The sequence below is a fragment of the Geomicrobium sp. JCM 19055 genome (assembly GCF_000698185.1).
GTDB lineage: Bacteria > Bacillota > Bacilli > Bacillales > Marinococcaceae > Geomicrobium_A > Geomicrobium_A sediminis.
Genome location: NZ_BAXL01000007.1, coordinates 1 through 57,031, shown reverse-complemented (window position 1 = coordinate 57,031; position 57,031 = coordinate 1). Strand labels below are relative to the sequence as shown.

Genomic DNA, 57,031 nt, shown 5'->3' with positions numbered 1-57,031 from the left:
TTCCGGTACATAATGGAATAAAACGTCATACCGTCTGCCTTTAGGCGGTCAATGTAGCGGTCAAGGCGAACCGGTAAATCTTGATCAGTCAATGAGAGATCTTCCTCTAGCTGTTCGCTGGCTAACTGCCGTTCAATTTGTCCGTACGGGCTTTCAAGCGTCCATCCTTCTGGCAACCGACGAGAAATGTGATGTTGAAACGTCGTCTGCTTTAAGTTCTCTTCACCCAGTTCAGGGAGCACGCCTGATACGTATTGGTTAAACAAAGGGTTCGGTGAAAGCAACAGCATATTTCCACTATCAAACGTATTTCGATGCGTATACAGTAGATAGGCAACTCGCTGCATCGCGGCCGATGTTTTTCCACTACCAGCAGCCCCTTGTACGATTAGCATGCGTGCTCGTTCGTTTCGAATAATGGCATTTTGTTCTTTTTGGATCGTCGTTACGATGCTTTTCATTTCGTTACTCGACGCTTGGCTTAATAAATGTTGAAGCAATTGATCACCGATCGTGAGCCCAGTATCAAACATCCCTGATAACTCACCTTGGCGGATAATAAACTGGCGCTTACGTTTCATCTGACCCGTTACGACTTCATCATCCGTTTCATAACGAGCTTCTCCAGGAGCATAATCGTAATACATGCTTGAAATCGGTGCTCGCCAATCATAAACGAGAAAGTCGTCGTCATCACGATCCTGTAAAGAAGACAATCCAATATAAATCTCCTCTTCAGCACGTTCGCCGTCTTCAACGAAGTTCAACTTACCAAAGTACGGGGAGTCTTTCATGCGTTCGTATGTCGCTAGCTGTTTAGTTAATACTTGATGAAAACGCTCTTGCTGACTAAGAAGTTCAGCTTGCTGGCGAATACTTGCTTCGGTCTCGATCACATCGTCTGGTTCATCTAGATTAATGGTTACGTCATCCCAAAACGTACGACGAAGTTCGATGACTTCCTCTTTGGTCATTCCCGCTCCTTCAATTCGTGCGGCAACCTTTTCGTCTATGGTTTGTAACACCTCTTGCAATCGCTGTTGTTCATAGGCTTTTTCGCTCATCTAGACACCCCTCAAATTCATTCTTGACAGCTCACTTGTAAAGTTGATATAATTAGATAGATAAATATGATTTGTTTATCATCAACTTATGACATCACTTTTTATTGTACATATATAAGGTAGATAAGTAAAGGGCTAACCACGTGGTTAGCCCTTTTTTTGCTATAAGATATAAACCGCAATGTTGCAACAAATTGGTTACTAGGTTGCACCTAACACAATTTAAATAGAAGGAATGTTATATTTCATCAGATATTTTTCCGTTATACTGAAACAAAAAAAGGGTGATTACATGCGTACAATTGATGTGATGTTCGTCCACGCAACGATTTTTACGATGGAAGGTGAAGGGGTTGGTTCGATTTCTGACGGTGCCATTTGTGTGCACGACCATCTCATTGTCGCTGTCGGTAAGAGTTCTGAGTTAATGAACGATTACCGTGCACATCGCACCATCGATGCAACAGGAAAAGTCATTTTACCTGGGCTGATTGACGCACACATGCATAGCGGCCTTGGAATTTTACGAGGCGTTGCTCAAGATACGAACAACTGGATGGAGAAAGGTCTGTGGCCTTTTATGCACGTTCTTGATGAACCCGCACGAAAAGCAGGCTCACTCGTAAATTTAATTGAAGCTGTCAAAGCTGGGACGACAACGATTTGTGATTACGACTCTGGCATGCTTTCAATCGTAGAAAACCATCGTGCACTCGGCACGAGAGCACGAGTGTGCGAAATGATTAATGAGATGCCTGAACAATACGATGATGACCGGGAAGTTGGCGCACTTTACGACTTCGACCCAGCGGTTGGAGAAGAGACTTATCAAGCGAATCGCACGCTTTTTGAGACGTATCACGAACGTGACAACGGGCGAATTACGTGTGTGCTCGGTCCACAAGGTCCAGATATGATGTCAACGGAACTTTTATTAGATGTGAACGAGTATGCGAGAAAGCACAATACGCTCGTACATATGCACGTTGCACAAGGCGATCGGGAAATTACGCAAATGATCCAGCGTTACGGAAAGCGAAGCATTGATTATTTACAAGAACTCAATCTGTTAGATGAATCATTAATGGCCGTGCACTTGACCGAGGCGACTAAAGAGGAAGTTGCCACCGTTGCAAAAAGCGGTGCATCAATGATCCTTTGCTCTGGAAGCATCGGAATCATTGATGGCATTGTTCCACCAGCAAAAGAGTTTTTAGACGTTAGTCAACGTTTTGCTTTAGGAAGCGACCAAGCACCGGGCAACAATTGCAATAACATGTTTAATGAAATGAAACTCACATCGATTCTCAACAAATGCAAATATACAGATCCAACACTCTTCCCTGCATGGAGAATGCTGCGAAGCGTTACGATCGATAGCGCCAAAGCCATTGGACTCGATCATGAAGTAGGATCATTGTCAGTAGGCAAGAAGGCCGACTTGATCATGATTGACCTAAAAACACCGGCCTTATTCCCGACCATCGAGTCTCCTATCCGCAACATCGTACCGAATCTCGTCTATTCAGCAAATGGTAGTGAAGTTGAGCTCGTAATGATTGATGGAAAGATCATTGTCGAAGATTCAAAGCTTCAATCCATTGACGAACAAGCAGCGATTAAAGAAGGTCAACGCCATGCCGATCGCATTAGCACAGACGTACGTGAACAACCAAGACCGGACACACCCATCTTTCACATGATGGCAAACGACCAACTCTAGCTCTACCGGGGACAGTCCCCACTGCTTTAAAGCGCCGGGGGACTGTCCCCGTACTTCTTGCGGTAGTGCGCAAGTGCGAGTAGCGGGTAAATGTATTCGTAACTATGATAATGAAAATAAATTCGATCCGCTAAGCCCTTTCCTGCGGGGTAACTCCTTGGCCACTGACCATCTCCCAAGCGATCGAGGACATAATGAAGAGCATCATACATCGCTTTATTTGGTGTGTCATACATGGCGACGAGGGCATCGAGTACCCAAGCTGTTTGTGTTAAATGGCTGGAATCGAGTGGCGTATAGCGCTTATAACGATCACTTAAACACGATTCCCCAAATCCGCCGTCTTTGTTTTGCTTCTCCTTTAACCAACCGATTGCTTTCTTTGTTGTCTTATTCTCTCGCCCTACCCCGCTTGCTTGCATCCCTGTCAGAGCTGCCCACGTTCCATAAAGATAATTCACACCCCACTGCCCTTTAAATGACCCATCCTTTTCTTGTTCACGCTCCAGCCACTTTACCGCTTTTCGAAGAATCATATCGTCGTCTTTCACGTCGGTATAATTCCCGAGTAGCTCCATCGTTCGTCCCGTCAGATCAGGTGTACTTGGATCAGTGAGAATTCCGCGGCTTTCAGGAATGGGAAGCATGGCCAGTAGCCAACTATCGGTATTCTTCTCAAACGCTGACCAACCGTGGTCATGGTTTTGCATAGAAATTGTCCACCTTACGCCACGATTCCAAGAGTCAAAGATGTCTTGATTCTCCTTTGCGCTCCTAGCAAGTGCGCGTAGCGCAGCAGTCGTATCATCCACATCTGGTTGAAACGTATTAACGTCTGAAAACCCCCAGCCACCAGGCAACGCCTTTTTGTTATGCATTGCCCAGTCGCCATAACCTTCTTGCTGTCGGTCAAGTAGATAGTCATTCGCCCGTTCAATCATTCTATCGTCCGTACGCACTCCCGCTTCTTGTAACGCATAACTAAGCAATGCCGTATTCCAAACCGTCGCAGTCGTGAATTGGAAATGAGGGTGACCATCAATCGTCGTCTGAAATCCGTACAATCCTTCTAACGCGTCATCAATGAGCGGATCGTCTTTTGGATGTCCAAGTGCCAGCAAGCCAAAAATCATAAACATCGTTGACGTAAAGTAGCTAAACAATGTACCGTCTTCTTCAATCCCATTTGTCATATACATCTTCGCCCGACTTCGCGCAAGCAGATGCAGCTCCTGTGGCGTACGAATGAGACGTTTCACTCGTTGCACGATCGACGCATGCATTCGCTCCCACTCGTCAGCTTCTGGCCAATCTTCCTCTCCACGAGAAGCGAATAAATCCGACAAATCAGGACTTTGAGCCGTTTTCACTTGCAACTTTTGATCCGCAGCCAATAGCAACGGAACAACATGCGCCCTTCCATACACACTCATGCTGTACAAATTAATCGGGAAGAAGTCCGGAACTAAAATCAATTCAATTGGAAACGGAAAAAAAAGACGGCCACTTGTATTGTCCCGTCAACGTTAAGACGATCCTCGTTAAAAACGCCGTCTTTTGGATTCCTCCACTTTTCATAATGAATTGGCGAGCCCTCTTCATCCGCTCATCGTCTTCACGATAATAGCCCGAATAAAGCAATGCATAATAGGCTTCGACCGTATTCGTCACATTCCCCGTATTGTCGTCCGCAAAGAGCTTCCAAGCTCCGTTCGGTTCCTGCTTCTTAATGAGGCGGTCTGTAAGCCTCGAATTAATGCCTCGTCATCTCGCTCAAGCGTCCTAAGCAAAATAATCATGTACGCATCAGTGAACGTACCTGACTCTAATGGATACCTCCAAGAGCCGTCCTCCGATTGATCGTCACGCATCGTTTGAATTAACTGATCAATTCCTTCTGAAACATTCACAATCATCACTCTTTCAGAACAAATTTTCTTCCAGTTTATTCAAGGATAGGCTGACTCATTCATTCCTTCCGTTTATAAAACCACAAAGCAAAAACGATCCCTAACATTGCTCCAAAACTATCCAACGCGACATCTTGCCACATCCCGCTTCGATCAGGATGAAAAAACTGACGCACTTCATCAATAACCGCAAAACCGACAACGATCAAAAAGCTAAAAAGGCTTGATCGAAACGCATTTACGTTACATCCATATAACAATCGAAATAGTAAAAAAAGCGAGCAATCCAAATACGAAGACGTGCATTCCCTTTCTAATAAAGAACTCAATAAACGTGACGAGGCCGAGGTTATCTACACTAATTAGGCGACCTCCATATGTAAATGCAACCGGTGAGAACAACGTCTCCAAAAATTCACTTCCCGGGAATTGCGCGAGTACCGATCGAATATCTTGTTGCTCGTACGACATCGTCGAACTCACAAAAATCAGAATGATCACACCAGCTAAAGGCACAACTAAGCGAAACGTTCTAGACATTGGTTCCCTTTAATTCTGGCCACGCTTTTGTTAATTGGTTCTGTATGTAAACGTGAGCTTCATCTAGACTCATCGCTGGCTCCTCCTCTGAACGTTGCACGAGATGGTTCATTAAAGCAATCAACTGTTCTTTTTTTATCATCCATACGTTGCCCTCCTTTTCATGTCACTACTTAGACGTACAGATTACCTAGGACGTTACAAAAAGCAGGGCGTAAATTCGCCCTGCCTACGTGACATATTTCAGTTGATCTTGACGATGATCCCTATAATAAGAAACCATCGGTGCTAACGTTTCTTTAAAATCTGGACAAATAATGCCACTGCCCGAGAGATCTCGTACTGTTTGTGATGAGTCATACGTTGCATCAATCTCGTGGTACGCCAAAGCCTCACTTGATACTCGGAAGTATCGTTCGAGCACAGCATTTAGCGAGTGCCCCGCTATGTGCGAGAGCAACGTCTTCTTCGGTGTCTTCTGGAGATAGGTTTCACTCAACATCGTGTAAACTTCCTCCATCGTATACGGATGAGGATCAGTAAGGTGATACGTTTTCCCAATACCCTTTTCGTGATGACTTAGAAACACCGCGGCCCGTACGACGTAGTCGACTGGAACGAAATTCCCGTTCACTGAGCCTTTTACAAGTAACGGGACGTTTCTAAACCGAAGCTGCCTGAACCGCTCCAACATATTCAAGTAAAAATACACACCATCAAACTTCGTCGTTACACCGGTCTTAGAATGACCACGTACAATACCAGGCCGAATAATCGTCGTGGGTACGTTCTGCTTCGTCTCAAGGGCAAGCACTTCAGCTTCATATTTGGAACGTTCATAGTGATTTTTGAACTGTTGATCTCGAATCAACTCTGTTTCAAAAATCGTGCCTTCTCGATCACCTGATACGAATGCTGTACTAAAATACGTATATCGCTTGAGCGAATGAATCCCTTCAACAAACTGATTCACATTGCGCGTACCTACAACATTAACCTTATGAGCCACTTTTTCTTTAACTGAAAGATCGTATATGGCAGCGAGATGAAAGACGTGTGTAACAGACCGTTGTAAATTGTGTCGAAGCTCCTGACTCAAGCCAAGCTCGTCTTCTGTAATATCGCCAGGAATGAACTCCCATTGATTCTGAAACAACCCGTCGATCGCAAATTGTTGCTTCGCTTTTTGCAACATGCTAGGTTGCACGAGCAAATAAAGCTTATGCACGTTGTTCGTTGCAACAATCTCATCTAGTAACTGCCCCGAAAGAAACCCTGGATAACCAGTAATGAAGTACGTGTTCTCCATCTAATGCACCTCTATTTCAAGAATTTCTTAACGAGGTTAATTTTGTTTTTAAATGGCGGATACATAAACGATACTTTCACTTTGGAACTACGATTTGTAACGCTCTTCTTATGAGAGAACGTCTCAAAGCTGTAGACACCATGATAACTCCCCATTCCAGAAGCACTACCCCTCCAAAAGGCAAATGAGGATTCGCCACGTGCATAATCGTATCGTTCACACATCCTCCTCCAAATGAGATGTCTTCCATTACTTGATCTTGAAGCTCAGTATCCTCAGAGAAGAAGTAAAACGCAAGAGGCTTCGGCTGCCTTTTAATATCTGAGATTGCGACATCTAAATCTTCAAACGTCAAAATCGGCAAGATCGGTCCAAAAATCTCCTCTTCCATTGATGCTGCATCACGATCTGGTAAATCGAGCAAAGTCGGTTCAATAAAACGATCCTCAACATCATGATGACCACCGTAAATAAGATGATCTTGATCTTTTGCAATCATTTCTTGCAATCGTTTAAAATGTCCTTCATTAATCACCCTTCCGTAATCAGGATTGTGTTGAATGTCTTTCCCATAAAACTGTTCAATCTTCTTTTTCATCGCTTTAATCAATGAATCTTTCACGTCTGCATGGACGATAATATGATCTGGAGCGATGCATGTTTGTCCATTGTTTAGAAATTTCCCCCAGACAATCCGCTCTGCAGCTCGTTTAATGTTCGCGTCTTTATGAACGAGCGTTGGACTTTTTCCGCCAAGCTCAAGCGTGACCGGTACAAGGTTCTTTGAAGCAGCTTCCATGACAATCTTTCCGACTTTCGTACTTCCAGTAAAGAAAATGTAGTCAAACGGCGCATGAATTAAAGCGGCATTCGTCTCAACTTCTCCTTCAACGACACGGATATATTCCTTGAAAAATATTTTTTCACAAAGCTTTTAACGAGCTTACTCGTCTCTGGCGTATGCTCGGATGGCTTCAAAATAGCGCAGTTCCCAGCAGCAATTGCTCCAATTAATGGTTCAATTAGTAATTGGAAGGGATAGTTAAACGGGCCAATAATTAACACTGTTCCATACGGTTCATAGAGTGTGTAATTCTTCGAAGGTTGCATAAACGTTGGCGTCTTCACTTTCTCAGGCTTCGCCCATTTCGGGATCTGTTTAATCGCTTCATCGATGTTCGTTAAAACGATACCGATTTCTGTCGTATAAGTTTCAAACTGGCTTTTCCCGAGATCAAGTTGCAATGCTTCATAGATTTCTTGCTCTTGATTTTGAATCATCGTTTTCAATTTCTTTAGCTGTTCAATCCGAAAATCAATTGATTTTGTCGCACCACTATAAAAAAAATTGTCGATGCTCCAAAAGTAGCTCCTTTGCTTCTTCTACCGTGCTTACATCTGGTTTCATGACAACCTCCTCATTTAATTTTCAAAAATCTTGTTGCTTTACGTCGATTTTTGCCGTATTATACATTCATGCTCAAATTACTATCTGTTGAAAACGTTTTCAACAGTGCGTGCATACTTCAGTATAGCATGTGTTACAGATATGATCGAAAGAGGTGCATGAGGTAATGATTGAACCAGAAAAACAACCAGAATCTAGTTACAATCGCCGTAATAAAATCGGACTCATACTAGGTCCTGTGCTTTTTTTGCTTACGTATTTTCTCATTCCAGATAGCGTAATGGGTCACGAACCGCGAGTCGTTCTTGCGGTAACGCTACTCGTTGCAACATTTTGGGTTACAGAAGCCATTCCTATGGCTGCCGCATCACTCGTTCCAATTGTATTAATTCCCGTCTTACAAGGGGCTGAAATGGGCACCATTGCCTCTGCATATGCAAACCCTGTCATCTTTATGTACGCAGGTGGTTTCGTCATCGCGATCGCCATTGAAAAATGGAATTTGCATCGCCGAATTGCACTAAATATTATTCAAATGATTGGCTCAGAAAGCCAACGTATTATTCTCGGTATTATTATTTCTACTGCTGCAATTTCGATGTTCGTATCTAATGCTGCAACAGCACTTATGATGCTACCTGTAGCAATTGCCTTAATTAAAGAAGTTAAAGAAAAGAACATATTAACGGGTGACAATTTACAGCACTTCTCAAAGAGTATCTTGTTATCTGTCGCTTATGCTGCGACCATCGGTGGTCTTGCAACGATCGTTGCTGCGGTACCAAACGCCGTCCTTGCCGGTATTGCTTACGAACAACTCGGACGTACAGTAACATTCGTCGAATGGTTCATGTTCGCAGGTCCAGTCGCTCTTCTTATGCTTGTCGTTCTATACTTCTACCTTACTCGTATGGCATTTAAAATTACGAATAATGATGAAGAAGGCGACACAGGAAATCTAGACTTTATTAAAGAAGAAAAAGCAAAACTTGGAAAGTTCAACTACAACGAAGCAATGGTTTCATTTGCATTCGGTTTAACTGTAATACTATGGGTTTCAATTCCTTTCATTGGGGATTTAGGGGACTTTATCCATGACGGTGCAATTGCAGTCTTTGGTGCTCTTCTCTTATTCTTCATCCCAAGTTCTAAGAAAGGTGAACGAATTCTAGAGTGGCAAGATATGACTCGCCTCCCGTGGGGTGTCTTAATTCTCTTTGGTGGGGGTATGGCAATTGCTGCCGGGTTCTCATCTTCAGGATTGAATGATCACATTGGTGAAATTCTACAAATGCTTGAAGGATTACACTTCTTCTTCATTATTCTATTACTCGTTGTGATCGTACTTGCAATTACAGAGATTCTTTCAAACACTGCCGTTGCCAACCTCGTTATTCCACTAACACTAGGAATGGGGATTGCGCTAGGAATTGATCCGTTACCACTCATGGCAGCTGCTGCACTCGCTGCTGGTTCTTGTTACATGCTCCCGGTGGCCACACCACCAAACACTGCCGTCTTCAGCGCAGGTTACTTGCGTATTGATGACATGGCGAAAGCCGGAGTATGGCTAAACTTAGCATCAATTATTATTATTACTGCTGCCGTCTACTGGTGGATGCCGATTGTATTCGGACTATAATCGCTTAACAAAGACCCCCATACAACTTGTATGAGGGTCTTTTTCTCAGTTACGCCGTTTTAATAACAGTTACATTCACATCTGCAAGCGTCGATGCTTGTGAAGAGTTAAGCGTAATGACGGCAGGAGCATCAATCGTAACAGTTACTGCACCTGATAAGAATGAGGCACCAGTGCCAGTATCAGCAGACTCCACTAAATCAGTTGCTCCTTGTTGTAGGATCAAGCCTACAGGACCACCTGCTACCGTAGGTGTTACTTCTGCGTTATAAGAAATTGTATACGTCCCAGCTTCAACTAGGTTAATCGCTGCTTCACCAGGCGTATGAGTAATTGCAGTTCCAACGAGTTGTACGTTGGTCGTTAATGGGACAGCTAAAGGTGCAGTTGTGCTATCGACAGTCGGACTATTAAAAATCCCGAAGTCTAAATCTCCTGGAAGTGTAGGAACAGTTGGTGATGTCGGTACAACACCGCCACCAACGACTCCAGGTCCGTTAATTAGGTTGTTGTTGATCTCAATACCATTTTTGCAATAGCGACTATTTTGAAAAGGATTAGGTCTTACCATCCATTTTCACCTCCTGTTATTCCTTACAGTGTATACAGGCAAGAGCGTGTTTGACTTTGCGTTTGCCCTAGTAAAAATGCGGATTCTTTTTTAGGAGACTATCGACAAACTGATTTCTTTTGTTATGATACGAACAAGCAAAGGGGAGACTACACATGTACTCAATCTATATCGTTGAAGACGATCAGCAAATCGCAACGTTACTCGGTCAGCACCTCGGTCGTTACGGTTATGACGTGACGTATACTACTCAGTTCGATGACGTTAAAGCAGAAGTAATCGAACGTAGCCCCGATCTGATTTTGTTAGACATTAACCTTCCGTATTTCGATGGCTTTCATTGGTGCAGACAAATCCGAACATTTTCGAATGTGCCGGTCATCTTTATCTCTGCTCGTACCGATGAAATGAATCAAGTGCTCGCCATTGAACATGGCGGCGATGATTACATTACAAAGCCTTTCCATTTGGACGTTGTAACCGCCAAAATCAAAAGTGCGTTACGACGTACGTACGGAGAATACGCGAACAATACAGACTCCGAGCAAAAAGAAATCAATGGGCTGATTATCTACCCTAACAAAAACGAAATTGAATTTAAGCAATCACGAATTGAACTTTCCAAAAAAAGAATTCCTCCTATTTGCAAAGCTCATTGCCCAACCTGATCAAATCGTTAGCCGAGATGATTTGTTGGAATCACTTTGGGATGAGGTTGATTTTGTGGATGACAATACGCTTTCTGTAAACGTCAACCGTGTACGAAAACGACTGCAAGAGATTGGCATTGTAGATGCCATTCATACGGTGCGAGGTCAAGGATACCGACTTCGAGTGAATTGGTAAGGAGCAATGTTATGCTAAAAGATTTTCTGCACGACCGGTTACCGCTCATTGTACTCATTTACTTTAGTACGCTCATCACCATTTTAATTGCTGTACTTTTAATCAGCTTTTCAGGGGGAGAACAGAGCTTCTCAACCTATGTCTATATGCTTCTCCTCGCGTCCCTTTTTCTTTGTGCTGGTTTATTGATTGATTACGTAAGACACCGGTCGTTTTTGAAACAGTTGTATGCCATTGATCCACATTCGACCTCGTTGGATGAGATCCGTAAGCTTACACACCGCCAAGCGCCAACACAAACGACAAAACGAATGCTGGATGTCATTCGCACGGTCGATGTTCACACTCACGATCAAATCATTCAATATGAAACCGATCGAAAGCAGCACGAAACGTTTATTAACCAATGGGTTCATCATATGAAAACACCAATGAGTGTCATTTCGCTTCTCTCTCAAGAAGGAAAAAAACAGGCGGGTGACGATCATGTCCAAACGTTTTTCAACGACATTCAAGATGAGAATGATCGCTTCCGACACGGTCTTGAACTCATGTTGCAACTCGCACGATTGGATCACTTCTCCCTCGATTTTCGTGCCGAGCCTGTTGAATTAACACAGCTATTACGTGAAGTGATCAATGAGGAAAAACGTCAATTCATTCGACGTAACCTTTACCCTCAAATTGTAGAAGACACCGATCAAACGACCGTATACAGTGACTCCAAATGGTTACGTACCGTGATTAAACAATTAATCATTAATGCAATTAACTATTCCCATCACGGAGATGGAAACAAAATCACTTGTACAATTAAACAAGAACGAGAAAGTGTGTCCCTCTTTATCCAAGACTCAGGGATCGGAATTCCAACACACGATCTCCCCCGTGTATTTGAACCATTCTTTACTGGAGATAACGGTCGTAAAAAAACAGAATCAACCGGTATGGGGCTTTATCTCGCACGCACGATCGCCAATCAATTAGGTCATTCCTTAACGATAGATTCCGAATTAGAACGAGGAACGACCGTGCGTCTTACATTTACGAGCAAAACTTTATGACAAGTTTGTAAGGTTATGAAAGAACAATCGATGGGAAGAGCGGGATCTCAATCGCTATACTAAACTCACAACAGTAAAGGAGAGATTCCGAATGACACTTCTACACGTCGATGCAATTAGTAAGACATATTATCCAAAAAAAAGAAGGGCTTTCTTATAAAGCTCTATCAAATTTCAACATGTCAGTAGAACGCGGGGAATTTGTTGGGGTCATGGGACCTTCTGGTAGCGGGAAAACAACCTTATTAAACTTACTCGCAACGATTGATAAACCAACGTCAGGAACGTTCCTAATTGATGGGACAGACCCTGCTACGTTAAATGATAGCCAATTAGCACAGTTTCGCCGTAGACAACTTGGTTTTGTCTTTCAAGATTTTAATTTACTCGACACGTTAACGGTTCGAGAGAACATTCTATTGCCACTCGCACTCGATAAGACGTCACACAAGACGATGAACAATCGCCTTGATTTGCTTGCAGACCAACTCGGTATTCAAGACATCTTAGACAAGAGAACAACTGAAATTTCAGGTGGACAACAACAGCGTACCGCGTGTGCTAGAGCTGTTATCCATGATCCAAAAATCGTACTTGCAGATGAACCGACGGGCAACCTCGACTCCAAGTCAGCTCGCCAAGTCATGGATACGATGACAACGATGAATAAAGATGAGGGCGCAACGATTTTAATGGTAACCCACGATGCGACAGCAGCGAGTTATTGCGATCGAATTGTCTTTATAAAAGATGGCCAATTCTTCTCTGAAATCCGTAAAGGAGAGCGTCAGCAGACTTTCTATCAAAAAGTCCTCGACACGCTTTCTGTACTCGGAGGTGACTTTAGTGACGATCACAAAACTCGCTCGTAAAAACCTCACGGGTCACGCTCAACGATATGCTGCCTATTTTCTAAGTTGTGTGTTTGCCGTGTCAGTGTTTTTCATTTATGCACAGTTTGTGTTTCACCCTGAAGTTATGGACGGAGACATTCGCGGTGGAGATGCCGTGCGTACTGGAATGATCATGCTCAAGTGATTATCATTCTGTTTTCAATATTCTTCATCGCCTATTCAAATCGCGTTTTCTTGAGTACACGTTCAAAAGAGTTCGGTCTACTGTCGTTATTCGGAATGAGCAAACGACAATTGTGTCGCTTAGTTTATTTTGAGCAGACGCTCATTTCTGTAGCTGCGATTCTAGTCGGGCTAGGGATCGGAACGTTATTTTCTAAATTGTTCTTGATGCTGATGTCGTCGATGCTTGGAACCGAGTCACCCATTGAGTTTCAGTTCGTATTATTTGCGTATTCACTAACGGCTCTTGGATTTTTTTGCCTTATTCCAAGTGCTCACGTTACTGTCATTTTGGCGCTTACGAAAAGCGAACATTCAAGATCTCCTAAAAGACGCACGTAAACCGAAACAAATGCCAAAGTTCTCTTGGATTCTAACGATTCTAGGGTTAATTTTGCTCATCGCAGGCTATATGATTGCAGCTACCGCCTCAATCATGCTTGCCGTTTTCTTAATACCGCCGATCTTGTTTCTCGTCGTCACTGGCTCCTATTTATTGTTCCGCCAAGGAACGGTCGCTTTATATAAGAAGCTTTATGATAAACCTTCGTTATACAGCGGGACAAATCTTGTGACGCGTACGAATATTCTTTTCCGTTTAAAAGATTATGCGAACATGTTGTTTTTAACTTCGACCATAATCGCCGTCGTCTTAACTGCGGGTGGAACGGTCTACCTGCTCTTCGATTCAACGATTCGAATGGCAATGAATCAAATGCCAACAACGATTGCTTGGTATAACTTTGATGAAGACGAACCAACGTTAGAGAAAGAAACCGCAGATGCGATTCTCGCAGAGCACGACACGGAGATTTTATATACGATCGATACAGAAGTTACACCGATTGATTTTCAAACAGGTAATCTTGAAACCGATGCGGTTGCACTGCCTGAATCAGCGTACAACGACATAGCAGTCGATATGGATCTTCCACAACTAAATTTACAATCAGACGAAGTCTTTGTGGCCGCACCTTTTGTTCAAAACAGTCCTGAATACTCTCTCGATGAGGGAGATGTCATTCATGTTCATAACGAGGCGTACACCGTTTATGACCTCACTGAACGTCCGATTTTGTCCACAGCGAATAGCGGCTGGATACAATTCATCGTCCCTGACGAAACCTATGCACAATGGGGATCTGTCGTTGATGAGCGTTATCACGCGTACGGATATGAATTGGATAATTGGAAAGAACAAGGCGAAGTTTCGAATGAAATCCGCGAAGCTGCTGATTCTGGACACCAATCATATTTCGTTCAGGCGAACGCCTCGGATTATCAAATGGTCATGCAGACATTTTCACTAACACTTTTCATCGGAATCTTTGTGAGCTTACTCTTCTTCATTGTTCAAGGAAGCATGCTTTACTTAAAGCTGTTTACTGAACTTGAAGATACGAAAAAACAACTACTCTCGCTTAAACGAATTGGATTAACGAAGAAAGAAGCGAAAAAGATTCTCGGATCGAAAATCCGCTTTCTCTTCTTCACTCCGTACCTCGTTGGTGCATTGCATGCGAGCTTTGCCTTTTTAATGCTAAACAGCATGCTCGAAGGCGCTGCCGGTTCAATGTTATTATGGAACGGTTTGCTCGTGATCGGGATTGGTGCACTTTTACAACTCATCTATTTCTTCATCACACGCTATTACTTCGTGCGTGCCGCATACAAATCATAAGAATTAACCTTGATTAAGACACCTCCCACTAATGTTATGAATACGTTAGTGGGAGGTTTTTGTTTAGCTGCCTTTAGCTTAATCATTCCACCTGTCCTCCTAACAAGTGAGCAATTAAGATTTTGATTCTAAACGAGCAAACCGATTGATACATATGTACAACGAGGAGGACGAGTGATGAAGCATGCTCAACAGACAATTCCTTGGCTACAACGCTTTGCTCGATTCGGTTATATGTGTCAAGGAACTGTATTTATCCTTATTGGTATTCTCGCGCTACTTGCTGCGTTTAACCTTGGCGGAGATACAGAGAACACAACCGGGGCACTGCGGTCACTTTCTCGGTTGCCTTTCGGACAATTTCTGCTCTTTGCGATCGGCTTTGGGCTGATTGGCTATATTATGTTAATGCTTTTAAAAACGTTTAAAGATGTCGATAATCACGGCACTGCACTTGGTGGCCTTTTTCAACGCGGGACGTATCTGTTTAGCGCGTTTGTTTATAGTTTAATTTGCATTCAATCCTTTCGCTTTGCCCTCCATCAATTTAGTCAAGACACCTATAACGAAACGACTTTTTCCTCTTACTTGTTATCTAAGCCTTACGGCGCGATGGTCGTGTTTATTATCGGACTAGGAATCTTGATTGCAGGTTTAATGCAATTTTACTTTGCGCTAACGAACACACACCGCGACGGCTTTAAGTCGTATGAAATGACACAAAAGGAAAAGCATTTCGCAACGATGACAGGGAAGATAGGGTTTGGGGCACGCTCCATTCTGTTTATGATGATCGGTTACTTTTTCATGATCACCGCTCACCGATCTGACCCGAACGAAGCACGAGGATTCGACGATGCCCTTGCAACACTGCAAAAACAACCGTTCGGAGATGTGTGGTTAGCGATTGTTGCTTTTGGACTCGTCGCATATGGGGTGTATGCGTTTGTTCGTGCGTATTATGAGCAGATGCGATTTTAACCTTCCGATCCGGGAGGTTTTTTTCTTTTGTTTTGAACTTCCCATTACTGCATAAAATGACGTCTGTTTGGGCAAACTGTGTCACAAATTGACTGTTAAAGGACGTGACACCATTGCAAAACTCTCCGAAGGAAAACCATACACTCGTCTGTGTGCAACATGGTAAAAACGGACTTCGCTTTATTGAACAGGCATTACAAACGATCGACCATACATTACACCACACAACCATTTTTTTATTCGATAACATGGCTTGCGAAGAAGACGAGGCGCATCGCATCGTTGGAATGTCTTTGTTTCAAAAGCTTGCCCTAAAATACGAAGCGGATTTACTCATAAGCGAAGGAAAACCATTGACCAACCGGAAACTCATCGCTGAGACTGCAAAAGAAGTTCAAGCGACACATTTAATTGTCGGCCAATCAATTGAGAGTTTATGGCGCAAATGGATCGGGAAATCTACCATTGATCACCTTTCAAAGGACATCCCTTCTGTCAATGTGCACATGATTCCACACGAACATGCCCATGAAGAAGAAGATTGGACGTTTGATAAAGGAGTCGATGCCTACCTATTCCCTATATTCAATGGAACGTACTTAGTCGATTTTCACCCAACCGGCGACGAATCACATGAAGGGGTTTTCTTTAAACATCGTCATACAGACTTTAACAACGGTCGGTTTGCCTTTTATGATGACGACCGCATTACCGAAGCACACGTTAGAAAAGGGATTATTCACGAACTAACGGACCACTTTGAACAACAAGCTTAAAAAGGATGATAATGATGGCTGAGAATATTCTTGTTTGCGTCAATTATGGACACCACGGAGCACGACTGATCAAACGAGGATCAGAGCTTGCCAAAACAACGGAAGCGAATCTCTACATTCTTGTCTTTGATTCCCTCCCACAAGACGATTACAAAAATGATCGTGAAGTTGATATGAGTATTTTCAAAGAAATGGCAGCTGACTATGGAGCAGAACTAATCGTAGAAGAAAGTCACGCCCACAACATTACGAAGGTTATTAAGCGAATCGCAAAAGAAATCGATGCGACTCAAATCGTCATTGGTCAACGTGTGGAAAACTTGTGGACAGCGTTAATTGGCGGTTCAATTATCGACATTCTCCTACATGATATTCCTTCAGCTGACTTGCACGTTGTGCCGAAGCCTCGTGCTGATGAAGAAGAAGATTGGAACTTTGAGCGTGGGGTTACTGCTTACCTATATAAAAATGACGATCACACGTATACGCTTAATTTCGATCACAAGAAAAACTGTGATTACGAAGGAGTCTTCTTCAAATACTTGCAAACCGATTTCAACAATGGCTTGTTCGCATTCCAAAAAGACAACCGTGTGTTTGAAGTGCGAGTCAACGATGGGGTCGTTGAGTCCCTCGTAGATATTGATGAAGAAAAAGATCGGACAATATAGAATGTCAAAAATCGAGGAGAATTCTCCTCGATTTTTGCGTCTTTATAGAGAAATAAACACGCGAAGTGTTTGGAACCACCACATAAGTGTCTGTATGTTGGGATTTGGCTCCAAAATTGAAGTTAGATTACTAAAACCCCACATAAACCTCCACCATACCTCTCTAAAAGAAAGCCCTTATCCAAGACCTCTTCAACAGTTTAAGACAGGACGCTATAAAACATCCTGTCTTTTGTAAATCATGTGGCGATCGCCAACATTAATGCGATATGAATAAGTAGAAATCCAATTGACGCCCACATTGATGGGAATGGCGGCGGAGCTAAGGAGACAGGATTGTAGTTGTTAAACACATCAATATGAGCAAACACAATCCAAGAAGCCCAGTCGTATTCAGCAGCAAGTAATACGAACAAATCTGCAAAAAAGTATGGCAAGATTGTTAGTACAATCGTAACGGCGGTGTTTTTCGTAATGACCGCAAATAACGTTGCTAGCGCTACATAAAAGATAAGTGACGGCGTCGTATACAATGCGGTTTCAAATAAGTAATAGAACGTTGACGAAAGTGGCACAACGTGCGGAAAGAACAACCCAAAAGCGAAAAGCAACGCTAACACAAAACAATAAAGCAAAAAGCTAATCACTAAGTTCGTCAACCACTTTGATAACAAAACTCGATGACGCGATACTGGTTTTATGAGTAATTGCTTGATCGTACCTGTCGATGCTTCACCTGAGATTGCTCCGGTCACGAGCACAAAACTGTACAACATAATAAAGATATGGAGAACAGAACCGATCGTGACAAACTCCTCTGTCGTAAGCAATAACCCAAAGGATTGATCAATCGCAATCGCAACGATAAAGATAAACAGAATCAGAATAGACATCATCATCATCGCGAGTCCAATTCTCCGACCGTGCCATGCTTTTAACGTCTCATTAATGACTAACACTTTCATCGTTCATCCCTCTCTGACTCTAATAACGAGAAGTAGCGCTCTTCCAACCCTTGTTCGTAACGTATCTCATATACCTGACGTTCTGCTGAACGAGCGCTTCAACGATCGCTGGAATCTGCTCATACGGTTGGTCGTAAATGACAAACTGATTCTCATTTTTTTCTACGTTCCCAAATTGCGCTAACTGTATGTGCATCGGCTTCTGGACTCGCTGTAACATGAATCGTATACGTACTTTCAGTCGCTGACGAACGCAAATCAAATTCATCAACAGCTTGACCATCTTTAATGACGATGGCACGGTCACAAAGCACTTCAACTTCACGAAGTTGGTGACTCGAAACGAGCAACGTTACCCCATCTTGCTTGGCTAAGCGACGTAAGTAATAGCGCAGTTCTTTTATTCCATTTGGATCTAAACCGTTTGTCGGTTCATCAAGAATTAATACGGATGGTTGATGAAGAATGGATACCGCAATGCCAAGTCGTTGCTTCATGCCCAGAGAATACGTTTTTACTTTGTCATCAATTCGATTTGTGAGTTCTACTAGGTCAATGACTTGTTCAATTCGTTCTTCACTAATTGGCTTTTGACTCATCCTTGCAAAGTGTTCAAGATTTTGTCTGCCCGATAAGTACGTATACAAATCAGGGTCTTCAACAATCGCACCAATGTGTTGCAGCGCTTCTTCACGGTTTTTGTTAAGGTCCTTTCCTTCAATAAAGACTTCCCCGCGGTCCATCTTTATTAAAGAGACGATTAAACGAATCGTCATCGTCTTCCCAGACCCATTCGGCCCTAAAAACCCATAAATTAAGCCCGATCCAGTGAAAATGATAAATCGTTGATCACTTTATGACCTTTGAACGTTCGACTCAATTGTTTCACAACAAGAGGTTTCATCAGCTAGCACCTCCTTAAATTTCTTGTGGCTAATTCGTTTTGATTGCATATAGATAGTTTCAGAACAGATAAAGTGGGGAGAAGTACATGGACGATAAAAAAAATTGCATTTTTACTGTGTGTGAACGATGAATCTTACTACATCAAGTGCTTACGACATATCTCGCTCTTATCCGTCCCCAAAGGATATACCATTGAAGTCATCGCAGTTCGCGGTGCCGAAAGTATGACAGAAGGATACAATAAAGGCATGAAAAAAAACCGATGCTAAATATAAAATTTACATGCATCAAGATGTGATGATTATCCACCATATGATGCTTTATAATATGCTCGAAATCTTCCTCAACTTTCCGAAGGTAGGGATGCTCGGAGTTGTAGGTTGTGAACAGCTAAACGACCAAGGCCTCTGGTGGGATAGCCCAAGTCGGTTCGGAAAAATTCTCGAAGATAAAGATTACTACGTCATGTCTGTACTCCAAGAACCAGCGGGCCACTATCAATCTGTTGAAGCGATTGACGGATTAATCATGATGACGCAATACGATCTTGAATGGGAGTCATCCGTCTTTGACGATTGGCATTTCTATGATATTTCTCAATGTGAACAGTTCAAAACTTACGGGTACGACATTGGCATTCCACAGCAAGGATACCCTTGGGTGATCCATGAATGCGGTCCAATTATTAATATGGAACGTTATGAAGAATATCGCTTAAAGTTTCTTGATTGGAAAGAACAACGGCTATAGCTCTTCTGCTCGTTCTTTTTTTTGCAAATTGAATGGCCGGTACAGCAAGAGCGAGCAATCCAAGCATAAAGACAACAACGCCAAGCCACGCAAACGAGGTATAGAAGAAGCCACCGATGGCTCCAGCAATGCTTGAACCTGCGTAATAAGCAAACAAATAAAGCGAAGATGCTTGAGATCGATATTCCTTAGCACGTTGGCTAACCCATGCACTTGCGGTAGAGTGTGCGCCAAAGAAACCAAATGTAAAGACCACAACGCCAAGTATCGTAATCAGCAACAGCGGCACTAACGTGAGCAATGCACCAACCGTCATTAAACCGATTCCTAGAAGAATCACTGCAGGCTTTCCGTGTCGATCAGCTTTTTTTACCCATATAAACCGAACTAAACGTTCCTGCTAAATACACGACGTAAATGAAACCGATAACCGCTTGAGATAAAGAAAACGGTGGCTCCATTAACAAGTAAGCGAAATAATTAAAGAGAACGATAAAAGAGCCCATAAGGATAAACCTAGTGAAATGACTGCCATTAACTGTGGCTGTTTCAAGACAGATCCATATCGCCGTAACGCTTGATTAATTGAAGATTTCTTAGGGGTGTAATGCTTTGAGTTCGGCAGCATAAACACGAACAACACACTCATTACAATGGACAACCCTCCAAGCACTGAAAGCGCCACTTGCCAATTCCAAATGTCTGTCAAAACCCCTGTAATGAGCCGGCCGCTCATTCCCCCAATGCTTGAACCTGCAATGTAGAGCCCCATTACTTTTCCGAGGCTGTTTTGATCAAATTCTTCTACAACATAGGTCATAGCAATTGCAGGGACACCTGCCACAGCTATGCCGAGGAACGTGCGAATTGATAATAGCGTTCCAAAATTCGGACTAAACGCTGTGAGAAGTCCCATAACAGCCGTTAAAATCATCGATAAAACCATTACATTTTTCCGACCGAACCGGTCCGATAACGGTGCTGCCACGAGTAACAAAATCGCAAGCATACCTGTTGTAACTGAAATGGTTAAACTCGCTGATTGAGCGGTAACACCAAATTCATCAGAAAAAATGGGAAGCAAAGGTTGAGTCGCGTAAATCGTTGCAAACGTTACAAACCCAGCAAAAAATAACGCGATCGCCGCAGAGTAGTATGTTTTCGTCCCACTTTGAATATAAGTCACACTAACGCCTTCTTTCTATTCTCTTAAGTCTAATACGCGAACTTGGAATCGTCCACAACCTCACGTTTGAGAATGTCCAGATAATGGTATAGACAGCTAAAAAGGCGTGACGTGATGATTACAATGTTCCGTACAATTTATTCTATGATCTTATTCGCAGCAGGTGTTTTACACTTTACTCATGAGAAACTGTTTCGAAGCATTGTTCCGAAGTTCCTACCGTTCAGACGACTAATTGTCCTCGTAAGCGGCGTAATGGAACTCGCTTTCTCCGTTCTTCTTTGGGTCCAAAAGGGTCAGAAACTCACTGGTAAACTTCTCGCACTGTTTATGATTATCGTCTTTCCAGCTAACATCTATATGGCAGCCAAGAATCGTACATACATTAATGGAAAGAAAATTCACCCCGTATTTCTCTGGCTACGTCTTCCATTACAAATCCCCCTCATCTTAGGCGCACTTTATGTAACCGGACATTCGAAAGAAGACGATGTGAAACCTAAAAACCACTGGGCTAAGCGCTCAGTGGTTTTTGTTTCGATTCGTTCAGCGGGGCGATTTTATGCTCTGACCACATAGACAAGAAATCTAATGAGATTCCCTCGTTTTGATCCGCGCTACACTTGGCTTCGCGCTACTTTGACTTCCTCGCGGTCAAAGGCACAGGGTTATATTCAAATTTTAAACGCTCAGCACTTTCTCCTGCGCGTTAAAATATTCGCTAACGATCAAAAAAACGAGGAGTACACACTCCTCGTTCATGAAAAAAATATCATCAATAACAAGTATCTCTTGATCCGTTAACGCCATCTCTGCCGCTCGGATACTCGTTTTCACTTGGTCGGTACGTTTTGCTCCAGGTATTAACACATCGACAGAGGGTATCGTTAAATACCATGCCAAAATTACGTGCGCTACGTCTTCTCCTTTTGCATCGGCAATCTCACGAACACGTTCGACTTTTGCGAGGTTTTCTTTAAACGCTTCTCCTTGAAACGATGGCTTTTTCGAACGAAAGTCAGTAAACGTACTATTCTCAGTATACTTTCCTGCGAGTAATCCCGACTCTAGTGGGAAATAAGGAATAAACGTAATGTCCTCTTTTGTTGTGTAAGCGAAAAAGTCGGATTCTGCTTGACGGTTCAGTAAATTGTATTCTGCTTGCAACACATCAACGTAACCGTCTTGATTCGCATCCTTTAGCTGTTCGGGTGAAAAGTTAGATACTCCAATTGAGCGGATCTTCCCAGCATCTTTAAGTTCTTTCAATGCCCCCACGGCTTCTGCTTTTGGTGTTGATTCATCTGGGAAATGAATGTAAAACAAATCGATATAATCCGTCTGCAATCGTTTGAGGGCATCATCGACTGATTGCTTTAAAAATTGTGGAGAGTTATCAAACTCCATCGTATCGCCAACAGCCTTGTGTGCAGCTTTCGTTGCAATTACAAGATCTTCTCGTTTGTATTCCTTAACGACTTCACCGACGAGTTCTTCCGAACGCTCAGGTCCGTAAATAAATGCCGTATCAAGCATCGTGATTCCATTGTTGATCGCAGACCGAACAACATTACGTCCTTCTTCTTCATCGAGCATGTTCGGATAAATGTTATGACCGCCAACCGCATTTGTGCCTAAACCGATCGGATGTACATGGACATCTGACTTTCCTAATTGTACGTGCTTCACCAACTGCCTCACTCCTTTCTATTGCTATTGCACAAATCTATTGCCGTTAAACCAAGTCTCGCAAATAGACTTTCTGAATTTTACCGCTCGCTGTTTTTGGTAGTTCTTCTAAAAATGTCACGTAACGAGGACATTTAAAGTGGGCCAACTTACTTCGTGCATAGTCAATCATTTCTTGCTCCGTCGCTTGATGCCCTTCCCTTAACACGAGGATGGCGTGAGGAGTTTCGCCCCACTTTTCATCAGGTTTTGCGACGATCGCTGCTTCTTTTACCGAAGGGTGGTCATAGAAAACGCTTTCAACTTCAATCGATGAAATGTTCTCTCCTCCACTGATAATGATGTCCTTTTTGCGGTCAACAACTTGAACCCGATGGCGATCGTCAACAGTCGCCATATCACCTGTATAAAGCCAGCCGTCCCGAATCGTTCGTGCTGTCTCCTCATCATTCTTCCAATACCCTTTCATCACTCCATGACCTTTGACGACGAGCTCACCGACCGTTTTTCCGTCAGTTGGCACGCTTTTCCCTTCGTCATTAATGACCCGCACTTTAGAGCCAATCATTTCAAACCCTTGTTTCGCTTTTGCCTCGTAATAACGATCTCCGACTAAATCATCGTCTTCTGAAGACAGATAACTAATGAGAGACAAAGGCGAACTCTCGGTCATGCCATACACTTGAATAAACGTAAACCCAATCTCTTCTTCTAACGTCTTCACAAATGCTTGAGGCGGTGCAGCACCCGCAATAACGACTCGCACATCTTGCGTAATGTTGCACTTCTTTGCTTTGTACTGATCGATTAAACTGCCAAGTACTGTTGGTGCCATGTGCATTACTGATACGTCATATCGGTCCATTCGCTCTAGAATTTCTGACGGATCGGTTTTCTTTTGCATCACTTGGGTCGCACCATTCGCTGTGTAGTAAAACGGAGAACCCCAGCCGTTGACGTGGAACATCGGTAGTACGTGAAGCAGCGTATCTTGGTCGCTGACTTGAAGGTGATGCATCGTACTCAGCGCATGTAAGTAATTGCTTCGATGCGTGAGCATAACACCCTTTGGCTTCCCTGTCGTCCCGCTCGTATAAAGAATGGAGCACAAATCATTTTCACTTAAATCTGCTCGTGAATAAGGAACACTCTCTTGTGACTGTAACCAAGAATCATACGCAAAGTATGAGCCTGATGAGCGCTCTGCTCCGTGTACAACTACAGACTGCACCGTTTCAAGTTTCGGTAAGATTGGTGCAATTAAGTCATACAATTCATGATCAACAAACAGCGCTTTGCTTTCACTATGATTAAGAATGTACAAATAATCATCTGACTTTAAACGTGTATTTAATGAAACCATAATTGCACCTACTTGAAACACTCCGTAAAACCCTTCGAACATTTCAAGCGTATTCGGTGCTAAATAGGCAACCCGATCACCCTTTTGAATTCCGAGTGCAGAGAGCCCGTGAGACAGTTGATTCACTCGATCATTAATTTCTGTATACGTATAGGCTCGATCGTTTTGATCAATAATTGCCTTCTTTTCACCATATACTCGTACCGCACGATCCAAAAAATCGGTTAAAATCATCTCTGTCACAGTCACCCACTCCTTATATGTCTGAATAATAAGAATTGTAGTTGCATCGTACACTAACTCTAATTTCAATTGCAACTGATTGCTTGCACACTATAAAAGAAACAGAATACCACCTAGTATTCTGCTTCTTCTTTGAAATAAGCTTTCACATAGTCAATCCAAGCTGCAGTAGCAGGGGATTGGTAGCCGTTCTTCCGTGAGATTAGCGCAAGGTTCCAGTGAATTAACGGATGATCGACTTCAATAGCATGAATCCCTGCTTGATTCGAGTCTTCGACAATCGTCTCGGGTAAGAAGCTAACACCTAGATTCTCTTTCACCATCTTTAAAAGAAAGTCCCATTGCGTACTCTCATGAATCACATTCGGCTCAAACCCTGAATCAATTGATGCTTCTCGAACTCGGTCATACAACGAGAAACCTCGCTTAAATAAAAGAAATTGCTCTCCCTTCAGTTCAGACATCATAACCTTCTTCGCGTCCGCCAATGGATGCTCATTCGAAACGACCAACAGTAATTTTCTTTTGACGATTGGAATGACTTCGAGTTCTGTGTCTGAAATCGGCAGAATTCCAATGCCTACATCTAATTTCCCGTGCAAGATGGATTGTTGGACAACACGCGCGCCTTCTTCTACGATGCTCATCTTCGCATCAGGATACTGCTTTTGAAACGCTGAGATCACTTTCGGAAAGAAACTCGAACCAATGACTGGCGGTAAGCCGAACCTGAAATGTCCTTTGTGCTTTGTCCGAAGATCCACTGCCGCTTGCTTAAAGTCTTCGACTTCACGAATGACTTTTTGTGCGTATTCATACATCGCTTCCCCTTCAGCGGTGATTTGAAGTTGACGTGTTGAGCGGTCAAACAATTGCAGTTCTAGCTCTTCTTCCAACTGAGCAATCACTTTACTTAACGCCGGCTGACTAATTCCAAGCTTTTCGCTCGCTCTTGAAAAACTCACTTGTTGATAAACTTCTATAAAATAACGAAACTGTTTTATTTGCATCAATGAACGACTCATTCCTTTATGGAATACTATTATTATAATTATATATTTTACTTATGTAAGCGCTTATAGTAAAGTGAATACAAACTTAAAGAGAAAAAGGAGACTTGGCGATGACAAAAGTAGCTTCTTCTTTTACAGAAAGCATAAAGAATATTAAGGATGGCGACACGATTATTGTCGGAGGATTTGGACTTTGTGGAATTCCTGAGAATGCGATCGTTGAGCTAGCAAAACAAGGCACGAAAAACTTAACCGTCGTAAGTAACAACTGTGGCGTTGCAGACTGGGGACTTGGTCTTCTTTTGCAAAACAAGCAAATTGATAAAATGATTGCGTCATACGTTGGCGAAAATAAAGTGTTTGAAGAGCAATTTTTAAATGGCGAATTAGATGTTGAGCTAACCCCACAAGGCACACTTGCTGAACGCATTCGTGCAGGCGGTGCAGGTATTGGTGGGTTCTATACACCAGCAGGTGTCGGAACACCGATTGCCGAAGGCAAAGAGCATAAAGAAATCGATGGCAAGACGTACATCTTTGAAAAGGCAATTAAAGGGGATGCCGCACTCGTTAAAGCATGGAAAGGCGACCCTTACGGCAACCTCGTGTACCGTAAAACGTCTCGCAACTTTAACCCACTTGCAGCAGCTGCAGGAACTCATACGATTGCTGAAGTGGAAGAACTCGTTCAAATTGGCGAAATAGATCCTGATCATGTTCATACACCGAGTATCTACGTGCAAGAACTATTACTTGGCAAAAACTATGAAAAGCGAATCGAACGCCTTACGGTTCGTAAAGCCTAAAAGGAGCTGACAGTGATGAGCGACTCTAGAGAAATCATTATTAACCGTGCAGTAAAAGAAATTGAAGAAGGAATGGTCGTCAACTTGGGCATCGGAATGCCGACAATGATTGCTGACAAAATTCCAGCTGAAAAAAACATCTTCTTGCATTCTGAAAACGGCATGCTCGGCATCGGGAACTATCCCATTGAAGGGGAGGAAGATGCCGACCTAATTAATGCAGGTAAAGAGACAGTAACCGCAAAACCTGGCGCTGCTTTCTTTGACAATGCCGAGTCGTTTGCGATGATTCGTGGTGGACACGTTGATTTAACGATCCTCGGTGGTATGGAAGTCTCACAAACTGGTGATCTAGCAAACTGGATGATTCCAGGTAAGATGGTCAAAGGCATGGGCGGTGCAATGGACATCGTTCAAGGAGCGCGTAAAGTCGTTATTATTATGACGCATACGAACAAAGCTGGGGAAGCAAAAATCAAGAAGCAATGCGACTTGCCTCTTACCGGTCAAGGTGTCGTCAACCGAGTCATTACAGATATGGCCGTTTTCGACTTCACTAATGAAGGCATGGTGTTGCGTGAAGCACTTAATGGTCACAGCATTGAATCGATCAAAGAAAACACAGATGCTGACTTTACCATTGATCCAAGCTTGTCAGGAGGTCAATAATCATGAGCCAAAATGTCGTGATCGTTGAAGCGACTCGTACCGCGATCGGTGGCTTCCAAGGCAGCCTATCCTCGGTGTCAGCGATTGATCTAGGAAAAACAGTCATTGAACAATTACTGAATAAATCTGGAGTTACACCAGATCAGATTGATGAAGTGATTTTAGGAAATGTATTGCAAGCAGGTCTCGGACAAAATCCTGCAAGACTAGCCGCAATGAAAGCTGGTCTTCCTGAGTCTGTACCGAGCATGACCATTAACAAAGTGTGTGGATCTGGTTTGAAAGCTGTGCACTTAGCAACACAAGCGATTCAAAATGAAGATGCCGACATCGTAATTGCAGGCGGCATGGAGAACATGAGCCAGGCGCCATACTTAACGATGAATGCCCGTAGTGGGTTTGGAATGGGCGACCAGAAGTTCGTCGACAGCATGGTTCATGATGGTTTAACTTGCGGACTCGAAAATTACCATATGGGCATTACAGCTGAGAACATTAATGACGAATACGGCTTTACTCGCGAGCAACAAGATGAATTCGCTGCTTGGAGTCACCAAAAGGCAGAACAAGCACAAACAAATGGTCATTTCTCTGATGAAATTGCGCCTGTGTACATCCCTCAGCGTAAAGGTGATCCAATACGCTTTGAGCAAGATGAGCATATTCGTCCTGGTACGACAGCAGATAAGCTCGGCAAACTACGCCCTGCCTTCAAAAAAAGACGGCAGTGTATCTGCTGGAAACGCATCTGGCATTAACGATGCAGCGGCGGCCGTTCTCGTCATGAGCGAAACCAAAGCAGCAGAATTAGGCCTTACACCACTCGTCACAATCCGTTCCAATGCAAGTGCAGGTGTGAGTCCGAAATTGATGGGAATCGGTCCAGTACCGGCAACGAAGAAGGCCCTAGAAAAAGCCAACTTGTCCGTTTCAGATATCGACTTGTTCGAGATGAACGAAGCCTTCGCAGCTCAGTCCCTTGCCGTACAGCGTGACTTGGATTTACCGAAAGAGAAGATTAACGTAAACGGGGGCGCCATTAGCTCGGCCATCCAATTGGCGCGAGCGGTGCTCGGGTACTCGTCACACTCATTCATGAAATGAAACGACGAGACGTAAAAACTGGCATTGCTTCCCTTTGTATCGGTGGCGGTCAAGGCGTCGCAACAATTATTGAGCGTCCATAAAATGAACGAGGCAACGTGAATCCACGTTGCCTCGTCTTTTTGGTTACTCTGGAAACTCAACCATAATCCGCTGACTCTTCCCTTCGTGCAACCGATCAAATCCTTCATTGATTTCTTCAAGCGTAATTCGTTCTCCGATTAGTTGATCAATCGGCAATTTCCCTTGTTTAAACAACGAGATGTAGCGTGGCACATCTCTCATAGGCACGCAACTACCTAAGTAAGATCCTTTGATTGTCCGTTCTTCTGCAGTGAGGCCGACTTGCGGAAATGAGAACTCTTCTTTCGGATCTGGCAAGCCACTCGTCACTGTCATTCCACCTCGACGAGTAATCGTATACGCCGTTTTCATAGCCGGCACAACCCCGGCCGTTTCAAATGCATAGTGTACCCCACCGTTCGTGTACTCCCGAATGCGCTCAACCACACCTTCCTCAGTTGTATTAAATACAGCTGTTGCTCCGAGCTCCTTTGCATGTTCCAACTTCGCATCATTTACATCCACAGCGATAATTTCTTTCGCTCCAGCAAGCTGCGCCCCGAGTAAGGCATTCATCCCAATACCACCGAGCCCCACAACAGCTACATCTGTTCCAGGTTTCACTTCTGCCGTATTAATAACAGCACCTAACCCTGTAATGACCGCGCATCCAAACAAAGCTGCGTGATGAAACGGAACGTCCCGGTCGATTTTCACCGCTGATTTTGTTGAGATGATGCTATACTCAGAAAAACCTGAGATTCCGATATGGGTGTACACATCACTTCCATCTGCATGTTCAATCCGTAAGCCACCTGATAACATTGTTCCAGCATTGTTCGCCTCTGCTCCTGGTTCACAAAGGGCTGGCCTTCCTTCTTTACACGGTAAGCATTGACCGCAGTTTGGAATAAAACTAGTCACGATATGGTCACCCACTTCAAAGTCCGTCACGTGATCACCAATTGCTTTGACAACGCCAGACACTTCGTGCCCTAGAACCATTGGTGTTTGCCGTGGACGATTACCATTTATCACCGATAAATCAGAGTGACAAAGTCCGACCGCGCGTACTTTTATAAGCAGCTCATCGCTTTCAGGGTCTCGTAAGTTCACTTCTTCAATCTTTAATGGCTTTGACTTGGCGTAAGGCATTGATAAACCACTCTCATACAGTACCGCCGCTTTTGTTTTGATCATGTTCATCATCCTTTAAAGTGATCTAATCTTATAATTTAAATTTTCCAACAATATGTTCATTGTATAACAATATTCCGACAATAGATAGATTTATACGACATGTAGTCAAAGGGAGCTCTACTTTATTACTATATGTTAAATTCAGATAATGTCGAATTTAATTTTAATTTGCATAATAAGTGCAAAAAAATGATGTTTTTTTCCAATATTTTGTATTATACTCTTTTTTAAGAAACACAAAGTCAAGAAAGGATGACCCTAAGTTGACAATAGAGAATACGCTCATCTCGAAGATCGGAAGTTGGTTACGAGCGCTTTCCATGTACAACCTCGATGACGCTCAGCGCTATCAAAAAGAAATTAGTGAAATGATTCATCACATCCATGTATCAAAGCAAGCAGCTACTTATTATGACTTGGTACATTTCAAACACCAATTTGTTGCAGGACAGATGATGCATCAACCGATAGCCCAACATTCCATGAAATTGAAGGAAGCAACATTTGAGACGAACAACATCTTGAACTACTTGTATAACTTCAATGAAGGTATGATTGCGACGAGTATGGAGAATTACCTTTGTGCACTGAAGCATTTCAAAGAAGCAGAGAAACACATTATTCATGTGAACAATTATGAGCAAGCTGAGTTCTACATTCGAATTGCGAACGTGTTTTATCGTCTAGACCAGAACATCACCGCACTCTCCTACATTAATCAAGCGTACGATATTGTCAAAGGTTCAAAGGATCATATGCGACTCCAAATGAACTGCCTGATTATGAAAGCAGGGATTTACTCGGAGCTAGGCTACTATGAGAAATCGAACACGTACACAAGCTACGCTCAGCAACTTGCGAACAAGGAACCTTATCATCGATCTCTTGTCCATTATGCCAAAGCGAATAACGAATACCGGCACGGACACTTTGAGAAGGCATTAAAGTCTTACACGCGAGCCCATTCAGATAGCCACCAGAAGAAAACGATGATACGAATTAAATCCAAGTATCATATTGCTAACACCCACTTTAAGCTCGGCATGAATGACCGCGGTCACGAACTGTTAGACGAAGTGGAGTCAAGTATTGCTAAAGAAGCGCTTCAGTTAAATGAATACAGTGCGAAATGCTTGATCAGTCGTGGTCTCCACGCTCAAATAAAGGTTGATCTATCTCTCATTGATCAAGGACTAGCGATTCTGCAAGAGAACAATCTCCACGGAGAATTTTCAGAAGTATGCAACGATTTATCAAAGCATTTTAGAGATCGTGAAGATTTCGAGAACGCCTACCGCTATTTGCATCTATCAAATGAAGCAAGCGGTGGTAAACACGTTATTGGAGGTGATTAAGGTTATGAAAAGTTGGATGCTAGTAGCAGCAATCGCACTTACTGTATTAGTCGTTGGCGATGCAAGTGGCTCAGAACTCATCGGTACACAAACCAAAAATGAAATCTTGTAAAACTAGGGGCTGCCGTGCAGGGCAGCCTTTTGTTTTTCCTTATGTGTTACATCTTAATCGGTATGCTCTTCTCGCAATTGTCTAATCACATCTTGAATACGGTCCCTCGATTCCACAACCTCTGCTCGTTTATCAGACATCGTTTCATCGCTCACTTCTTGAATGAGATTTGCTCGTTCTCTAATTAATTGCCTTAATTCATTAATCTCATCTGGCTCCAATTCATTGTTTTCAATGACAACTTCAACGGCTTCGGTCATTCGTGAGTTCTCTTGGTTTCTTAAGGCGGAGACATCATTTCGTAATTCTCGAAGCTCATTTTCGATGTCTAATTGATCTTCACTCGTTGCAATCAATCCATCTCTTGCCCACCAAATCCAAGCAAATTGACTAATCTGATCGAGCCAAGTACCGGTCACTTCTTCATCTAACTCTTGTGCTGTATACACAGAAGAATAGTTACCACCGCTTACCTCTGCAACTTCTTGAAGCTGCTCGTGCTCATCATCAGCAATATCAAACCCTAGAATATTAACTTCAAAGTCAATCCCTGCTTCTGGAATCGTTTCTGCGACCGCAACTGGATCACCACCACACGTTTCGATGCCATCGCTAATCACATAGATGAAGTTGATTGAGTTTTCATCTGCTTCCTCAATCAAGTCTTCTTTGGCTTGCTCCATTGCATCAGCAAGTGGTGTCCATCCTGTCGGTTCAATTGGATCTACCGCTTCAACGAATTCACGATCATTGATTGGTGATAATGGATAGACATTTTCGATGGCTTCACATGACTCCGTCTTTCCATCGTTTGTGTTGTCACCTTCATGACCATACGCTTGCACTAAAACATTCGTTTCATCAGGAATATTTTGAACAAAAACTGCAATCGCATCTTTCGCTAGATCCATCTTCTGTCCACCGTCAACCTGACCGGCCATACTTCCACTCGCATCAAGAAGAATGGCTACGTTCACTTCTTTTTCCATCTCTTCTTCAAGCTCTTCATCTTCTAATTCAACAATTGACCTGCCATCAGGTAACGTCAGCTCCGAAAACTCAACCTCATAATCCTCAACCCGTTGCAGCACTTCTTCATGGTTAGCTCCCAATTGATAAACGATAAAGTCAAGCCACTCTTTCATCGTCCGTTCAGCGCCATCTTCTTGCACAATTGCCTCAAACTCTTGAATCGCAGTTTGCTCGGCTTGATCGTACGAGTCTCCGATCGTCTCCTCTTCAGGAAGATGTTCTGTCGTTAATTCACCCGGACCAGAAGTTAACACACCTTCTTCCGTCAAATCGACCGACGGTACATCCGTCGAGGTTGCTCCCCACCGTCTACTTCTTGAGCCTCTTCATTCTCTACGCTTTCCTCGGCTTCTTCAGTTCCTTCACTGTTATCATTACACGCCGTAAGTAACAACACGAAAAGCATCGCAACTATACTACTTCTCCACCTATAAACACGCACACTACCGAACCCCTTCCTAGCTGAAAAACAAATTGAATACGACCTATGAGACCTCACTTCTTAACTCTTCTAATTGTGCCACTTCTTCCTCAAGCTCTTCAATATCACTTTCATCCTCTTCTTCTTCAAGCTGATTCTCTAGGATTTCAATTTGTTCATCCAATGCACGCTTTTGATAGTTAGAATCTTCAACACGCTCCGCAAATGCATACGCTTCTTCAGGATCTAAAGCGAGATGTGCATAAAACGTCAGCTGAATCTCACGTTCGTTTAACGAGCGCTCTTCTTCAATTTGTTGACTATACGTGAGAAGTTCTTCACTTTCGTCAACTACATTGTGTTGCTCCATTCGTACGTATGGGTCATCGGTCTCAAGTTCTAGAATTTCTTCGCCACGCTCTTGCAAGTGGAGTTGATAAGCGACTTCAGCAACTTGATCTGGATACTCTAACAAATAATCTTCATAGCGATCACTAAGAACGGCAAGCTCAATATATAAAGAATCATCAATGGATCGATGAGGTTTGACAAGTTCAAGCAAAGAGAATGCTTCTTCATATTCTCCTTGATAATAATACTCTAACGCTTCCACATACTGATTAGCGATGTCTAATTGTTCGTTCACTTCTGCCTCGTGGTCCTCTTCAACCTCTTGAACTTGTGCTTCTTCAGTTGAACCTGCGAACCCGACTGCATAGACAATTGCACCGACTGCGATAACGGTCGTAGCGAGTAATCCTACACGCTTCCCTTGCTTTGGTTTTTTAACCGGTAGTGCTTGGTTTTCATAATACGTCGATTGCACGCTCGTAATCTCTTTACGAATCATGTCAAGAATTTGATCTAACGATGTCGCTTCTACAATCGTGGTCACGACATGCTTTTCATTCTGAGAAGCTTTCTTAATCAACTCTTCTTCTGACGCCTCATGGAAATCTTTATCTTTCACTGCAGAAAATAAATAAACAAGCTGCTTCTGTACGAACGACAATTCATTCTGATCCTGTTCAACGTCAGACTGATTAGAGAAATGAATCGTCTTAATTGACCCTAACGCTTTTGTTTCATTGTATTCTTTAGAAAATACGAGATTATGAAGGTCAAACGATGTCTCAACCTCGGTTTGTTCTGAGAAATAGTTATAGGACTCTATCAATCCTTCCGCTGCACGCAAACGTACAAGCACATCTTCTTGGCGCAATGCAACATAGGGTACATGATCTTCTAATGCCCAAGTAAAGATCATCTGATTCCCTTCATGAACCATTGATTTGACCGGAAGTGTGTATGGACGCTTTTTCTTCATATACGATAAATCGTTCATTGTCGCACTTTGGACGAACGTATCTTCAACACGCCATTGCACATACTCAGTATTCAGTGTTAATTCACCATGATTAAATGGTACCGTCTTCTTCATCGTCATCTCTCCTAGGTTCATTCGACCGGATCGTATCAGCTACCCTGTTTTAAAGGCTCGTGTGTAAAACACAAAACATAAAATAATCATGAGAATAAATGAAATGTTAATCGATTGACGTTGCACCATGTCATAAATAAATAACGGAGTGAGTAAAACCAATGCACCTAAAAATATCCAGAAAAAAATCTTCATCTTCTACACCTTCTTTACTAACAAGTTGAAGCCCGACGGTTTTTACGCCGGGCCTAGTCATATTACTGAGCAATCGCATCTGCAATGTCAGAGAACATTTGCATGATGTTGTCTCCTAGTAACGTTAATGTAGTAATAGCTACAACTGCGACCAAGGCGAGAATTAACCCGTACTCACTCATTGATTGTCCCTTTTCATCATTCCAGAAGTTTTTTAAGAACTTTAACATTTTAATTTCCTCCTATTAATTTAATTGCCAAACAAATTATTCCAACCATCTTTAATGTTATTTCCTAAGTTTTTAGCGCCATCTACTGTTGAATCCCAAGCTTTAGAAGCTTTATCACCAACCCATTTTCCTGCGTCCGCTATACCGTCTTTAGCCCAATTATAGGCTTTACCAAGTGGCTCACGATACCTAATTACTAATCCAGCACCTGTTGCAACCACTCCTACAGCTGCAGCTGCTATTCCTACAGGAGTAACACCTCCTGATAATGCCGAAACCGTAAACGCAGCTGAACCAATACCTTCTAGTACTGAACCTGTACCATCTAGATAATTCCCCTCACTAAAGTGGTTTACCGATTCCCAACCACTTAACAACGTACCGACAATACCTAGTCCAGCTCCTGTTCTGGTTAAAAAAAGTTTTCATTGCTGAACTCGCAAGTGGTGCTGCGTCGGCGTTTGAGCTGCTTGAGTTACAGTACTACTAGTAACAGTCGAGTATTTAAAAGCTCTCCAGTCCATCGCTAAATCCACTATACTTGTTCCGAAACCAATGCTATCTATTGTAGCGCTAACACCGGTATGATTTAGGTAACCAACTCCAGGTGCAGCTATAGAAAGTGCAAATGCAAGAGCGTTACCACCATAACTAGCTCCTGAAAGAGTATTTATTCGACCATTACCTAATTCTACTGACATGTCTAATAATTGATCAAAAGCACCCACACGATCTATAGCAGCACTTACAAAACTATCAAGACCGATTGAATGTTCTCCACTATCCTCAAACAGAAAATTATTAAAGGGGTGAGAATTTGTTGCAGTTACTGAACCTAGACCAGAAGAAGCAACTGTTGCTTGAAGTAAATTGCCACGATCAAACCCAAACATTTGTTGTTGCAGGTGGCTATTAACCATCGGATTTATCGTTGGATAGTAATTATTATTTAAGGTGTTATATGGCAAAATGCCATATAATCCTCCTAGACCTACTCCGATGGCATTCCCTTGACCAGGAATTCCTTCTTGTGCTGTACCAAATGTAGCGCCTAAACCTAACGTGTTTCCTTGGATTACACCAAGTGTACTTCCAAGGACTGGCGCTCCTCCTGGACCCATTCCAAGTGAACTTCCTAGACCTGGAATTCCTCCTGGACCTATACCTAATGGATTTCCGGGACCTGGAATTCCTCCTGGACCTACACCTAATGGATTTCCGGGACCTAGAATTCCTCCTGGACCTACTCCAACTTCACCGCCGGAGGCCCTCCAGAACCACCTCTTGGAGTACCATTAATATCTGACCAACTAGGCGCCCCAGGCGTTCCTCCACCTCCAACGGATGGTCCAGAACTTCCAGAGCTAGAGCTACTTCCGCTCCGAATGTTGTTTTTTTCGTCTGCACCGTCTAGACCTACACTAGGTGGGTCTATCGTTTCCTCCGCATGCACATACGAGGTTATACTTAGCGGTACCGCAGATATTAGCAGTGTAATGAGAAACGCAATAAGAACCTTATTACACTTCCTCATATAGACTGTCACCTCCTAATTAACATATTGAGTTTTCTTCACACTATTTCCAAAATGACTAATCACTAGCAAATTCAACAGCTTGTTTTTAAGGAGAATTATTACTAGACAATCGAACCACCCCCTTTTGAAACAAAAGTGTTGTGCTTATCTAGAATAGTTACTTGATAATATCCAAGTGCGATCAATCATGATGTCTAACTGCTCTTGAAACCGTTCTTTATCCGTAGGCTTATTTTCAAGAAAATGAAGAAAATCTTTTTTTGGATTGCATAGATCTACCATAAATAGCGCTTGCTTCCTGAATAATACGTGGAGATTCCTTTTCTGCACCCCTCATTTCACTAACAACCCTCCGATAAGAGTTCCTTCCAATAACTTTCCTAATACTCCGCTTATGCTTTCGGAAAATTCGATACGCCTCTTCACGTGTATATTCTCCATTGAAAAATAGAAGTCGTTCCAACTCATTGCGATGGGTTGTCCGTTCTTCTACTAAATTGATCGTGTCCAACAATTCTTCTTCCGTGATTTTATCTGTTCGTTCCATGAACCTTTTTCGATCGAGTAATTTCGCACTCACCTCTTTTAAGGGTTTTCCGATATTTTCCAATCCTTTGAAATACTTCAGATGTTGACTTATTACCTCTTGTTCTGATTCATCAAAAGGATTTGGTTGTTGATGAGAGAGCTTCGTTAAGCCTTCTATTTCCACTCTTCTATGATCTGGATCACCTTGCCTTATATCAAATTCAAATTGACTATCCGGCTCTTGAAAAAGCGTAAGTCCAAAAACTGAATAAACGCACCTACGTACTTCATCCACATTTGTTACAACGTCACCGTTGTTATAGAGCACAATTAATTTAGAATATAATGGATCCTTAGGCATTTTAGAGAATAGATGACGATATTCTCTATCTTCAATTTTGATCGGTATGGACATATCTGCACGTTCTTTATTTGATAAATAAGGTTCATAAGCTTTTAGGTAAATCCCTTCTGCTTTTGAAAACCCCGGATATTTTATACGGTTTAGCAAAATTTATCATTCCTTGTTCGTTTTAACTGATTTAGATCTTTACTTCTTTAACTAGCTGAACCTTTTACACGGTTCCTTCTGCAACTCGTGTGTTAAACCGTTCAGTCTCGTTGTTCCAAAGGGTTGAACTATTTCGTATAGTTCCTCGATAAAACCCAAGCTTGATCAAATATGACTTCTAATTGCTCTTTAAACCGCTCTTTATCCGTAGGCTTGTTCTTAAGAAAGTTAAGGAAATCTTTCTTCGTGTTTAAAGTTGTGCCATAAACCTTGTTGGTTTCTCGAATTAGTCGGGGAGATTCTCTTTCTGCACCCTTCATTTCACTAACAATTTTTCGATAGTCCCTCCTGCCAATGACTGCTCTAATACTTCTTTTATGTTTCCGAAAAACTTTAGAAACCTCTTGTCGTGTATACTCTCCATTAAAAAAATAGAAGTCTCTCCAACTCATTTCTATGCTGTGTCCTTTCTTCAGCTAGATCGATACCAAATAACAACTGTTCTTCTGTCACTTTATCTGAGCTTTCAATAAGCTTTTTATGATCAAGAATTTTTTTTGCAACGATACTTAATGGTTTACCAACTTCTTCTAAGCTTTTGAAATATTCCAGATGGTCACTAACTGCTTCTTGGTCCGACGCACTAAATTGTGTCAAAGATCCCTCTTTAAGTTTGGTTAATGCATCAATTTCTGTTTTCCGTAACGCCACATCGCCCTGTTTTATGTCTAACTTCAATTGACTTTCTGGTTCTTGATAGAGCGTAAGTCCGAAAACCGAGCTAATACTTCTCCTTACTTCATCCGCATCTGTTACAATTTCTCCATCATTATAGAGCACCATTAATTTGGTATATAAAGGATCATTCGGCATTCTAGAGAATAAATGTCGATATTCTCTATTTTCAATTTTAATCGGCAATGACATATCTGCACGTTCCCTCTTTGACAAATATGGTTTAAAAGCATTTAAGTAAATTCCTGCTGCTTTTGAAAACCCCGGAAAATTCATATGGTTTGACACACCTAATCATCCCTTGTTTGTTTTAACTAGATGGCGATTTTATCCTTACACCCTGTGCATCTTGGCAGTTTTAGACTCATAGAAAGGCTTAAATTATTTCGTATAGCTACTTGAGAGAATCCAAGCAAAATCCATAACCTTCGCTGACTGATCAACAAACATTTCAATCACTGTCAGTTTTTCATCTAGAAAGGTTAAGAAGTCTTTTTTGGTCTTCATGTTGCGTTCATATACTTGATTCGTTTCTCGGATAATCCTTGGAGTAGCATGTTCAGCTCCTCGCATTTCTTTCCCCCGTGACTAGCATATAAACACCGATGTGTCTCATCAGCATCAAAGACCACTTCTCCATTGTTATAAAGCACAATCATTTTCGTATACAAAGGTTCATACATCATTTTTGAATAGAGCAAGCGATATTCTTGATTTTGAATAATCACTGGTAAAGACATGACCGCTCGCTCTCTTTTTTCCATATAAGGTTCATATGCTTTTAAATAAATGCCTGCTGCTTTAGAAAAACCCAGGAAATTTAAGTTTTGAGACACAACTAACCATCTCCACTCACTCGCTCTTCTGAACGGTTTTGGCTTTAATCCCCTTAACTTTTAACCTTGTAGTTTCAAATTACGAGAATTACAAGTTGTTCAAAACGCATAGTCAGGTGAAAGAATCCATGCACGCTTTACAATATCTTGTGATTGTTCCTCAAATCTTTCTTTAACCGTTTTCTTCTTTTCTAAGAACGCTAAATAGTCTTTCTTCGTATGCATCTTCGTGCCTTGTATTCGGTTCGTCTCTCGTATAATTCGTGGAGAGTTGCGTTCGGCACTAGTCATTTCCTTTCGAAGGTTGCGATACATTTTTCTTCCTACTAGCGTTCTAATTGTTCTTTTGTGCTTGTTAAATAGTTTCAAAGCATGAGGGCGAATGTATTCTCCGTTTGAGAATAACAACCGTTCCATCTCATCTCGTTGCTTTGTACGCTCTTCTGCTAATTCAATCGCATGAAACAATTGCTCTTCTGTAACTTTGTCTAAGCTTTCAACCTGCTTCTTATAATCTAGGAGTTTTTGACTTACTTCACTTAAAGGCTTTCCTACAGCTTTCAAGTCTTTATGGTAGTCCAGCTGTTGTTGTAAGACTTCACGCTCTCGCTCATTAAATTGCTCTTTCTCAGTAACAAGCGTTTTGAGTGCTTCGATTTCTTCAGTCCTGAGATTCGGGTTTCCGAGTTTAACATCGAGAATAAACTGGCTCTCTGGTTCTCTGTAAAGGCTTAGTCCATGAATTGCATAGACACAACGGAGCACTTCCTCTCGATCCTCTACGACATCTCGACTGTTGTTGTATAAAACGATCATTTTCGTATACAACGAATCTGTAGGTTTCTTAGAATACAACAATCGATACTCACTGTTTTCTATGATGACTGGTAGTGACAGAACCGCTTGCTCTCGTTTAACTAAATACGGTTGATATGCGTTTAAATACAACATTCGCTTTCGAAAAGCCTGCGAAATTCAAGAACTGTGACATCCCGCATCACCCTTTCTATGCTTACCTAAGGGTACACTCTTTGAAAGCTTAATCGTCGCTCTCCTCTTCATCTCCGCCTTCAAAGTTTGAATCATCGAGACTTGCAGAGGCTGAGGCTTGAACTTCGGTCTCGTATTGATTAAACATCGCCATGAAGAATAACGGGGCGGTTGCACTTGCTTCTAAGGTGACGCGATTTCTAGAGGCATCAATCGTTAAGTTACGTATTGATGCCTCTTCCATGTTCTGTGTTAAATAGCGGGTCGCAATGGCACGGACTTCGTTATCATTTAACGAAATCTCGCCCGATTCTTCCCACAACTCTCGGTCATAGGCATCTAGCGTTGCAACGGTGGCAGCATCAACTGCACTTGATAGTTTCGTATGATGATAGATGGTCATGCCACCATCGATGAGCAGTCCCCCAAACGCAAGAACAAAAATGATAATGCCTGCTGCTAAGGGATACACGCCACCTTCTTCATCGTTTAGCCATCGCTTCATTCGTCATCTCGCCCCCATATGTGATAGCTCGACGTATGCTCGATTACGTAGGATGTTGGAATGTTTGTACCAGGTATACCTACTGGAAACCGAAATTCATAGGACACGGTCGTTTGGAACTGATCTCCGCTTACGACTGACGAGACTTGGCCTTGATTAATGTTCAACCCTTGACTTAACGTCGATTCTGCCGTTGATTGTGCAACTTGTATCATTTGTCCAGGGTTTGCCTCAAGATCGGCACTGATGGCACTGCCAGCGCGTGCACCTTGATTAGCGGCAGAAACTACAATAATTTGTGAGTACACAAAATACCCAAGTAAAAGTACACCAATCGCAATCATCAACATGATCGGCGCTACAAGGCCGAACTCTGCAAGTGATTGTCCTTCTTCCCTTCGCCAAAATCGCTTCGGCCTAGGACTTACAGTTGCGGATACATTTGCCATACCGTTAACACACTCCCTACAGTAATCCAAAGACTAAACGGAAACGCTGTGTTCATTTGATTTTTTTTGCCAAGTTATCTTTTCGACGTTGTTGATGCCGAACAATGAGTACGACAATTGATACGAGACCGCCAATGAGTACAATGATGATTGAACTATACAGAATAAAAGGAACTCCCATGATGGCACCGATTGCTGCCATTAACTTCACATCACCAGCACCGTAAGCTTTCATTAAATAAAAACAAAAGAAGATTGCAAACCCAATCACCATCCCAAGCAAACTCGTAAACAGACCATCTAATCCGTACAGCACACCGTTGTGTGTAACACCGATGACTGTAGCTGATAACGTTAACCAATTAGGAATTTTCCACGTTCTTAAATCAATAATGGTAGCGATGAGCAGTGTTGTAGCTAACAGGATGATTGAAACCATGGGCTCCTCCTCTTAATTCATTGATAAGATAAAGTCCATCACACCTAAAATGGCCGGACCAAGAAGGAAGATTGCCGTCGCTGGAAACGCTAAAAGTAAGAGTGGGAGGAACAATTTCATTGACGCTTTCTCCCCAAGCTCTTGGGCTTTCTTCTTACGCTGTTGCCACACTTCACTTGCTTGATTGCGAAGAACTCTCGTTACACCGGAAGCCCCTCGTTCAAGGTTTTGAGTGACAGCCGATACGAAACGGTTCACCTCATCAACTTGACAGCGCTCAGCCAAGCGTTCTAATGCTGTAACTTGGGAGACACCGACCGACACATCGCGAATGACCATTTGCAATTCGTCAGCAAGTACACCCTTTTTCTTATCCGCAACTTCTTTTATAGCAGGCACCAGGTTTAATCCCGCCTCACTCATAATTGCGATTGCATTGATCACATACGGTAACTCTTTCTTAATTTGATCTTTCCGTTTGCTTCCTAAAATCTTTAACCAATGTTCTGGAAGAATATAGCCCATAAGTGCGGTTACCATAGCAACTAGGAAAAGCATCGGACTGCTGCCAACAACTCCTAGAAAAAGAAAGTAACTCATCAAGCCCACTGCGGTTATCATTTTCATCGTTAAAATGTCTTCCACACGGTACTTCTCTGCTTTTCCTGCCATTTGGATTTTGGTCTCAAGTTGTTCTCTTCTTTCAATCGATAATCGAAAGTTAACGAGTGAGAGCATTCTCATCACAGCAGGTGTTGCTTTACGAATGGTAAAGCGACGTTCTTCTTCAATGAGCACTTCCTCTTCCACAGCGAGACGTTTCTTAATGCTGCTCGCTTCCACCCACTGCTTAGGTGTTAACAGTAGAACAATAAACAGAAACATCAATGCGGATATGATGATAGCCACGTCCGATCCCTCCTTTTACACATCGATGTTCGTCACCTTTCTACCGATGAAGTAATTCGCGATAAGCATAAGCACCGCGGCAAATAACATAAACGTTCCAAGTGTTTGATCGTACATCGGTTGCATATAATCTGGATTTAGCATCATCAGTATGACGACAATTCCAACGGGCATAAATGTTAGCAGTGATGCTTCCATTTTCTTTTGTGCCGTTGCGACTTTAATTTCTTGTTGAATCATAATTTTGTCTGAAATCGATTCTGCCGTGTTATCAATCACATCTGCTAGATTTCCACCCTTTGTTCTCGTCATAATAATGGCATCTACAAATTGGCAATATCTTCAATGTCGTGTTCGTTCTTAAACGTTTGTAACGCATCCTCTACAGGCGTACCTAGTTGAATATCTCCGTTGATTCCCTCCAATGCATCAAGCATCGGCTTGTCGTTTTGAAGCTGCAACTCACGAGTCATGTCCGTTTCACAACGGCGTAAAGCAACTTGGAGAGATGTACCTGCTTTCAATGAGCTTGCCAATGAAAGAATCGCATCTCTAAATTGCAACAACATGACTTTCTCTTGCTTTTGCTGATCGTGACTTGCCTTCACTTTCGGATAGAGCAGGCCTAACAGAGCAATCATCATTGCAAAGAACACGCTTCGGAACAACATCATCCCTAGCACAAACAGAATCAAACAGATCGCGGCTGCTTGGAGCATATTCATTCGACGCTTTGAAGCTTGACGCTCTTCGGTTGACTTTGTACTGTACACCGATTTCTTTCTACCTTCTAAACGCTTGAATGATTTTTCTAGTATTTTTTTTCTGTGGCACGGTCCCATAGATGAGTATTTGTGTGAGTTCAACAATTGCTTTTAACATAATCAAAAGCAGTACCACAATCGCTATATAAGTCAAAAGCATGCTCGTCCACTCCTCAAGAATAGTGATGGACCATCGTTGGTTCTTCAAGCGGTTGCTCGCCGTAACCTGCGGATTGCCACTTTTCTACTTGTTCCATCGCTGCACCTGTCGGCACTAACCTACCGACGACTTTATCTTTTGTGCTTTCTTCTGCGTTAATCTTGAAATGAAACAAGTCGCGATGTTGAATTTCGCCTTGTTCTTCACCGAGGATTTCAGTGATTTGTAACACGCGCCTCGAGCCATCTCGCAATCTTCCGAGTTGAACAATTAACTCAACCGAAGAAGAGATTTGTCTACGAATTGCTGGAATCGGTAGATCAAGACCAGACATGAGCACCATCGTCTCTAACCGCGATAACATATCGACTGACGAATTGGCGTGTCCTGTCGTTAATGAACCGTCATGACCGGTATTCATCGCCTGCAACATGTCCAAAGCTTCTCCACCACGAACCTCACCGACAACAATGCGATCTGGACGCATTCGAAGAGCCGTACGAACGAGATCTCGCATCGTAATTTCACCTTTGCCTTCCACATTTGCAGGTCTTGTTTCTAGACTGACTAAGTTCTGAATTTGTGTAAGCTTCAGCTCCGCGGAATCCTCAACTGTAATCACACGTTCGTGATTTGGAATGTACATGCTCAATGCGTTAAGAAAGGTCGTCTTCCCTGAACCTGTTCCCCCAGAAATGACGATGTTGTACTTTGCCTCTACAAGCTTTTGCAGCCATTCAGCAATCGGCGTATCGAGTGCACCGAAGTCGATTAGCTTCTCCATCGTAAAAGGATCACTTGGGAACTTTCGAATCGTAATGATCGGTCCGCCGAGAGAGATCGGACGAATTACGACGTTTACACGTGAACCATCAGGAAGTCGTGCATCTACGATCGGATTCGCTTCATCAATCTTCCGGTTAATCGGCGCTACAATTTTCTCGATAATCGTTAAGAGGTCCGCTTCCGATTTGAATCGAATGCGCTCCCCGTCTTCATCATAGGCATATCCGAGACGACCGTTCTCCTCAATAAACACGTCATCGGTACCGTTAATCATAATCTCCGTAATGTCTTGCCTGCGTACGAGTGGGTCAATAATTCCGTAACCGATGAGCTGTTGCATAATTTCATCTGTAAGCAACTTCCGCTCATCTGTCGTTAACAGCAAATCTTGATGATTCATCGTCTCTTTTTGCTCGAGTGAATACCAAACTGCTGCCCGTAATCGATCGTTATTGCTCAAAATCTTATGATCTTTGTTTCCTTGTTTAACAATGTCTTCACGAACCGACTGCTTTAATTGGTCGACCTCAACATCTAATTCCTCGTTCCACAGCGTTTCATGCCCCTCATTTTGTCGCTGCTTACGCTTAATCGCTTGTTCAATTCCCATTACGCAAGCACTCCTTTTCTTAAGCCGTTGCGTTTCGCTACTTCTTTCTTCTCGAACATCGGCTCAATCAAGTTTGCAATACTGCGGTAATGCTTATTAATCTTTAGTGCTGGCTTTTCTGCCATTACAATGCCACGGTTTGCGTACCCTTGTACTTGCTCGTACTTATGCGGAATTACCGCTGACACTTTCATAGATAACATCGATTCCATCTCAGAAATCGGGAACCCAATGGAATCATGGTAAGCGTTAATGATAAGATAACGATTTTGCAACGGGCGATGTAACTTACGAATAATATCCACAGAAGATAACATCGACCAGTTTGCAGCCACATCGGTCGTTAAGACGAAGAACAAATCCGTCGCATTGCTCATTAATGAAATGTTACGTTCAGACAAGTCGGTCGAAGAATCAACGACAATCATGTCATAGTCTAGCCGTTGCAATGCTTCCATAATTCGGTCTGTATGATCGAGTGACAGAGCTGCCATCTTCAATGGTGAACCTGCACTTAGTACACTTAATTTCTTCCCTTGAAGGCTGACCGTTTCAATCGATTGGCGCAATACTTCATCAAGCTCCTCGTCGTCTTGACGACCTTGTTCCAAGTAAGTGACAACATCCGATAAACCTTTTGTTCCTTGTGGAAGATTGAATGCGACAGAAACATGACCGAACAGAGCAAAGTCTACGAGTAATACGTTTTTATCTTTTAACGTTAGTTGAGCGGCCGTGTTAACCGCAATCGTCGTCGTACCGACGCCTCCTTTTGGAGAATAAAACAACGAGATCTTTTTGTCGGTATGCTCTTTTGCAGCCGCGTTTACACTCGTGAAAATATCTTTATCTTGGCCGATTGGCGTGAACGATAACATCTTCTGAGTGTACGTCCCCATCGGTGTGTACTTATAAATGAGATCAACGTTTTCATGAATCAACTCGGTTTCTCGTACGATATGGAGTTGTTCAGCAACGAGGATAATTTTTTGGGTATTATAGTTTAATAAATTGCGATACCACGCTGGATCTGCATTTGTAGCCTCAACGTTAATTAAGAGAATATCAACGGTATGGTTTCCTAGATATTCGTATAAATCTATCAATGTTTCACCTTGAAAAATGACTGATACTAGATCTTCACTTTGTTCGTAATACCGGTTAATATCTGCGCGGTAACTTGGGTCTTGATCAATAATTGCGACCGTCAATGACTCGCTTGAATGTCGGCCCGGAATGAAATCTGCATCCATGAATAGGCACCTCCTTTTCTAGCTTTCTAGTGTTGATTCTCTTATAATCTCCAAATCGATTGACTCGCCATTTGAAGGGTTTAACGCTAAGCTTAATGAGCCGTTTTCAACCGCATTTCCGAGCGCCACAACCTCTTGTGGGTTCACGAGTAACGTCACATGTTGCACGGTTGAATCTTTTGCCAAATCTGCAAGTGAATCTTCATTGTAGGACTCTACTTCATACACTTCTGCAAACTGAATGAGCATTCGAGAGTAGAACTCCCCTTGACCATCTTCTGCTGTGTACACGACATCAACGTGGTCTCCTTTTTGCAAAGAGTTATCCACAGCGGCTTGTGGACTTAACGCTAATGTGTATAAACGCATTTCGTCAGGAATAAATTCGGACGAATCAATATTTCCTGAAGCTGTTACATATTCTGCGGCATCCTCTGGAAACACAATCTGTTCAGGATCTAACAACACCGGCTTCCCAGATTCAATCTCTTGTCGTGTAATCGCACCAATCACAGATTCCGGATCTTGAACCCGGTTTGGAAGAAGCGTCTCTACTGCACTTGCCTCTACGTTCACAGTCGTTAACATCTCTTCTGTAATTTCTGTTTGCTCAGCAATCGTTCGATCACTTACGACAACCGCAGTTGTCTGTTGCAAAGAATTTAAATATTGAAAGGTTAAATAAGCAATTAACCCAGCACTACCAAGTATAAGAATTAAACGCCAACTTAATTTAGCAAACATCGATGATCCTCCTGACCCGTCTCATTCATTACGAAACCAATTGCCCACGCTCTTTTGAAAACACAGCATAATCAAATGCTTCTTGTCGTGCTCGTAAATCAAAATACATGCTCATATACAATGAGCCGATAAATGGCATCATAAAAAGGTAAAGTACGGTATTAATGACGATATCCACCAGAATATTGGGGTTCCTAACATGAATAGAAAGAGGATTTCTGCACCTACGATGAGGACATTGGATGCAATAATGATGAGTAATAACAGACCTAGTATTCGCCAGAATGAACCAATCACAAGTTGACGGCTTCGCATTAAGGACTTAACGATTCCTTTATTTTCAAAAGCGATCGTCTGAGCAAATAAACCTAGATAAGCGTAGATGATTAAGCCTGGTATAACGAGGAGCGCTAACCCAAACGTCGTAAGCACCGTATAAAGAATTGTCGCAACAATAATTGTCGGAAACACTAGAGCAGTCTTTTTTTAAACCCGTTAGTACACGCTTCTTAAAAGGAAGTTCTCGATCGAGTAATAACAAATAAAATACATGAACTCCTAGAACACTAAACAGTAGCGCTTGATTAAAAATTCGTAATGCCTCAATCTCAACAACACTCATGCCTAGTTGAATCATGTAATCAAAAAAAGAAAAATAATACCGTTATGAGAGGAACACTGATAAGTAGCGTCCCAGGTATAGAGACTAAGAACACTCGCTTTCCGTTTTGACTCATGTTGCGTATCAAGTCTTTAAACGTTTGTGGCTGTGTTTGTTCCTTGCTAATGTCCATCTTTACCTTCCTTTCTTTCATCGGGATCTATATAGAGACACTGCCCTTTTTGAAGTCCATATTCTAAAACCGCACCACTTCTTAGCTCCAAAACGCCGTATACCGATTTTGCGTACGGCAGCATTCTCCACGGTGCAACATTCTCGAACGCTTCTTTAATTTGATACTCATTATTATTAATTTTCTCTAAATACACACAGTCAATTGGAAATCTCATGAACCACGTATGAACTTGTTGACAAGGATACAACAATAGCCCTTCTCGATCTCCCAAGTTATTTTTCCCAAGTAGTCCTTTTAATCTTGAAACGTATCCATTTGCAATCATTAACTGATCCACAAGAACTGTTTTTGATCCTTGTATCCAGACCATAGATTCTCCCTATCTACTATTTGAGTATTTTCTTAGTTCAGTAGTTGCTCATAGTACAGTAAAGTACCATATTATAAAAACAAATCAAGTAATGAAGATTCAGATAACTAGATCTGTAACACCATTTTACATTTACTGGGAATCTATTGTGCCGAAAATAACAAGTAATCCGCACTTTATGACAAGTCCTTTGGTACGGATTGTCGTATTTTAGTCAAGAGGTCGAATTGCACTGAAACTTAGGACCTTCAAATCCCGTGTCATTAGTCCTTTTTTTCGTTATTCAGTTTACAAATTTATTAAATCAATCACTTTAATTTTAAACTTACAGAATACACAAACCGAGCAAGTTAAAAACCTCAAACGAATACACCTTAAAATCTAACCTCATTCGATCAAAATTCGTTCGAATCCCCTTGAGTCCCGATGATCATTCGCTTCGCATTGAAACCAAACAAACATTATACAAGAATAACAATCCATCTCTATCGATTTACACTCACTTATCCACATGTGCACAAAAAAAACCGATCATCACTAAAAAGTGACAATCGGCTCTGAGTATTTAGTAACCACCATCTGCTGCATCACTCGAAACGGTTGTTTCGCGTAAATCAAATACACCGTGAGGGAGTTGAATAAACCCTTCTACATCGCTTGAAACACCTGCTCTGAATTGATCATGAACGATCGGGAACAGTGGCACTTCCTCGTTAACCGTCTCTGCAACTTGACGGTACAGCTCTACACGCGCTTCGTCGTCTGTCTCACGACGAGCATCATCGAGTAGTTGGTCAACGTCTTCATTTGTGTAGAACGTATTGTTTCCTGGAGGTCCGTGGTTGTCAGAATGGAACAGTGCGTGCGTACCATAATCCGCATCACCCGTTACAGTCGTCCAACCGAGCATAACCATTTCATAGTTCGCCTCATCGGTTGCATCAAGTAATGCACCCCACTCGGTTTGTTGCAATGAAACATCGATGTTCAGTTGTGACAGTTGATCTTGAATAACTTCTGCCATTTGCGTATTGATTGTATTTCCTGATTGAACCATAAGTTCTACTGAGAATCCATCTTCATATCCTGCATCTGCTAACAATTGTTCTGCTTCTTCAAGGTTATAGTCAACGGGATCTACATCTTCGCTAAATCCAAATGCCATCGGACTAACCGGACCAATGGCTTCTACACCGTACCCTTGGAAAATCCCTTCTACGATTTCATTTTTGTTAATGGCTTTAGAGATGGCTAGTCGCACATCTGGATCATCAAGTGGCTCCACCGTAGTGTTAAACCCTAAGTAATCGAGTCGTAAGCTTTCAACAGCTGATACATCTCCAGAATCACTGTTTTCAATTTGTCCGACGTTTGCCGGTTCAATGGAGTTTACGATATGCGCTTCACCCGTATCGAACATTCCGATCCGTGTTAGTTGTTCATCAACGACACGATATGTAGCCGAATCAAGTGGAACAGGTCCACGCCAATAATCTTCGTTACGTGTAAGAACAATTTCATTTCCTTGTACCCAGTTATCAAGTACGAATGGACCAGTTCCTACAGGGTCAACATCAATGTTGTGTTCGCCATTCGCCTCATCCTCAATCGCTGTTGGACTAATCATCCCACCAGCGTCATGTGCAAGGTGAGCAAGAATTGGCGCAAACGGATATTCAGTAATAATCTCCACCGTATACTCATCCGTGGCGTTCACTTCTTCAATCATCTCGTACATGAAAGAACGCGGAGATGCTAATTCAGGATCATTGACACGCTCTAAGTTCGCAACGACCGCATCGGCATTAAATGGTGTCCCATCTGTAAATTCAACGCCTTCAACGAGTTGGAACTCCCAAGTAAGTTCATCGACTTGTTCCCAATCCTCTGCAAGTCCTGGTTGTAATTCCATGTTCTCATCGTGTTGAACGAGGCCTTCATAGATGTTCGTACGAATATGTGTTGATGCCGTATCATTTGAACCATGTGGATTTAAGTCTACAGCGTCCGCCTCAATTGCAATGATGAGGTCACCGCCACCATCTGAGCTAACTGCTTCTTCAGAATCGCCAGTCTCTTCACCATTCTCATCTGCCGGCACTTCATCAGAATCAACCGCCGTATCATCAGAACAAGCGACCATTAGGCTTGCCATCGATAAAGCGAATGCACCGCCAATCCAATGTCGTTTAAATTTCTTCACAATTATTCCTCCCAGTTGTTTGATTACTTCTAGTTGTAAAACTATTATAAACACTAGTTAATAATTATACAACTACAATGCAATTTCTTACATATTTTGTTAGTATTCTGTCATCTTATCGGTCAAATCAGAAAAAAATAAAGAGATTAGACGAAAATTGTCGTCTAATCTCTTTACCTATTAATCAAAAAGCGAACTCACGGACACTTCGTTATGAACACGGTTAATTGCATCGGCAACGAGCGGCGCAATCGAAAGTGTTGTAATTTTGTCTGAATGCTTGTCTTCTGGAAGTTGAATTGAATTCGTAATGACAAGTTCTTTAATTGGTGAACCTTCAATCCGACTAATTGCTGGTCCTGATAGAACCGGGTGCGTACAACAAGCATAGACAGCTTTTGCACCATTCTCAATCAACGCATTCGCAGCAAGTGTAATCGTTCCAGCCGTATCAATTAAATCATCAATGATAATGGCGTTGCGGCCTTTAAATTCACCTACGATATTCATTACTTCAGCGACGTTTGGTTGCGGACGACGTTTATCGATAAACGCAATTGGGGCATTGAGTGCTTCAGCCATCTTACGAGCGCGTACAACACCGCCGTTATCTGGTGCAACGACGACAACATCTTCTAAGTTCTTGTCTGCGAAGTACTCTGATAGAATCGGAACACCTTGCAGTTGATCGACTGGCATATCAAAGAATCCTTGAATTTGCGGAGCGTGAAGGTCCATCGTGATGACACGAGTCACACCCGCTGTTTCGAGTAGATTTGCAATGAGTTTTGCAGTAATTGGTTCGCGTGAGCGAGCCTTACGATCTTGCCTAGCATAACCGTAATAAGGCATAACGACATTGATGCGTTTTGCCGACGCACGCTTTAATGCATCGACCATAATGAGAAGTTCCATAATGTTCTCGTTACCTGGGAATGACGTTGATTGTACGACATACACTTCGCAACCACGAACGCTCTCCTCAATGGAAATTTGAATTTCCCCATCACTAAAACGTTTTACAGAACTGCGGCCGAGTTCACAACCTAGGTGTCTGACGATCTCTTCGGTGAGGGCTTGATTTGAGTTTAAGCTGAAAATCTTGAACTTGTCATTTAAATGGTAATCCATGAGTTTGTTCTACCTTCCTATTTTGTCACGGGTGTAAGTGGGTCTCTACCACTTAGTACGTGAATTAGATTATCAGTTACAAGATGACACATATGAAGACGTGTTTCAATACTTGCACTGCCGATATGTGGAGAAGTCGTGACATACTTTGATTGCAGTAGCGGATTCGTCAAAGGTACTGGCTCTTCTTCAAACACATCTAAACCAGCTCCATAAATCTCCCGCTTTTCTAAAGCATGATATAAAGCGCCTTCATCTACAAGACCGCCTCGTGCAGTATTAATTAAAATTGCTTCCTTTTTCATTAAACCAATTTCTTGACTTCCAATCAAGTGATGGTTTGATTTACTATATGGCAAAAGTAGCACAATAAAATCTGAATGCTTTAAGAGTTCGTTGAATGAAACATACGTAACCCCTAACCTAGACTCCGCCTCTTCGTTTCGTCTACGATTATGGTACAGCACGTTCATATCAAACCCAGTCGAGCGTTTCGCAACCGCCTCACCAATCCTACCGAGCCCAATGATACCAAGCGTTTTGCCGTGAACGTCTTGTCCAGTATAGTGCATCGGCGACCACGCCCCCCACGTTCCATTTCGAACGACTTCTGACGTTTCAACAAGCCTTCTTGCAGAGGCAAGCATGAGCGCAAACGTCAAATCTGCAGTCGTTTCAGACAACACGCCAGGGGTGTTTGTCACAATTACATTGCGATTTTTTGCTGCTTCTATATCGATGTTGTTATAACCAACGGCAAGATTTGCAACGATTTTTAATTTGGGCGCTGCATCTAGAAGCTCTTCATCAATCGTTTCTGTGAGCATACAGAACAGACCTTCACACTCTTTTATCTCACGTAATAAAACATCCCGAGGTACTGGCTCGTCCTCATCATCCCAATAATTCACATCGAAGTTCTCATGCAGACGGTCCATAATAACACCAGGCAACTTTCTCGTTACATAGATCTTCTTCATATGATCCCTCCTTTTCTTTGATTTTGTACTTATTGTAATTGAATCGTTCCATTCTCCAACTTGTAAATCGTATCGCACGTATACTTCGCACTTGTCACATCATGCGTAACAAATAAATACGTCAGTTGATGAGAGTGCCTTAACTCATTCAATAAATCTAGCAGTATCACTTTCGTTTGGACGTCCAAACGATTCATCACTTCATCTAATACAACAAACGCTGGTTTTGCAACGAGAGCTCTGGCAATACAAACACGTTGAAGCTGACCACCACTCAATTGATGTGGATACCGGTAAAGAAACGACTCATCTAACCCTACGTCTAGAAGCATCTCTCGTACTTGCCTTACCCTTTCTATACGACTGAGCCCAATCTCAACAGTGGTTCCTCAACACTCTCCACAATGCTACGTTTCGAGTTCAAAGAAGACTCTGGGTGTTGATGAACGAGTTGTCCAACACCTTTAGGCGCCTTAGTTGCTACTTCCCCTTTTATGATGATGTTCCCCTCTGTTGGCTTTATCAATCCTAATAACAAGCGGCTTAGCGTCGTTTTCCCACTCCCACTTCTTCCTAAGAGAGCAACCGAAGACCCTTGTTCGATCGTTAATGACAAATCTTTAAGTATGATTGGCGATCGCTTACCGTAGCGGAATGTTACGTTTTGCATGTTAATCATTCTTCATCGCCCCTCTTCCTAGAACGGCTTCATAATGAAGAAAGCTTTTCAAGCGATCACTGGATGGTTCGTTCATGAGTTGGTCGACCGACCCACGTTCCACGCATTTCCCGTTTTCAAGAACAAGAATTCGGGTGACCATTTTCTTAATGACGTCAATTTCATGACTCACAAATAGAATGGAAAGTCCCTCTTCTCGTTGTTTTCGTAATAGCAATTCCAAGATGACCGTCTTTGTCTCTTCATCAAGTGCTGTAGTTGGTTCATCCGCAATAACAAGTTCTGGTTGAAGTGAGAAAACGAGCGCTATCCCTGCCCGTTGCAACATTCCTCCACTTAACTGAAAAGGAAAAAAAGTGATAATGTTCATCTTTTAACTGCACTTCTCTTAAAGACGCAATCGCTGTTCTTTTTGCTTCTCGCTTTGTGGTTCGTTCGTGAGCTCGAATCGTCTCAACCATCTGTACGCCAATCTTTCGATAAGGATCAAAGATCGCTTGTACATTTTGTGGTACATATCCCAGTGTATTGCCACGTACCGACCGTAACTGCTCATTCGACAATAAACCGAGATCTTGATCGTGAACAATGACGCTTCCTTCTACTTGAAGCGGACTTGATAAAAGTTGTAACAACGCCATCGTTAACATCGTCTTCCCTGCACCACTCTCACCTAAAACACCGATGCTTTCACCTTTTTGTATACGAAACGATAGAGGTTCTAAAAGCGTTTGAGTCTCTGTTTTGACAGCTAAGTTATTCACCTCGATCATAAACCACTTCCCCTTTTCTGATCAAACTCATCACGCATTCTTTCTGATAATCCATTCCAAAAAAAGTACAACGAGAAAGATCGCCGTTCCAGGAACAATCATGAGCCATGGCGCAGCATAAAAGTAAGAGCGACTTTCATTTAACATTGCGCCCCACTCTGGTAACGGTGGTTGAATCCCTATGCCTAAAAATGAAAAACCCGCAATATGAAGCATGGCACTCCCTACGTTTAAAGCGAGCAAAACGAGCACCTGCGGTAAGATTGCGGGAACAAGATGCCTTTGAATTCTTTTCACGTAAGGCACTCCACTAATTATCGCCGATTCATAATAAGGTTCTTGCATCGTTCGTACCGTTGTGTTGCGTACGAGCCTTGCGATTGGGATCCAGAACACGAGAGAAAGTGCGATCAAAATATTCAGCAACCCCGGTCCAGCTATACCGACAAATAAAAACGCCAAAATCACAGATGGGAAGGCTGACATCCACTCAGTGAATCGCATAAACACGTGATCGATTACTCCCCCTGACGTCGCGGATACAAAGCCGACACTCATCCCGATTAAACCGCTAATCACGACAATCACTAGCGCGGTTACCACGGTATATCTTGCTCCGTAAACGATGCGACTCAACAGATCACGCCCAAGATGATCGGTACCAAGCAGATGACTACTTGATGGCGGCCATAAACGGTTTGCTGAATGAGCAGCAAAGGGGTCTTGGTTCATAACGAGTGGTGCAATGAAGATCATTAATAGCCCGATTGCTGCCATACTGATGTAAACTTTCGAGGTTCTAGACATGCTTCACCCCACCCTTTTGATGACGCTGTCTAGGGTCAAGCCAAGCTTGAAGAAGGTCAACAATCAAATTAATAAGTAAAAACAGACAAGCAATCACTAAGATGTAAAATTGGATTACTGGATAATCCCTTTGAACAATTGCATTCATCATATAACGGCCGACTCCTGGCCATGAGAAGATATTTTCAACGATAAACGTCCCTGCGAGTAGATACCCCATCACAATGCCGAGCACCGGCAGTAAAGCAAGGACTCCGTGACGCAATTGGAATTTTAGCCAGATCGTTTTCTCCGACAACCTCTTGCTCTTGCATGAGACATCCACGGGAGCTTCTCAACTTCCAAGAGACTCGTCCGAAACAGCCGACTATAAATCGCAATGTAAGGAATTGCGAGTGTCAAAACAGGCAATACGTAGTGTGCGACAGTGCCTCTGTTCCCTGACGGGAAAATCCCGAGTGTCATCGAGAATACATAAAGCAATAAAAACCCAAGCCAAAATGAAGGTAGAGATGCACCAACAATTGAAAAAAAGCCGACTACTATAATCAACCCATGTCTTGCGGTAGTAAGCCGAAGCACTCCCTAAACCAATGACAGCAAGAATTACGATGAGAAACGCCCAGAAACTTAGTTCGACCGTTGCTGGGAAATAAAACAAAAACTCCTCGATCACGGGTTCACCGGTCATATACGACGTACCAAAATCCATCATAAGCGCAGAAGAAACCCATGAAGCATATTGCTCCCAAACTGTTCGATCTAATCCAAGTTCAATCGTTACACGCTCGATCGCTTCCTCTGTAATCGGCAATTGCGAAGCAGATAAATACGCAACTGCAGGATCACCTGGAATTAAGTGCAAAGCTAGAAATACAACAAACGATAACAACACAATAGAAGGTACTAAAGCACACAGACGCCAACTAAGCATCCGGAGCATTTTTCTTAACCTTTTCTAATTGGAACTCATAAGGAATTGGTGCAAATTCAACGTCACTGATCCCCTCATGATAGACAGCAATGGTCGATGTATAAGAAATTGGTAAATAGACAGCTTGGTCATGAATCTCTTGAAGAATTTCATCATAGAGACCTGTACGTTTAGACTCTTCCGTCTCAATGAAGACTTGATCAATCATCTCGTCAATCTCAGCTTTTTTTCTCCAACCCTAGTTGTGCTTGATAATCCGCATGTGCTGGAATACGCATCGATGAAACAAAAGCGTGAGGATCATATGGAGCACCCCATGTCTCTTGATAAATCACATCAAACTCTCCGCTTTTTTGTGCATTCAAATACGCTTGGTTGTCGACACCTTCAAGTTGAACTGAAATCCCAACCTGACTTGCAGCTTGCTGTAACCACTCACCGACCGTTCGCTGAATCGCATCATTGGCATCGTAAACATACGACAGTGATAAGGGTTTGCCGTCTTTTACACGAAAGCCATCTTCACCAAGATTCCAACCGGCTTCTTCCAATAATTGTTCTGCACGATTCGAGTCAAAATCATAAGGATCTACGGAAGGCATATATGGAACATGGTCACCAAATAAGGCAGTAGCAGGTTCTTCCGTACCATAAAAAAACATCTTCAACCACTTGGTTCGTATTAAAGCTATGTATGAATGCTTGACGTACAGACAACTCTTCCAGAGGTCCACGGTTTGTATTCAACACTGCTGTCCGTGTCGCTTGTGGATTCGATTGATTGACTGTAAACGCTTCTTTGCCTTCGAAATATTGAATCGCATCCATGCTAAGCAAACCATTCCCATAAACGAGATCAATTTCACCATTATCAAGCGCCATCATTCTAGATTCACTGTCAGGAATGACTTGAACGACTAAGCGATCAACGTCAGGAGAATCAGACCAATAGTGTTCATTTCCAGAAAATACTGCACGCTCATCCCGATCATGCTGTTCAAGTTCGTAGACGCCTGTTCCTACATATTGACCATCGACCTCTTTTGCAATTCTAAACGGCCGGACAAGTGCCAACTCTTCGAACAGAGGATAGTAGGCCTCACTTAACGTCAGTTCCACGGTATACTCATCAATCACGTTCACTTCTTGCAGTTGGTTGGCTAGCTCAAGCCAAGCATGACGCTCTCGATTGTCTAATACTTTGTCAAAATTCGCTTTAACATCGTTAGCATTAAATGGCTACCATCTGAAAACTGCACATCTTCTCTCAAATAGAACGTCGTCGTTTTGCCGTCTTCACTTTGTTGCCAATCTTCAGCAAGCAATGGTTCAATTTCCCCTTCAGCATTATATTGAACAAGTGATTCGAAGATTAAGTTTTGTGCAAACATTTGAGATGCCCCATATCCTCTAGGATCCATCGCTCCAATATCTTGCGGCCAAGCGATCACTAATTCATTGCTTTCACTTTTAACGCTCCCACTAGAACAAGCTGCTATAAGAACGAACAAAAGCATCCCTGTAAAAAGGTATGTGCGTTTGATCATGGAATCTCCTACCTTCTAATTCTATGTATGTATACTAACTATACCTACACAAATTAAAAAAATCGCAATAGTAGATTACAGTCTTAAAATCATATGTTTAAATGAGAGGTCAGCGGGAACATTGTATTAGTAGAACGAGTGAACAAGGAGCGTGCTTACAATGACAAACATTTTAATGGTCGTAACGAATGGACATACAATGGACAATGGTCACCTTGCAGGTATATGGCTCTCAGAGTTTGCCGAGCCTTATGAGATTCTAAGAGAAAACGGTTATGAAATTACCGTTGCTAGCCCGAAGGGCACGGAATCTCCAATTGACCAAAACAGCCTCGGAAAAGAAGGCATTCCAACAGATTGGAAAGAAATTGCGGACCAACTAACCAAAACGGTGCCACTCGAAGAAATTAATCCGAACAATTATAGCGGAATCTTCCTACCAGGTGGACATGGTACGATGTTCGACTTCCCTGACGACGAACAGCTAAAGAGCTTATTACAAACATTCGAAGAACAGAAGAAGCCAATCGCTGCCGTTTGCCACGGTCCCGCTGGACTCGTAAACGCAACGAAGAAGGACGGAACTCCACTCGTCCAGGACAAATACGTCACAAGCTTTACTGATTCAGAAGAACGTGGCGTTGAGCTTGAGAATCAAGTGCCGTTCATGCTAGAAGAGACCCTACGAGAAAAAGGCGCCAAATTCAGCGCCGCAAATGATTGGGCAGAGCACGTGCAACGCGATGGCTTGCTCGTCACAGGTCAAAACCCTCAGTCTTCAATTAAAGTAGCGCAAGAATTTATCGAGGCGTTGAAATAGAGCAAAAAAACTCTCCAAAGTGAAACTTTGGAGAGTTTTTTTATGAGAGGAAAAGGATAGCCGATGTGAGGTATCATCAACATGGATTCAGAAGTTTTTAGCATTCCGTGGCGATCTTGTTTTAGTGCCCCGCCCTACTTGTCTTGCTCCACGGTCGCCTCGCCTTGCTACACGCACACCTTGTCTTGCACCACGCCCCCTCGTCTTGCACCACGACCGCCCCGCCTTG

The 57,031-nt window shown here is 42.6% G+C and carries 65 protein-coding genes and 8 pseudogenes (1 of these 73 cut by a window edge); 19 read left to right on the top strand and 54 right to left on the bottom strand.

Features of this window, described 5'->3' with window-relative positions; genetic code table 11:
• A protein-coding gene (gene helD, locus JCM19055_RS07670) for an RNA polymerase recycling motor HelD (RefSeq protein ID WP_052366075.1) crosses the window boundary here: on the bottom strand, positions 1-1,064 show its 5' portion. Its footprint begins 847 nt before the window's first position; 1,064 of the gene's 1,911 nt are visible here — the first part of the coding sequence; the start codon lies at positions 1,062-1,064; its stop codon lies off the left edge, out of view.
• Positions 1,065-1,356: 292 nt separating this feature from the next.
• On the opposite strand from helD, the gene JCM19055_RS07665 reads away from it, so the two are divergent.
• Positions 1,357-2,787 (top strand): amidohydrolase family protein, encoded by a 1,431-nt coding sequence (locus JCM19055_RS07665; protein WP_042359330.1) that lies wholly within the window; start codon positions 1,357-1,359, stop codon positions 2,785-2,787.
• A 26-nt stretch (positions 2,788-2,813) separates the two neighbouring features.
• Here the strand turns inward: JCM19055_RS07665 and JCM19055_RS07660 are convergent, their stop codons facing one another.
• From JCM19055_RS07660 to JCM19055_RS07645, 7 genes and pseudogenes are all read right to left on the bottom strand, one after another.
• Positions 2,814-4,262 carry a prenyltransferase/squalene oxidase repeat-containing protein gene (locus tag JCM19055_RS07660; protein ID WP_370543045.1) on the bottom strand — a complete coding sequence of 483 codons (1,449 nt, stop codon included), beginning with the start codon at positions 4,260-4,262 and terminating at the stop codon, positions 2,814-2,816.
• A 1-nt stretch (position 4,263) separates the two neighbouring features.
• A pseudogene (locus JCM19055_RS31500) lies at positions 4,264-4,658 on the bottom strand (hypothetical protein).
• A gap of 98 nt (positions 4,659-4,756) precedes the next feature.
• Complete coding sequence (locus tag JCM19055_RS23215; RefSeq protein ID WP_052366074.1) at positions 4,757-4,957, bottom strand: VanZ family protein; 201 nt, start codon at positions 4,955-4,957, stop codon at positions 4,757-4,759.
• On the bottom strand, positions 4,941-5,237 hold the full coding sequence (locus JCM19055_RS26290; protein WP_052366073.1) for a VanZ family protein: 297 nt from the start codon (positions 5,235-5,237) through the stop codon (positions 4,941-4,943). The genes JCM19055_RS23215 and JCM19055_RS26290 overlap by 17 nt, the downstream gene beginning before the upstream one ends.
• Positions 5,230-5,379 carry a hypothetical protein gene (locus tag JCM19055_RS27225; RefSeq protein ID WP_193745356.1) on the bottom strand — a complete coding sequence of 50 codons (150 nt, stop codon included), beginning with the start codon at positions 5,377-5,379 and terminating at the stop codon, positions 5,230-5,232. Before JCM19055_RS27225 ends, JCM19055_RS26290 begins: the two co-directional genes overlap by 8 nt.
• A gap of 87 nt (positions 5,380-5,466) precedes the next feature.
• The gene (locus JCM19055_RS07650; RefSeq protein ID WP_042359329.1) at positions 5,467-6,546 is read right to left on the bottom strand and encodes an SDR family oxidoreductase; all 1,080 of its coding nucleotides are present in this window, start codon (positions 6,544-6,546) and stop codon (positions 5,467-5,469) included.
• Positions 6,547-6,557: 11 nt separating this feature from the next.
• A pseudogene (locus tag JCM19055_RS07645) lies at positions 6,558-7,902 on the bottom strand (aldehyde dehydrogenase).
• A 218-nt stretch (positions 7,903-8,120) separates the two neighbouring features.
• On the opposite strand from JCM19055_RS07645, the gene JCM19055_RS07640 reads away from it, so the two are divergent.
• Positions 8,121-9,596: a DASS family sodium-coupled anion symporter gene (locus tag JCM19055_RS07640; RefSeq protein WP_042359328.1), complete on the top strand. Its 1,476-nt coding sequence runs from the start codon at positions 8,121-8,123 to the stop codon at positions 9,594-9,596.
• Between the two features lie 49 nt (positions 9,597-9,645).
• On the opposite strand, the gene JCM19055_RS07635 is transcribed toward JCM19055_RS07640, so the two are convergent.
• Positions 9,646-10,167 carry a hypothetical protein gene (locus JCM19055_RS07635; RefSeq protein ID WP_042359327.1) on the bottom strand — a complete coding sequence of 174 codons (522 nt, stop codon included), beginning with the start codon at positions 10,165-10,167 and terminating at the stop codon, positions 9,646-9,648.
• A gap of 155 nt (positions 10,168-10,322) precedes the next feature.
• Here JCM19055_RS07635 and JCM19055_RS07630 point away from each other — a divergent pair.
• The 9 genes and pseudogenes from JCM19055_RS07630 (at position 10,323) to JCM19055_RS07600 (ending at position 17,262) form a co-directional block, all read left to right on the top strand.
• Positions 10,323-11,013, top strand: a pseudogene (locus tag JCM19055_RS07630) (response regulator transcription factor).
• An 11-nt stretch (positions 11,014-11,024) separates the two neighbouring features.
• Complete coding sequence (locus tag JCM19055_RS07625) at positions 11,025-12,077, top strand: HAMP domain-containing sensor histidine kinase (protein WP_042359326.1); 1,053 nt, start codon at positions 11,025-11,027, stop codon at positions 12,075-12,077.
• 91 nt (positions 12,078-12,168) lie between these two features.
• Positions 12,169-12,949, top strand: a pseudogene (locus tag JCM19055_RS07620) (ABC transporter ATP-binding protein).
• Positions 12,924-13,115: a hypothetical protein gene (locus JCM19055_RS23205; RefSeq protein ID WP_052366072.1), complete on the top strand. Its 192-nt coding sequence runs from the start codon at positions 12,924-12,926 to the stop codon at positions 13,113-13,115. The pseudogene JCM19055_RS07620 and the gene JCM19055_RS23205 overlap by 26 nt, the downstream one beginning before the upstream one ends.
• Entirely contained in the window at positions 13,112-13,495 is a 384-nt protein-coding gene (locus JCM19055_RS23200; protein WP_052366071.1) for an FtsX-like permease family protein, read from the top strand. Before JCM19055_RS23205 ends, JCM19055_RS23200 begins: the two co-directional genes overlap by 4 nt.
• Positions 13,425-14,834: an ABC transporter permease gene (locus JCM19055_RS07615; protein ID WP_193745355.1), complete on the top strand. Its 1,410-nt coding sequence runs from the start codon at positions 13,425-13,427 to the stop codon at positions 14,832-14,834. The genes JCM19055_RS23200 and JCM19055_RS07615 overlap by 71 nt, the downstream gene beginning before the upstream one ends.
• Positions 14,835-15,011: 177 nt before the next feature.
• Entirely contained in the window at positions 15,012-15,815 is an 804-nt protein-coding gene (locus JCM19055_RS07610; protein WP_042359323.1) for a DUF1206 domain-containing protein, read from the top strand.
• 113 nt (positions 15,816-15,928) lie between these two features.
• Entirely contained in the window at positions 15,929-16,591 is a 663-nt protein-coding gene (locus JCM19055_RS07605) for a hypothetical protein (RefSeq protein ID WP_042359321.1), read from the top strand.
• A 14-nt stretch (positions 16,592-16,605) separates the two neighbouring features.
• Positions 16,606-17,262 (top strand): universal stress protein, encoded by a 657-nt coding sequence (locus JCM19055_RS07600; RefSeq protein ID WP_265181929.1) that lies wholly within the window; start codon positions 16,606-16,608, stop codon positions 17,260-17,262.
• A 239-nt stretch (positions 17,263-17,501) separates the two neighbouring features.
• Here the strand turns inward: JCM19055_RS07600 and JCM19055_RS07595 are convergent, their stop codons facing one another.
• The 3 genes from JCM19055_RS07595 to JCM19055_RS07590 are packed head-to-tail and all read right to left on the bottom strand — an operon-like array spanning position 17,502 to position 19,003.
• Positions 17,502-18,227 carry an ABC transporter permease gene (locus JCM19055_RS07595; protein ID WP_042359318.1) on the bottom strand — a complete coding sequence of 242 codons (726 nt, stop codon included), beginning with the start codon at positions 18,225-18,227 and terminating at the stop codon, positions 17,502-17,504.
• Between the two features lie 19 nt (positions 18,228-18,246).
• Complete coding sequence (locus tag JCM19055_RS28920; RefSeq protein ID WP_265181928.1) at positions 18,247-18,423, bottom strand: hypothetical protein; 177 nt, start codon at positions 18,421-18,423, stop codon at positions 18,247-18,249.
• Positions 18,380-19,003 (bottom strand): ABC transporter ATP-binding protein, encoded by a 624-nt coding sequence (locus tag JCM19055_RS07590; RefSeq protein ID WP_052366068.1) that lies wholly within the window; start codon positions 19,001-19,003, stop codon positions 18,380-18,382. Before JCM19055_RS07590 ends, JCM19055_RS28920 begins: the two co-directional genes overlap by 44 nt.
• A gap of 201 nt (positions 19,004-19,204) precedes the next feature.
• Between JCM19055_RS07590 and JCM19055_RS31495 the strand changes: the two genes are divergently transcribed.
• On the top strand, positions 19,205-19,402 hold the full coding sequence (locus JCM19055_RS31495; RefSeq protein ID WP_193745354.1) for a glycosyltransferase: 198 nt from the start codon (positions 19,205-19,207) through the stop codon (positions 19,400-19,402).
• Positions 19,403-19,415: 13 nt separating this feature from the next.
• Positions 19,416-19,883 (top strand): glycosyltransferase family protein, encoded by a 468-nt coding sequence (locus JCM19055_RS07585; protein WP_052366067.1) that lies wholly within the window; start codon positions 19,416-19,418, stop codon positions 19,881-19,883.
• Here JCM19055_RS07585 and JCM19055_RS28915 read toward each other — a convergent pair.
• Both JCM19055_RS28915 and JCM19055_RS28910 read right to left on the bottom strand, forming a co-directional pair.
• Complete coding sequence (locus JCM19055_RS28915; protein WP_265181950.1) at positions 19,819-20,262, bottom strand: MFS transporter; 444 nt, start codon at positions 20,260-20,262, stop codon at positions 19,819-19,821. The genes JCM19055_RS07585 and JCM19055_RS28915 overlap by 65 nt on opposite strands.
• A gap of 81 nt (positions 20,263-20,343) precedes the next feature.
• Positions 20,344-21,069 (bottom strand): MFS transporter, encoded by a 726-nt coding sequence (locus JCM19055_RS28910; RefSeq protein ID WP_265181927.1) that lies wholly within the window; start codon positions 21,067-21,069, stop codon positions 20,344-20,346.
• Positions 21,070-21,183: 114 nt separating this feature from the next.
• Here JCM19055_RS28910 and JCM19055_RS07575 point away from each other — a divergent pair, with 114 nt between their 5' ends.
• Positions 21,184-21,648, top strand: coding sequence for a hypothetical protein (locus JCM19055_RS07575; RefSeq protein ID WP_193745353.1), 465 nt, complete (start codon positions 21,184-21,186; stop codon positions 21,646-21,648).
• A 183-nt stretch (positions 21,649-21,831) separates the two neighbouring features.
• On the opposite strand, the pseudogene JCM19055_RS07570 reads toward JCM19055_RS07575, so the two are convergent.
• From JCM19055_RS07570 to JCM19055_RS07560, 3 genes and pseudogenes are all read right to left on the bottom strand, one after another.
• Positions 21,832-22,758 (bottom strand): annotated as a pseudogene (locus tag JCM19055_RS07570) (aldo/keto reductase); the annotation flags it as partial.
• Between the two features lie 46 nt (positions 22,759-22,804).
• Positions 22,805-24,355 (bottom strand): long-chain-fatty-acid--CoA ligase, encoded by a 1,551-nt coding sequence (locus JCM19055_RS07565; RefSeq protein ID WP_042359399.1) that lies wholly within the window; start codon positions 24,353-24,355, stop codon positions 22,805-22,807.
• A 122-nt stretch (positions 24,356-24,477) separates the two neighbouring features.
• Positions 24,478-25,389: a LysR family transcriptional regulator gene (locus JCM19055_RS07560; protein ID WP_081833528.1), complete on the bottom strand. Its 912-nt coding sequence runs from the start codon at positions 25,387-25,389 to the stop codon at positions 24,478-24,480.
• Between the two features lie 98 nt (positions 25,390-25,487).
• Between JCM19055_RS07560 and JCM19055_RS07555 the strand changes: the two genes are divergently transcribed.
• From JCM19055_RS07555 to JCM19055_RS07545, 3 genes and pseudogenes are all read left to right on the top strand, one after another.
• Positions 25,488-26,183 (top strand): CoA transferase subunit A, encoded by a 696-nt coding sequence (locus JCM19055_RS07555; RefSeq protein WP_042359316.1) that lies wholly within the window; start codon positions 25,488-25,490, stop codon positions 26,181-26,183.
• Between the two features lie 15 nt (positions 26,184-26,198).
• Positions 26,199-26,852 carry a 3-oxoacid CoA-transferase subunit B gene (locus JCM19055_RS07550; RefSeq protein ID WP_042359314.1) on the top strand — a complete coding sequence of 218 codons (654 nt, stop codon included), beginning with the start codon at positions 26,199-26,201 and terminating at the stop codon, positions 26,850-26,852.
• 2 nt (positions 26,853-26,854) lie between these two features.
• Positions 26,855-28,039 (top strand): annotated as a pseudogene (locus JCM19055_RS07545) (acetyl-CoA C-acetyltransferase).
• Between the two features lie 43 nt (positions 28,040-28,082).
• Here JCM19055_RS07545 and JCM19055_RS07540 read toward each other — a convergent pair.
• Positions 28,083-29,216 carry a zinc-dependent alcohol dehydrogenase family protein gene (locus JCM19055_RS07540; RefSeq protein ID WP_042359397.1) on the bottom strand — a complete coding sequence of 378 codons (1,134 nt, stop codon included), beginning with the start codon at positions 29,214-29,216 and terminating at the stop codon, positions 28,083-28,085.
• Positions 29,217-29,482: 266 nt separating this feature from the next.
• On the opposite strand from JCM19055_RS07540, the gene JCM19055_RS07535 reads away from it, so the two are divergent.
• Positions 29,483-30,574 carry a hypothetical protein gene (locus tag JCM19055_RS07535; protein WP_042359312.1) on the top strand — a complete coding sequence of 364 codons (1,092 nt, stop codon included), beginning with the start codon at positions 29,483-29,485 and terminating at the stop codon, positions 30,572-30,574.
• 165 nt (positions 30,575-30,739) lie between these two features.
• Here the strand turns inward: JCM19055_RS07535 and JCM19055_RS23195 are convergent, their stop codons facing one another.
• The 36 genes and pseudogenes from JCM19055_RS23195 to JCM19055_RS23160 form a co-directional block, all read right to left on the bottom strand.
• Entirely contained in the window at positions 30,740-31,987 is a 1,248-nt protein-coding gene (locus JCM19055_RS23195; RefSeq protein WP_052366065.1) for a VWA domain-containing protein, read from the bottom strand.
• Positions 31,984-32,160 (bottom strand): hypothetical protein, encoded by a 177-nt coding sequence (locus JCM19055_RS27220; RefSeq protein WP_193745352.1) that lies wholly within the window; start codon positions 32,158-32,160, stop codon positions 31,984-31,986. Before JCM19055_RS27220 ends, JCM19055_RS23195 begins: the two co-directional genes overlap by 4 nt.
• 43 nt (positions 32,161-32,203) lie before the next feature.
• The gene (locus JCM19055_RS07525; protein ID WP_042359310.1) at positions 32,204-33,580 is read right to left on the bottom strand and encodes a hypothetical protein; all 1,377 of its coding nucleotides are present in this window, start codon (positions 33,578-33,580) and stop codon (positions 32,204-32,206) included.
• 257 nt (positions 33,581-33,837) lie between these two features.
• Positions 33,838-34,005, bottom strand: a complete 168-nt coding sequence (locus JCM19055_RS25275; protein WP_081833527.1) for a Flp family type IVb pilin — start codon at positions 34,003-34,005, stop codon at positions 33,838-33,840.
• Between the two features lie 20 nt (positions 34,006-34,025).
• Positions 34,026-34,382: a hypothetical protein gene (locus JCM19055_RS07520; protein WP_042359309.1), complete on the bottom strand. Its 357-nt coding sequence runs from the start codon at positions 34,380-34,382 to the stop codon at positions 34,026-34,028.
• 48 nt (positions 34,383-34,430) lie between these two features.
• Positions 34,431-35,126 carry a hypothetical protein gene (locus JCM19055_RS07515; protein WP_042359307.1) on the bottom strand — a complete coding sequence of 232 codons (696 nt, stop codon included), beginning with the start codon at positions 35,124-35,126 and terminating at the stop codon, positions 34,431-34,433.
• Between the two features lie 122 nt (positions 35,127-35,248).
• Positions 35,249-35,539 carry a hypothetical protein gene (locus JCM19055_RS07510; protein ID WP_042359305.1) on the bottom strand — a complete coding sequence of 97 codons (291 nt, stop codon included), beginning with the start codon at positions 35,537-35,539 and terminating at the stop codon, positions 35,249-35,251.
• 238 nt (positions 35,540-35,777) lie between these two features.
• The gene (locus tag JCM19055_RS07505) at positions 35,778-36,581 is read right to left on the bottom strand and encodes a hypothetical protein (protein ID WP_042359303.1); all 804 of its coding nucleotides are present in this window, start codon (positions 36,579-36,581) and stop codon (positions 35,778-35,780) included.
• A 423-nt stretch (positions 36,582-37,004) separates the two neighbouring features.
• The gene (locus tag JCM19055_RS07495) at positions 37,005-37,604 is read right to left on the bottom strand and encodes a hypothetical protein (protein WP_152549802.1); all 600 of its coding nucleotides are present in this window, start codon (positions 37,602-37,604) and stop codon (positions 37,005-37,007) included.
• Between the two features lie 93 nt (positions 37,605-37,697).
• Entirely contained in the window at positions 37,698-37,823 is a 126-nt protein-coding gene (locus tag JCM19055_RS28905; protein WP_265181926.1) for a hypothetical protein, read from the bottom strand.
• Positions 37,820-38,152 (bottom strand): hypothetical protein, encoded by a 333-nt coding sequence (locus tag JCM19055_RS07490; protein WP_042359298.1) that lies wholly within the window; start codon positions 38,150-38,152, stop codon positions 37,820-37,822. Before JCM19055_RS07490 ends, JCM19055_RS28905 begins: the two co-directional genes overlap by 4 nt.
• Before the next feature lie 99 nt (positions 38,153-38,251).
• Positions 38,252-39,103 carry a hypothetical protein gene (locus JCM19055_RS07485; RefSeq protein WP_042359297.1) on the bottom strand — a complete coding sequence of 284 codons (852 nt, stop codon included), beginning with the start codon at positions 39,101-39,103 and terminating at the stop codon, positions 38,252-38,254.
• Positions 39,104-39,191: 88 nt separating this feature from the next.
• Positions 39,192-39,647, bottom strand: a complete 456-nt coding sequence (locus tag JCM19055_RS07480; RefSeq protein ID WP_042359295.1) for a Tad domain-containing protein — start codon at positions 39,645-39,647, stop codon at positions 39,192-39,194.
• Complete coding sequence (locus tag JCM19055_RS23190) at positions 39,644-40,096, bottom strand: TadE/TadG family type IV pilus assembly protein (protein ID WP_052366064.1); 453 nt, start codon at positions 40,094-40,096, stop codon at positions 39,644-39,646. The genes JCM19055_RS07480 and JCM19055_RS23190 overlap by 4 nt, the downstream gene beginning before the upstream one ends.
• A 52-nt stretch (positions 40,097-40,148) precedes the next feature.
• Positions 40,149-40,535: a prepilin peptidase gene (locus JCM19055_RS07470; protein ID WP_052366063.1), complete on the bottom strand. Its 387-nt coding sequence runs from the start codon at positions 40,533-40,535 to the stop codon at positions 40,149-40,151.
• Between the two features lie 12 nt (positions 40,536-40,547).
• Positions 40,548-41,444 carry a type II secretion system F family protein gene (locus JCM19055_RS07465; RefSeq protein WP_042359293.1) on the bottom strand — a complete coding sequence of 299 codons (897 nt, stop codon included), beginning with the start codon at positions 41,442-41,444 and terminating at the stop codon, positions 40,548-40,550.
• A gap of 15 nt (positions 41,445-41,459) precedes the next feature.
• Entirely contained in the window at positions 41,460-41,756 is a 297-nt protein-coding gene (locus JCM19055_RS07460; RefSeq protein ID WP_042359290.1) for a type II secretion system F family protein, read from the bottom strand.
• Positions 41,757-41,767: 11 nt separating this feature from the next.
• Entirely contained in the window at positions 41,768-42,286 is a 519-nt protein-coding gene (locus JCM19055_RS07455) for a type II secretion system F family protein (RefSeq protein WP_265181925.1), read from the bottom strand.
• Between the two features lie 95 nt (positions 42,287-42,381).
• A complete protein-coding gene (locus tag JCM19055_RS07450; RefSeq protein ID WP_042359287.1) occupies positions 42,382-43,764 on the bottom strand; it encodes a CpaF family protein in 1,383 nt (460 codons plus the stop codon).
• Positions 43,764-45,017, bottom strand: coding sequence for an AAA family ATPase (locus JCM19055_RS07445; RefSeq protein WP_042359284.1), 1,254 nt, complete (start codon positions 45,015-45,017; stop codon positions 43,764-43,766). Before JCM19055_RS07445 ends, JCM19055_RS07450 begins: the two co-directional genes overlap by 1 nt.
• Before the next feature lie 18 nt (positions 45,018-45,035).
• Positions 45,036-45,761 (bottom strand): Flp pilus assembly protein CpaB, encoded by a 726-nt coding sequence (gene cpaB, locus JCM19055_RS07440; protein ID WP_042359283.1) that lies wholly within the window; start codon positions 45,759-45,761, stop codon positions 45,036-45,038.
• A gap of 138 nt (positions 45,762-45,899) precedes the next feature.
• Positions 45,900-46,232 carry a hypothetical protein gene (locus JCM19055_RS07435; protein WP_042359282.1) on the bottom strand — a complete coding sequence of 111 codons (333 nt, stop codon included), beginning with the start codon at positions 46,230-46,232 and terminating at the stop codon, positions 45,900-45,902.
• A gap of 312 nt (positions 46,233-46,544) precedes the next feature.
• Complete coding sequence (locus JCM19055_RS07430; protein ID WP_052366062.1) at positions 46,545-46,928, bottom strand: DUF192 domain-containing protein; 384 nt, start codon at positions 46,926-46,928, stop codon at positions 46,545-46,547.
• Positions 46,929-47,493: 565 nt separating this feature from the next.
• Positions 47,494-49,131 carry a glutathione ABC transporter substrate-binding protein gene (locus JCM19055_RS07425; RefSeq protein WP_042359280.1) on the bottom strand — a complete coding sequence of 546 codons (1,638 nt, stop codon included), beginning with the start codon at positions 49,129-49,131 and terminating at the stop codon, positions 47,494-47,496.
• Between the two features lie 180 nt (positions 49,132-49,311).
• Complete coding sequence (locus JCM19055_RS07420; RefSeq protein WP_042359278.1) at positions 49,312-50,262, bottom strand: ribose-phosphate diphosphokinase; 951 nt, start codon at positions 50,260-50,262, stop codon at positions 49,312-49,314.
• A 17-nt stretch (positions 50,263-50,279) separates the two neighbouring features.
• Positions 50,280-51,242 (bottom strand): D-glycerate dehydrogenase, encoded by a 963-nt coding sequence (locus JCM19055_RS07415; RefSeq protein WP_042359275.1) that lies wholly within the window; start codon positions 51,240-51,242, stop codon positions 50,280-50,282.
• A gap of 29 nt (positions 51,243-51,271) precedes the next feature.
• The gene (locus JCM19055_RS30875) at positions 51,272-51,601 is read right to left on the bottom strand and encodes an ABC transporter ATP-binding protein (RefSeq protein ID WP_305047335.1); all 330 of its coding nucleotides are present in this window, start codon (positions 51,599-51,601) and stop codon (positions 51,272-51,274) included.
• Positions 51,598-51,921 (bottom strand): ATP-binding cassette domain-containing protein, encoded by a 324-nt coding sequence (locus tag JCM19055_RS07405; RefSeq protein WP_042359273.1) that lies wholly within the window; start codon positions 51,919-51,921, stop codon positions 51,598-51,600. Before JCM19055_RS07405 ends, JCM19055_RS30875 begins: the two co-directional genes overlap by 4 nt.
• Entirely contained in the window at positions 51,914-52,249 is a 336-nt protein-coding gene (locus JCM19055_RS23185; RefSeq protein WP_193745351.1) for a hypothetical protein, read from the bottom strand. Before JCM19055_RS23185 ends, JCM19055_RS07405 begins: the two co-directional genes overlap by 8 nt.
• Entirely contained in the window at positions 52,185-52,694 is a 510-nt protein-coding gene (locus JCM19055_RS07400) for an ATP-binding cassette domain-containing protein (protein WP_052366059.1), read from the bottom strand. Before JCM19055_RS07400 ends, JCM19055_RS23185 begins: the two co-directional genes overlap by 65 nt.
• A 30-nt stretch (positions 52,695-52,724) precedes the next feature.
• Complete coding sequence (locus tag JCM19055_RS07395) at positions 52,725-53,501, bottom strand: ABC transporter permease (RefSeq protein WP_052366058.1); 777 nt, start codon at positions 53,499-53,501, stop codon at positions 52,725-52,727.
• A pseudogene (locus JCM19055_RS28895) lies at positions 53,494-53,984 on the bottom strand (ABC transporter permease). The gene JCM19055_RS07395 and the pseudogene JCM19055_RS28895 overlap by 8 nt, the downstream one beginning before the upstream one ends.
• Positions 53,869-54,444, bottom strand: a complete 576-nt coding sequence (locus JCM19055_RS28890; protein WP_265181924.1) for an ABC transporter permease — start codon at positions 54,442-54,444, stop codon at positions 53,869-53,871. The pseudogene JCM19055_RS28895 and the gene JCM19055_RS28890 overlap by 116 nt, the downstream one beginning before the upstream one ends.
• Positions 54,428-54,643, bottom strand: a complete 216-nt coding sequence (locus JCM19055_RS23170; protein ID WP_052366055.1) for a hypothetical protein — start codon at positions 54,641-54,643, stop codon at positions 54,428-54,430. The genes JCM19055_RS28890 and JCM19055_RS23170 overlap by 17 nt, the downstream gene beginning before the upstream one ends.
• A gap of 10 nt (positions 54,644-54,653) precedes the next feature.
• Positions 54,654-55,097, bottom strand: a complete 444-nt coding sequence (locus tag JCM19055_RS23165; RefSeq protein ID WP_052366054.1) for an ABC transporter substrate-binding protein — start codon at positions 55,095-55,097, stop codon at positions 54,654-54,656.
• Positions 55,051-55,826 (bottom strand): annotated as a pseudogene (locus tag JCM19055_RS23160) (ABC transporter substrate-binding protein). The gene JCM19055_RS23165 and the pseudogene JCM19055_RS23160 overlap by 47 nt, the downstream one beginning before the upstream one ends.
• A 316-nt stretch (positions 55,827-56,142) precedes the next feature.
• On the opposite strand from JCM19055_RS23160, the gene JCM19055_RS07380 reads away from it, so the two are divergent.
• Positions 56,143-56,802 carry a type 1 glutamine amidotransferase domain-containing protein gene (locus JCM19055_RS07380; RefSeq protein ID WP_042359271.1) on the top strand — a complete coding sequence of 220 codons (660 nt, stop codon included), beginning with the start codon at positions 56,143-56,145 and terminating at the stop codon, positions 56,800-56,802.
• Positions 56,803-57,031: the final 229 nt, after the last annotated feature.

What these genes read in the sequence shown, in the direction of transcription:
- JCM19055_RS07665 (WP_042359330.1), top strand. Translation starts at nt 1,357, where the DNA reads ATGCGTACAATTGATGTGATGTTCGTCCACGCAACGATTTTTACGATG.
- JCM19055_RS26290 (WP_052366073.1), bottom strand. Translation starts at nt 5,237, where the DNA reads ATGTCTAGAACGTTTCGCTTAGTTGTGCCTTTAGCTGGTGTGATCATT.
- JCM19055_RS27225 (WP_193745356.1), bottom strand. Translation starts at nt 5,379, where the DNA reads ATGATAAAAAAAGAACAGTTGATTGCTTTAATGAACCATCTCGTGCAA.
- JCM19055_RS07650 (WP_042359329.1), bottom strand. Translation starts at nt 6,546, where the DNA reads ATGGAGAACACGTACTTCATTACTGGTTATCCAGGGTTTCTTTCGGGG.
- JCM19055_RS07640 (WP_042359328.1), top strand. Translation starts at nt 8,121, where the DNA reads ATGATTGAACCAGAAAAACAACCAGAATCTAGTTACAATCGCCGTAAT.
- JCM19055_RS07635 (WP_042359327.1), bottom strand. Translation starts at nt 10,167, where the DNA reads ATGGTAAGACCTAATCCTTTTCAAAATAGTCGCTATTGCAAAAATGGT.
- JCM19055_RS07625 (WP_042359326.1), top strand. Translation starts at nt 11,025, where the DNA reads ATGCTAAAAGATTTTCTGCACGACCGGTTACCGCTCATTGTACTCATT.
- JCM19055_RS07610 (WP_042359323.1), top strand. Translation starts at nt 15,012, where the DNA reads ATGAAGCATGCTCAACAGACAATTCCTTGGCTACAACGCTTTGCTCGA.
- JCM19055_RS07600 (WP_265181929.1), top strand. Translation starts at nt 16,606, where the DNA reads ATGGCTGAGAATATTCTTGTTTGCGTCAATTATGGACACCACGGAGCA.
- JCM19055_RS07595 (WP_042359318.1), bottom strand. Translation starts at nt 18,227, where the DNA reads ATGAAAGTGTTAGTCATTAATGAGACGTTAAAAGCATGGCACGGTCGG.
- JCM19055_RS28920 (WP_265181928.1), bottom strand. Translation starts at nt 18,423, where the DNA reads ATGCACATACAGTTAGCGCAATTTGGGAACGTAGAAAAAAATGAGAAT.
- JCM19055_RS07590 (WP_052366068.1), bottom strand. Translation starts at nt 19,003, where the DNA reads ATGACGATTCGTTTAATCGTCTCTTTAATAAAGATGGACCGCGGGGAA.
- JCM19055_RS07585 (WP_052366067.1), top strand. Translation starts at nt 19,416, where the DNA reads ATGCATCAAGATGTGATGATTATCCACCATATGATGCTTTATAATATG.
- JCM19055_RS07575 (WP_193745353.1), top strand. Translation starts at nt 21,184, where the DNA reads ATGATTACAATGTTCCGTACAATTTATTCTATGATCTTATTCGCAGCA.
- JCM19055_RS07565 (WP_042359399.1), bottom strand. Translation starts at nt 24,355, where the DNA reads ATGATTTTAACCGATTTTTTGGATCGTGCGGTACGAGTATATGGTGAA.
- JCM19055_RS07560 (WP_081833528.1), bottom strand. Translation starts at nt 25,389, where the DNA reads ATGAGTCGTTCATTGATGCAAATAAAACAGTTTCGTTATTTTATAGAA.
- JCM19055_RS07555 (WP_042359316.1), top strand. Translation starts at nt 25,488, where the DNA reads ATGACAAAAGTAGCTTCTTCTTTTACAGAAAGCATAAAGAATATTAAG.
- JCM19055_RS07550 (WP_042359314.1), top strand. Translation starts at nt 26,199, where the DNA reads ATGAGCGACTCTAGAGAAATCATTATTAACCGTGCAGTAAAAGAAATT.
- JCM19055_RS07525 (WP_042359310.1), bottom strand. Translation starts at nt 33,580, where the DNA reads ATGAAGAAGACGGTACCATTTAATCATGGTGAATTAACACTGAATACT.
- JCM19055_RS25275 (WP_081833527.1), bottom strand. Translation starts at nt 34,005, where the DNA reads ATGTTAAAGTTCTTAAAAAACTTCTGGAATGATGAAAAGGGACAATCA.
- JCM19055_RS07515 (WP_042359307.1), bottom strand. Translation starts at nt 35,126, where the DNA reads ATGGGTCCAGGAGGAGCGCCAGTCCTTGGAAGTACACTTGGTGTAATC.
- JCM19055_RS07510 (WP_042359305.1), bottom strand. Translation starts at nt 35,539, where the DNA reads ATGAGGAAGTGTAATAAGGTTCTTATTGCGTTTCTCATTACACTGCTA.
- JCM19055_RS28905 (WP_265181926.1), bottom strand. Translation starts at nt 37,823, where the DNA reads ATGAAGACCAAAAAAGACTTCTTAACCTTTCTAGATGAAAAACTGACA.
- JCM19055_RS07485 (WP_042359297.1), bottom strand. Translation starts at nt 39,103, where the DNA reads ATGTTGTATTTAAACGCATATCAACCGTATTTAGTTAAACGAGAGCAA.
- JCM19055_RS07480 (WP_042359295.1), bottom strand. Translation starts at nt 39,647, where the DNA reads ATGAAGCGATGGCTAAACGATGAAGAAGGTGGCGTGTATCCCTTAGCA.
- JCM19055_RS23190 (WP_052366064.1), bottom strand. Translation starts at nt 40,096, where the DNA reads ATGGCAAATGTATCCGCAACTGTAAGTCCTAGGCCGAAGCGATTTTGG.
- JCM19055_RS07470 (WP_052366063.1), bottom strand. Translation starts at nt 40,535, where the DNA reads ATGGTTTCAATCATCCTGTTAGCTACAACACTGCTCATCGCTACCATT.
- JCM19055_RS07460 (WP_042359290.1), bottom strand. Translation starts at nt 41,756, where the DNA reads ATGACGAGAACAAAGGGTGGAAATCTAGCAGATGTGATTGATAACACG.
- JCM19055_RS07455 (WP_265181925.1), bottom strand. Translation starts at nt 42,286, where the DNA reads ATGGGACCGTGCCACAGAAAAAAAATACTAGAAAAATCATTCAAGCGT.
- JCM19055_RS07450 (WP_042359287.1), bottom strand. Translation starts at nt 43,764, where the DNA reads ATGGGAATTGAACAAGCGATTAAGCGTAAGCAGCGACAAAATGAGGGG.
- JCM19055_RS07445 (WP_042359284.1), bottom strand. Translation starts at nt 45,017, where the DNA reads ATGGATGCAGATTTCATTCCGGGCCGACATTCAAGCGAGTCATTGACG.
- cpaB (WP_042359283.1), bottom strand. Translation starts at nt 45,761, where the DNA reads ATGTTTGCTAAATTAAGTTGGCGTTTAATTCTTATACTTGGTAGTGCT.
- JCM19055_RS07430 (WP_052366062.1), bottom strand. Translation starts at nt 46,928, where the DNA reads ATGGTCTGGATACAAGGATCAAAAACAGTTCTTGTGGATCAGTTAATG.
- JCM19055_RS07420 (WP_042359278.1), bottom strand. Translation starts at nt 50,262, where the DNA reads ATGGATTACCATTTAAATGACAAGTTCAAGATTTTCAGCTTAAACTCA.
- JCM19055_RS07415 (WP_042359275.1), bottom strand. Translation starts at nt 51,242, where the DNA reads ATGAAGAAGATCTATGTAACGAGAAAGTTGCCTGGTGTTATTATGGAC.
- JCM19055_RS07405 (WP_042359273.1), bottom strand. Translation starts at nt 51,921, where the DNA reads ATGATTAACATGCAAAACGTAACATTCCGCTACGGTAAGCGATCGCCA.
- JCM19055_RS23185 (WP_193745351.1), bottom strand. Translation starts at nt 52,249, where the DNA reads ATGTTGCAACGGGCAGGGATAGCGCTCGTTTTCTCACTTCAACCAGAA.
- JCM19055_RS07400 (WP_052366059.1), bottom strand. Translation starts at nt 52,694, where the DNA reads ATGATCGAGGTGAATAACTTAGCTGTCAAAACAGAGACTCAAACGCTT.
- JCM19055_RS07395 (WP_052366058.1), bottom strand. Translation starts at nt 53,501, where the DNA reads ATGTCTAGAACCTCGAAAGTTTACATCAGTATGGCAGCAATCGGGCTA.
- JCM19055_RS28890 (WP_265181924.1), bottom strand. Translation starts at nt 54,444, where the DNA reads ATGCTCCGGATGCTTAGTTGGCGTCTGTGTGCTTTAGTACCTTCTATT.
- JCM19055_RS23170 (WP_052366055.1), bottom strand. Translation starts at nt 54,643, where the DNA reads ATGATTGATCAAGTCTTCATTGAGACGGAAGAGTCTAAACGTACAGGT.
- JCM19055_RS23165 (WP_052366054.1), bottom strand. Translation starts at nt 55,097, where the DNA reads ATGTTTTTTTATGGTACGGAAGAACCTGCTACTGCCTTATTTGGTGAC.
- JCM19055_RS07380 (WP_042359271.1), top strand. Translation starts at nt 56,143, where the DNA reads ATGACAAACATTTTAATGGTCGTAACGAATGGACATACAATGGACAAT.